This is a genomic window from uncultured Paracoccus sp., from assembly GCF_945915435.1.
Lineage (GTDB): Bacteria > Pseudomonadota > Alphaproteobacteria > Rhodobacterales > Rhodobacteraceae > Paracoccus.
In genome coordinates this window covers 1-54,556 of record NZ_CAMEFG010000019.1, presented here as the reverse complement: position 1 = coordinate 54,556, position 54,556 = coordinate 1, and the positions used below count along the sequence as shown (strand labels likewise).

60 protein-coding genes and 1 tRNA gene (1 of these 61 cut by a window edge) are annotated in these 54,556 nt (G+C 67.1%); 39 read left to right on the top strand and 22 right to left on the bottom strand.

Features of this window, described 5'->3' with window-relative positions:
* The 6 genes from pgsA to Q0O97_RS08395 form a co-directional block, all read left to right on the top strand.
* Positions 1-473, top strand: the 3' portion of a protein-coding gene (gene pgsA, locus Q0O97_RS08420) for a CDP-diacylglycerol--glycerol-3-phosphate 3-phosphatidyltransferase (RefSeq protein ID WP_294927311.1). It extends 157 nt beyond the left edge of the window; 473 of the gene's 630 nt are visible here — the last part of the coding sequence; the start codon falls outside the window, past its left edge; the stop codon is at positions 471-473.
* Positions 463-714: a molybdopterin converting factor subunit 1 gene (gene moaD, locus Q0O97_RS08415; RefSeq protein ID WP_294927309.1), complete on the top strand. Its 252-nt coding sequence runs from the start codon at positions 463-465 to the stop codon at positions 712-714. Before pgsA ends, moaD begins: the two co-directional genes overlap by 11 nt.
* A 1-nt stretch (position 715) precedes the next feature.
* On the top strand, positions 716-1,159 hold the full coding sequence (locus Q0O97_RS08410; RefSeq protein ID WP_294927306.1) for a molybdenum cofactor biosynthesis protein MoaE: 444 nt from the start codon (positions 716-718) through the stop codon (positions 1,157-1,159).
* A 65-nt stretch (positions 1,160-1,224) separates the two neighbouring features.
* Positions 1,225-2,184 carry an acetyl-CoA carboxylase carboxyltransferase subunit alpha gene (locus tag Q0O97_RS08405; RefSeq protein WP_294927303.1) on the top strand — a complete coding sequence of 320 codons (960 nt, stop codon included), beginning with the start codon at positions 1,225-1,227 and terminating at the stop codon, positions 2,182-2,184.
* Positions 2,181-2,624 carry a hypothetical protein gene (locus Q0O97_RS08400; protein ID WP_294927300.1) on the top strand — a complete coding sequence of 148 codons (444 nt, stop codon included), beginning with the start codon at positions 2,181-2,183 and terminating at the stop codon, positions 2,622-2,624. The genes Q0O97_RS08405 and Q0O97_RS08400 overlap by 4 nt, the downstream gene beginning before the upstream one ends.
* 57 nt (positions 2,625-2,681) lie before the next feature.
* On the top strand, positions 2,682-3,404 hold the full coding sequence (locus Q0O97_RS08395) for a rhomboid family intramembrane serine protease (protein WP_294927297.1): 723 nt from the start codon (positions 2,682-2,684) through the stop codon (positions 3,402-3,404).
* On the opposite strand, the gene mnmD is transcribed toward Q0O97_RS08395, so the two are convergent.
* A complete protein-coding gene (gene mnmD, locus Q0O97_RS08390) occupies positions 3,401-4,066 on the bottom strand; it encodes a tRNA (5-methylaminomethyl-2-thiouridine)(34)-methyltransferase MnmD (protein ID WP_294927294.1) in 666 nt (221 codons plus the stop codon). The genes Q0O97_RS08395 and mnmD overlap by 4 nt on opposite strands.
* Positions 4,067-4,112: 46 nt before the next feature.
* Here mnmD and Q0O97_RS08385 point away from each other — a divergent pair, with 46 nt between their 5' ends.
* Positions 4,113-5,126, top strand: coding sequence for an FAD-dependent oxidoreductase (locus tag Q0O97_RS08385; protein ID WP_294927291.1), 1,014 nt, complete (start codon positions 4,113-4,115; stop codon positions 5,124-5,126).
* A gap of 132 nt (positions 5,127-5,258) precedes the next feature.
* Here Q0O97_RS08385 and Q0O97_RS08380 read toward each other — a convergent pair whose 3' ends face one another.
* The gene (locus Q0O97_RS08380) at positions 5,259-5,765 is read right to left on the bottom strand and encodes an NnrU family protein (protein WP_294927288.1); all 507 of its coding nucleotides are present in this window, start codon (positions 5,763-5,765) and stop codon (positions 5,259-5,261) included.
* Positions 5,766-5,856: 91 nt separating this feature from the next.
* Here Q0O97_RS08380 and Q0O97_RS08375 point away from each other — a divergent pair, with 91 nt between their 5' ends.
* Together Q0O97_RS08375 and Q0O97_RS08370 are read left to right on the top strand one after the other, a co-directional pair.
* Positions 5,857-6,417, top strand: coding sequence for a DUF4202 domain-containing protein (locus tag Q0O97_RS08375; RefSeq protein ID WP_294927285.1), 561 nt, complete (start codon positions 5,857-5,859; stop codon positions 6,415-6,417).
* Positions 6,410-7,093, top strand: a complete 684-nt coding sequence (locus Q0O97_RS08370; RefSeq protein WP_294927282.1) for a CbiX/SirB N-terminal domain-containing protein — start codon at positions 6,410-6,412, stop codon at positions 7,091-7,093. Before Q0O97_RS08375 ends, Q0O97_RS08370 begins: the two co-directional genes overlap by 8 nt.
* Here Q0O97_RS08370 and argF read toward each other — a convergent pair whose 3' ends face one another.
* The 4 genes from argF to Q0O97_RS08350 form a co-directional block, all read right to left on the bottom strand.
* Positions 7,094-8,020, bottom strand: a complete 927-nt coding sequence (gene argF / locus Q0O97_RS08365) for an ornithine carbamoyltransferase (RefSeq protein ID WP_294927279.1) — start codon at positions 8,018-8,020, stop codon at positions 7,094-7,096.
* Between the two features lie 99 nt (positions 8,021-8,119).
* The gene (locus tag Q0O97_RS08360) at positions 8,120-8,635 is read right to left on the bottom strand and encodes a GNAT family N-acetyltransferase (protein WP_294927276.1); all 516 of its coding nucleotides are present in this window, start codon (positions 8,633-8,635) and stop codon (positions 8,120-8,122) included.
* Positions 8,628-9,800 (bottom strand): aspartate aminotransferase family protein, encoded by a 1,173-nt coding sequence (locus tag Q0O97_RS08355; RefSeq protein WP_294927273.1) that lies wholly within the window; start codon positions 9,798-9,800, stop codon positions 8,628-8,630. The genes Q0O97_RS08360 and Q0O97_RS08355 overlap by 8 nt, the downstream gene beginning before the upstream one ends.
* 210 nt (positions 9,801-10,010) lie before the next feature.
* The gene (locus tag Q0O97_RS08350) at positions 10,011-10,832 is read right to left on the bottom strand and encodes an ABC transporter permease (RefSeq protein WP_294927270.1); all 822 of its coding nucleotides are present in this window, start codon (positions 10,830-10,832) and stop codon (positions 10,011-10,013) included.
* A gap of 133 nt (positions 10,833-10,965) precedes the next feature.
* Here Q0O97_RS08350 and Q0O97_RS08345 point away from each other — a divergent pair, with 133 nt between their 5' ends.
* From Q0O97_RS08345 to lpxK, 7 genes are all read left to right on the top strand, one after another.
* A complete protein-coding gene (locus tag Q0O97_RS08345; protein WP_294927267.1) occupies positions 10,966-11,565 on the top strand; it encodes a GcrA family cell cycle regulator in 600 nt (199 codons plus the stop codon).
* An 87-nt stretch (positions 11,566-11,652) separates the two neighbouring features.
* A complete protein-coding gene (metG, locus tag Q0O97_RS08340) occupies positions 11,653-13,371 on the top strand; it encodes a methionine--tRNA ligase (RefSeq protein ID WP_294927264.1) in 1,719 nt (572 codons plus the stop codon).
* A gap of 51 nt (positions 13,372-13,422) precedes the next feature.
* A complete protein-coding gene (gene rocF, locus Q0O97_RS08335) occupies positions 13,423-14,343 on the top strand; it encodes an arginase (protein ID WP_294927261.1) in 921 nt (306 codons plus the stop codon).
* Between the two features lie 50 nt (positions 14,344-14,393).
* Positions 14,394-14,479 (top strand) — tRNA-Leu (locus Q0O97_RS08330).
* Positions 14,480-14,768: 289 nt separating this feature from the next.
* Entirely contained in the window at positions 14,769-15,014 is a 246-nt protein-coding gene (locus Q0O97_RS08325) for a DUF4170 domain-containing protein (RefSeq protein ID WP_294927258.1), read from the top strand.
* Positions 15,015-15,018: 4 nt separating this feature from the next.
* Positions 15,019-16,236, top strand: coding sequence for a glycosyltransferase N-terminal domain-containing protein (locus Q0O97_RS08320; protein ID WP_294927255.1), 1,218 nt, complete (start codon positions 15,019-15,021; stop codon positions 16,234-16,236).
* Positions 16,233-17,225, top strand: coding sequence for a tetraacyldisaccharide 4'-kinase (lpxK, locus tag Q0O97_RS08315; protein ID WP_294927252.1), 993 nt, complete (start codon positions 16,233-16,235; stop codon positions 17,223-17,225). The genes Q0O97_RS08320 and lpxK overlap by 4 nt, the downstream gene beginning before the upstream one ends.
* Here the strand turns inward: lpxK and Q0O97_RS08310 are convergent.
* From Q0O97_RS08310 to Q0O97_RS08300, 3 genes are read right to left on the bottom strand one after another with little or no spacing between them, the layout of a single operon-like run.
* On the bottom strand, positions 17,222-18,355 hold the full coding sequence (locus Q0O97_RS08310) for a CaiB/BaiF CoA-transferase family protein (protein ID WP_294927249.1): 1,134 nt from the start codon (positions 18,353-18,355) through the stop codon (positions 17,222-17,224). The genes lpxK and Q0O97_RS08310 overlap by 4 nt on opposite strands.
* Complete coding sequence (locus Q0O97_RS08305; protein WP_294927246.1) at positions 18,352-19,029, bottom strand: DsbA family protein; 678 nt, start codon at positions 19,027-19,029, stop codon at positions 18,352-18,354. The genes Q0O97_RS08310 and Q0O97_RS08305 overlap by 4 nt, the downstream gene beginning before the upstream one ends.
* Positions 19,026-19,532, bottom strand: a complete 507-nt coding sequence (locus Q0O97_RS08300; RefSeq protein WP_294927341.1) for a DUF721 domain-containing protein — start codon at positions 19,530-19,532, stop codon at positions 19,026-19,028. The genes Q0O97_RS08305 and Q0O97_RS08300 overlap by 4 nt, the downstream gene beginning before the upstream one ends.
* 123 nt (positions 19,533-19,655) lie before the next feature.
* On the opposite strand from Q0O97_RS08300, the gene Q0O97_RS08295 reads away from it, so the two are divergent.
* Positions 19,656-20,699, top strand: a complete 1,044-nt coding sequence (locus Q0O97_RS08295) for an A/G-specific adenine glycosylase (RefSeq protein WP_366125247.1) — start codon at positions 19,656-19,658, stop codon at positions 20,697-20,699.
* A 30-nt stretch (positions 20,700-20,729) separates the two neighbouring features.
* Positions 20,730-21,869, top strand: coding sequence for an alkane 1-monooxygenase (locus tag Q0O97_RS08290; RefSeq protein WP_294927240.1), 1,140 nt, complete (start codon positions 20,730-20,732; stop codon positions 21,867-21,869).
* Between the two features lie 96 nt (positions 21,870-21,965).
* On the opposite strand, the gene Q0O97_RS08285 is transcribed toward Q0O97_RS08290, so the two are convergent.
* The 4 genes from Q0O97_RS08285 to Q0O97_RS08270 form a co-directional block, all read right to left on the bottom strand.
* Entirely contained in the window at positions 21,966-23,093 is a 1,128-nt protein-coding gene (locus Q0O97_RS08285) for a site-specific DNA-methyltransferase (RefSeq protein ID WP_294927237.1), read from the bottom strand.
* A gap of 90 nt (positions 23,094-23,183) precedes the next feature.
* Entirely contained in the window at positions 23,184-23,816 is a 633-nt protein-coding gene (locus Q0O97_RS08280; protein WP_294927234.1) for a ribonuclease HII, read from the bottom strand.
* Positions 23,813-24,292, bottom strand: a complete 480-nt coding sequence (locus Q0O97_RS08275) for an ureidoglycolate lyase (protein ID WP_294927231.1) — start codon at positions 24,290-24,292, stop codon at positions 23,813-23,815. The genes Q0O97_RS08280 and Q0O97_RS08275 overlap by 4 nt, the downstream gene beginning before the upstream one ends.
* A gap of 28 nt (positions 24,293-24,320) precedes the next feature.
* Positions 24,321-26,039, bottom strand: a complete 1,719-nt coding sequence (locus Q0O97_RS08270; RefSeq protein ID WP_294927338.1) for a glycosyl transferase family 90 — start codon at positions 26,037-26,039, stop codon at positions 24,321-24,323.
* 378 nt (positions 26,040-26,417) lie between these two features.
* Here Q0O97_RS08270 and Q0O97_RS08265 point away from each other — a divergent pair, with 378 nt between their 5' ends.
* From Q0O97_RS08265 to Q0O97_RS08255, 3 genes are all read left to right on the top strand, one after another.
* Positions 26,418-27,110: a GntR family transcriptional regulator gene (locus Q0O97_RS08265; protein WP_294927228.1), complete on the top strand. Its 693-nt coding sequence runs from the start codon at positions 26,418-26,420 to the stop codon at positions 27,108-27,110.
* Between the two features lie 116 nt (positions 27,111-27,226).
* Positions 27,227-28,897, top strand: coding sequence for a L,D-transpeptidase family protein (locus tag Q0O97_RS08260; RefSeq protein ID WP_294927225.1), 1,671 nt, complete (start codon positions 27,227-27,229; stop codon positions 28,895-28,897).
* 1 nt (position 28,898) lies between these two features.
* The gene (locus tag Q0O97_RS08255; RefSeq protein WP_294927222.1) at positions 28,899-29,855 is read left to right on the top strand and encodes an extensin family protein; all 957 of its coding nucleotides are present in this window, start codon (positions 28,899-28,901) and stop codon (positions 29,853-29,855) included.
* Here the strand turns inward: Q0O97_RS08255 and Q0O97_RS08250 are convergent, their stop codons facing one another.
* Positions 29,856-30,527 (bottom strand): Crp/Fnr family transcriptional regulator, encoded by a 672-nt coding sequence (locus tag Q0O97_RS08250; protein WP_294927219.1) that lies wholly within the window; start codon positions 30,525-30,527, stop codon positions 29,856-29,858.
* Positions 30,528-30,669: 142 nt separating this feature from the next.
* The gene (locus Q0O97_RS08245) at positions 30,670-32,001 is read right to left on the bottom strand and encodes a FliI/YscN family ATPase (protein WP_294927335.1); all 1,332 of its coding nucleotides are present in this window, start codon (positions 31,999-32,001) and stop codon (positions 30,670-30,672) included.
* A 103-nt stretch (positions 32,002-32,104) separates the two neighbouring features.
* Here Q0O97_RS08245 and Q0O97_RS08240 point away from each other — a divergent pair, with 103 nt between their 5' ends.
* The 10 genes from Q0O97_RS08240 to Q0O97_RS08195 are packed head-to-tail and all read left to right on the top strand — an operon-like array spanning position 32,105 to position 37,601.
* On the top strand, positions 32,105-32,491 hold the full coding sequence (locus Q0O97_RS08240; protein WP_294927216.1) for a FlgB family protein: 387 nt from the start codon (positions 32,105-32,107) through the stop codon (positions 32,489-32,491).
* A gap of 9 nt (positions 32,492-32,500) precedes the next feature.
* The gene (flgC, locus tag Q0O97_RS08235; RefSeq protein ID WP_294927213.1) at positions 32,501-32,893 is read left to right on the top strand and encodes a flagellar basal body rod protein FlgC; all 393 of its coding nucleotides are present in this window, start codon (positions 32,501-32,503) and stop codon (positions 32,891-32,893) included.
* An 11-nt stretch (positions 32,894-32,904) separates the two neighbouring features.
* Positions 32,905-33,186 (top strand): flagellar hook-basal body complex protein FliE, encoded by a 282-nt coding sequence (locus Q0O97_RS08230; protein WP_294927210.1) that lies wholly within the window; start codon positions 32,905-32,907, stop codon positions 33,184-33,186.
* Between the two features lie 9 nt (positions 33,187-33,195).
* The gene (locus tag Q0O97_RS08225; protein ID WP_294927208.1) at positions 33,196-33,462 is read left to right on the top strand and encodes a flagellar biosynthetic protein FliQ; all 267 of its coding nucleotides are present in this window, start codon (positions 33,196-33,198) and stop codon (positions 33,460-33,462) included.
* 3 nt (positions 33,463-33,465) lie between these two features.
* Entirely contained in the window at positions 33,466-34,182 is a 717-nt protein-coding gene (locus tag Q0O97_RS08220) for a flagellar hook-basal body complex protein (protein WP_294927206.1), read from the top strand.
* A gap of 11 nt (positions 34,183-34,193) precedes the next feature.
* Complete coding sequence (gene flgG, locus Q0O97_RS08215) at positions 34,194-34,979, top strand: flagellar basal-body rod protein FlgG (protein ID WP_294927203.1); 786 nt, start codon at positions 34,194-34,196, stop codon at positions 34,977-34,979.
* Positions 34,979-35,380 (top strand): flagellar basal body P-ring formation chaperone FlgA, encoded by a 402-nt coding sequence (flgA, locus tag Q0O97_RS08210; protein ID WP_294927200.1) that lies wholly within the window; start codon positions 34,979-34,981, stop codon positions 35,378-35,380. The genes flgG and flgA overlap by 1 nt, the downstream gene beginning before the upstream one ends.
* Before the next feature lie 44 nt (positions 35,381-35,424).
* Complete coding sequence (flgH, locus tag Q0O97_RS08205; protein ID WP_294927332.1) at positions 35,425-36,126, top strand: flagellar basal body L-ring protein FlgH; 702 nt, start codon at positions 35,425-35,427, stop codon at positions 36,124-36,126.
* 12 nt (positions 36,127-36,138) lie between these two features.
* Complete coding sequence (locus Q0O97_RS08200) at positions 36,139-36,603, top strand: hypothetical protein (protein ID WP_294927198.1); 465 nt, start codon at positions 36,139-36,141, stop codon at positions 36,601-36,603.
* 59 nt (positions 36,604-36,662) lie between these two features.
* Positions 36,663-37,601: a glycosyltransferase gene (locus tag Q0O97_RS08195; RefSeq protein WP_294927195.1), complete on the top strand. Its 939-nt coding sequence runs from the start codon at positions 36,663-36,665 to the stop codon at positions 37,599-37,601.
* 120 nt (positions 37,602-37,721) lie between these two features.
* On the opposite strand, the gene rfbA is transcribed toward Q0O97_RS08195, so the two are convergent.
* From rfbA to rfbC, 4 genes are read right to left on the bottom strand one after another with little or no spacing between them, the layout of a single operon-like run.
* Positions 37,722-38,609, bottom strand: coding sequence for a glucose-1-phosphate thymidylyltransferase RfbA (gene rfbA, locus Q0O97_RS08190; RefSeq protein WP_294927192.1), 888 nt, complete (start codon positions 38,607-38,609; stop codon positions 37,722-37,724).
* Positions 38,606-39,457: a dTDP-4-dehydrorhamnose reductase gene (rfbD, locus tag Q0O97_RS08185; protein ID WP_294927189.1), complete on the bottom strand. Its 852-nt coding sequence runs from the start codon at positions 39,455-39,457 to the stop codon at positions 38,606-38,608. Before rfbD ends, rfbA begins: the two co-directional genes overlap by 4 nt.
* Positions 39,454-40,491, bottom strand: a complete 1,038-nt coding sequence (gene rfbB, locus Q0O97_RS08180; RefSeq protein ID WP_294927186.1) for a dTDP-glucose 4,6-dehydratase — start codon at positions 40,489-40,491, stop codon at positions 39,454-39,456. Before rfbB ends, rfbD begins: the two co-directional genes overlap by 4 nt.
* Positions 40,488-41,051 (bottom strand): dTDP-4-dehydrorhamnose 3,5-epimerase, encoded by a 564-nt coding sequence (rfbC, locus tag Q0O97_RS08175; RefSeq protein ID WP_294927183.1) that lies wholly within the window; start codon positions 41,049-41,051, stop codon positions 40,488-40,490. The genes rfbB and rfbC overlap by 4 nt, the downstream gene beginning before the upstream one ends.
* 185 nt (positions 41,052-41,236) lie before the next feature.
* Between rfbC and Q0O97_RS08170 the strand changes: the two genes are divergently transcribed.
* Entirely contained in the window at positions 41,237-43,966 is a 2,730-nt protein-coding gene (locus Q0O97_RS08170) for a calcium-binding protein (protein WP_294927180.1), read from the top strand.
* On the opposite strand, the gene Q0O97_RS08165 is transcribed toward Q0O97_RS08170, so the two are convergent.
* Positions 43,963-44,715, bottom strand: coding sequence for an ABC transporter permease (locus Q0O97_RS08165; protein ID WP_294927330.1), 753 nt, complete (start codon positions 44,713-44,715; stop codon positions 43,963-43,965). The genes Q0O97_RS08170 and Q0O97_RS08165 overlap by 4 nt on opposite strands.
* Before the next feature lie 622 nt (positions 44,716-45,337).
* Here Q0O97_RS08165 and Q0O97_RS08160 point away from each other — a divergent pair.
* Together Q0O97_RS08160 and Q0O97_RS08155 are read left to right on the top strand one after the other, a co-directional pair.
* Positions 45,338-46,774 (top strand): capsule biosynthesis protein, encoded by a 1,437-nt coding sequence (locus Q0O97_RS08160; protein WP_294927177.1) that lies wholly within the window; start codon positions 45,338-45,340, stop codon positions 46,772-46,774.
* Positions 46,775-46,780: 6 nt separating this feature from the next.
* The gene (locus Q0O97_RS08155; RefSeq protein WP_294927174.1) at positions 46,781-47,494 is read left to right on the top strand and encodes an ABC transporter ATP-binding protein; all 714 of its coding nucleotides are present in this window, start codon (positions 46,781-46,783) and stop codon (positions 47,492-47,494) included.
* Here the strand turns inward: Q0O97_RS08155 and Q0O97_RS08150 are convergent.
* Positions 47,469-48,863 (bottom strand): phosphomannomutase, encoded by a 1,395-nt coding sequence (locus Q0O97_RS08150; RefSeq protein WP_294927171.1) that lies wholly within the window; start codon positions 48,861-48,863, stop codon positions 47,469-47,471. The genes Q0O97_RS08155 and Q0O97_RS08150 overlap by 26 nt on opposite strands.
* Before the next feature lie 150 nt (positions 48,864-49,013).
* Here Q0O97_RS08150 and Q0O97_RS08145 point away from each other — a divergent pair, with 150 nt between their 5' ends.
* From Q0O97_RS08145 to Q0O97_RS08135, 3 genes are read left to right on the top strand one after another with little or no spacing between them, the layout of a single operon-like run.
* On the top strand, positions 49,014-49,415 hold the full coding sequence (locus Q0O97_RS08145) for a ketosteroid isomerase-related protein (protein ID WP_294927167.1): 402 nt from the start codon (positions 49,014-49,016) through the stop codon (positions 49,413-49,415).
* The gene (locus tag Q0O97_RS08140) at positions 49,412-49,993 is read left to right on the top strand and encodes a GNAT family N-acetyltransferase (protein WP_294927164.1); all 582 of its coding nucleotides are present in this window, start codon (positions 49,412-49,414) and stop codon (positions 49,991-49,993) included. Before Q0O97_RS08145 ends, Q0O97_RS08140 begins: the two co-directional genes overlap by 4 nt.
* A 5-nt stretch (positions 49,994-49,998) precedes the next feature.
* Entirely contained in the window at positions 49,999-50,856 is an 858-nt protein-coding gene (locus Q0O97_RS08135) for a carbon-nitrogen hydrolase family protein (protein WP_294927327.1), read from the top strand.
* Positions 50,857-50,949: 93 nt separating this feature from the next.
* Here Q0O97_RS08135 and Q0O97_RS08130 read toward each other — a convergent pair whose 3' ends face one another.
* Positions 50,950-52,410, bottom strand: coding sequence for a 2-isopropylmalate synthase (locus Q0O97_RS08130; RefSeq protein WP_294927161.1), 1,461 nt, complete (start codon positions 52,408-52,410; stop codon positions 50,950-50,952).
* Positions 52,411-52,537: 127 nt separating this feature from the next.
* On the opposite strand from Q0O97_RS08130, the gene Q0O97_RS08125 reads away from it, so the two are divergent.
* Positions 52,538-54,208 (top strand): NAD+ synthase, encoded by a 1,671-nt coding sequence (locus Q0O97_RS08125; protein WP_294927158.1) that lies wholly within the window; start codon positions 52,538-52,540, stop codon positions 54,206-54,208.
* A 168-nt stretch (positions 54,209-54,376) separates the two neighbouring features.
* A partial coding sequence (locus tag Q0O97_RS08120; protein WP_294927155.1) for a hypothetical protein occupies positions 54,377-54,556 on the top strand: 180 nt, incomplete at its 3' end.

The window sequence follows — 54,556 nt, the reverse complement described above, 5'->3', positions numbered from 1 at the left end:
TGGCGCGCGCATGGAAGCAGGAAAGCCGCTTCGGCGCGGCGATGGACCCGATTGCCGACAAGGCGATGGTGGTGATCGCGCTGGTCGTCATCACCGGCTATTCCGGCATGAACCCCTGGCTGATCCTGCCCGCGACCGTGATCCTCTTCCGCGAGGTCTTCGTTTCCGGCCTGCGCGAGTTTCTGGGGGCGAACGCAAGGCTGCTGAAGGTCACGAAGATCGCCAAGTGGAAGACCACCTTCCAGATGGTCGCCATCGCGATCCTGTTCCTGGGCACCGGGTTGAAATATTACGAAACCGGCCATCCCCCGCTGGTGGGTGAGCCGGGCCTGCCGTGGTCCAGCAACTGGTCGGACCTGGCGACGCAGGCCGGGCTGGTGACGATCTGGATCGCCGCCGCGCTGACCGCCATCACCGGCTGGGACTATTTCGCCAAGGCCCGCCCCTATCTGAGCGACCGCGATGCAGCTTGACGTCCTTTATTTCGCATGGCTGCGCGAACGCATCGGCGCCCCGCGCGAAAGGATCGAGACCGGGGCCGCCACGGTCGCCGATCTGGTCGCGCAGCTTGCCGCGATGGACGAATGGCACGCGGCGGCCTTTGCCGATCTGGACGCGGTGCGGGTCGCGGTGGATCAGGAACTGGCCGCGATGGACACGCCCCTGGACGGCGCGCGCGAGGTCGCGTTCTTCCCGCCGATGACGGGGGGTTAGCATGACCGCCCGCCTTCAGGCCGCGCCTTTCGATCTTGCCGCCGAACTGGACGGTTTCGGTGCGGGCGCGGGGGCCGTGGTCACGTTCCAGGGCCTCGTGCGCGACGAAGGGGGCCGCCTGACCGCGCTGGAGATCGAGCATTACCCCGGCATGACCGAACGCAAGCTGGCCGAATACGGGGCCGAGGCCGCGAACCGCTTCGGCCTGTCCGACTGGCTGGTGATCCACCGCCACGGCACCCTGCGCGTGGGAGAGCCGATCATGATGGTCGCCACCGCCTCGCGCCATCGGCTTGCGGCGTTTCAGGGTGCGGAATACCTGATGGACTGGCTGAAATCGCGCGCACCCTTCTGGAAACGCGAGATTACCACCGACGGCCCCGGCGAATGGGTCGAGGCCGCCACCTGCGACGAAGACGCCCTTTCCCGCTGGAACCGCGGCTAGAAAGTTGCAATTCCGCGCCCCGCGCCGCATATAGGCTGCGCAAGATCACATCCCCGGAGCGTCGCATGACCTATCTCGACTTCGAAAAGCCCCTCGCGGATCTGGAAGGCAAGGCCGAAGAGCTGCGCGTTCTGGCCCGCAAAGGCGAAGGCGTCGATCTTGAGAAAGAGGCCAGCGCGCTGGACAGGAAGGCCGCCGACCTTCTGAAGGACATGTATAAAAGCCTGGACCCCTGGCGCAAGACGCAGGTGGCTCGCCATCCTGACCGGCCCCATTGCAACGACTATATCGCCGCGCTGTTCACCGAATACACGCCGCTGGCCGGGGACCGCGTCTTTGGCGACGACCATGCGGTGATGGGGGGCCTCGCGCGGTTCAACGATGCGCCTTGCGTGGTGATCGGCCATGAAAAGGGCAACGACACCAAGTCGCGCATCCAGCACAATTTCGGCATGGCCCGGCCCGAAGGCTACCGCAAGGCGATCCGGCTGATGGACATGGCGCATCGTTTCGGCCTGCCCGTCATCTCGCTGGTCGATACGCCCGGCGCCTATCCCGGCAAGGGCGCCGAGGAACGCGGGCAGTCCGAGGCCATTGCCCGTTCGACCGAGAAATGCCTGCAAATCGGCGTGCCGCTGGTGTCGGTCATCATCGGCGAAGGCGGCTCGGGCGGCGCGGTCGCCTTTGCCACCGCCAACCGCATCGCGATGCTGGAACATTCGATCTATTCGGTGATCTCGCCCGAAGGCTGCGCCTCGATCCTGTGGAAGGACGCCGACAAGATGCGCGAGGCCGCCGAGGCATTGCGGCTGACCGCGCAGGACCTGCAAAAGCTGGGCGTCATCGACCAGATCATCCCCGAGCCGATGGGCGGCGCACAGCGCGCACCCGTGGACGCCATCGCTTCGGTGGGCCAAGCGATCACCGCGATGCTGGCCGATCTGGACGGCAAGGCCCCGCAGGAGTTGATTCGCGAACGGCGCGAGAAATTCCTGAACATGGGCGCGAAAACCCTGGCGGGATGAGCCTGCACGACGTTTTCCTGCTCCCTGCCGACCCGCAACTGTCCCCTGATGCCGCGACCAACGCACGGCTGCGCGACCGCCTGGCGCACGAGCCGCTGGCGGCAAGGCTGCTGCATCACGATCATGTGCAGTTCTTCGACTGCGGCGAGGGGTTCGAATCCGTCGCCTGCCCCCGCTGCCACGCCGAAATCGCGCTGGAATGGTGGGGCGAGACGATGGATCGCGACCATGACGGCGCGGGCTTTGCGCTGGCGCCCCATGCGATGCCCTGCTGCGGGCATGGCGCCGCGCTGAACCATCTGGTCTACCGCATAAAACAGGGCTTCGGGCGCTTTGCGATCACCTATCCCGACCCCGGCGGCCAGCCCGACCCGCATCTGCTTGCCGATCTGGCCGGGATTCTGGGTTGCCGCCTGATCGTCGTTCATCGCCATCTTTAAGCGGTCTTGCACCCGCCCGCCGCAACCGGCAGGCTAAGGCCAAAGCGTGAAAGCCCCATGTTCCCGATCCGTGATCACAACCCGCCCTCGCGCATCCCCTATGTCACGCGGCTGCTGATCGTGGTGAATATCGTCATCTATATCGTCACCGCCGATTGGGGCGGCGGGCAGGTGCGGCTGTGGCTGGAAATGTCGCTCTACCCGCTGGCGATCAGCGAGGGCATCTATCTGTGGGGGTTGCTGACCCATATGTTCCTGCATGGCGGGCTGCTGCATCTGGCAGGCAACATGCTGTTTTTATGGGTTTTCGGCGACAATATGGAGGATCAGATGGGCCGCGTCGGCTTCCTTCTGTTCTATCTGGCCTGCGGGCTGGCCGCGGCGGCGGCGCAAATCGCCTCGGACCCCTATTCGATGGTGCCGATGGTCGGGGCATCGGGCGCGATCGCGGGGGTGATGGGGGGCTATCTGCTGATGTTTCCCAAGGCGCGGGTCGATGTGATCGCCATCGTGTTCTTCTTCATCCGCCGCTTCACCATTCCCGCCTGGGTGATGCTGCTGGCGTGGTTCGGGCTGCAACTGGTGATGGGCGCGGCCGCGGGGCCTGATTCGGGCGTGGCCTATTGGGCGCATAACGGCGGCTTCATCGCGGGCATCGTCCTGACCATCCCGCTGTTCCTGCTGCGCGGCGGCCCACGATTCTGGAGCGTGACCCACGGCCATCCGCCCCACGCGCCCGTCCGCTATTCCACCAGCCGCATTCCCCGCGTGCGCCGTTAACGCAAGGTGCCCCGGCTCATGTGGCGCTTGCCCGCGAAACCGGGGGTGCGGGCGACATCGAAACCGGCGGCCTCCAGCGCGCGGCGGACATGGCCCGCCGCCGTATAGGTCGCGAAGGTGCCCCCCGGCGCGGTATGGCGGGCGACCTGCGCCATCAGCGGTTCGGCCCAGATCTCGGGGTTCTTTGCGGGCGAAAAACCGTCGAGGAACCACGCATCCACGCGCCCGTCCCATGCGGGCAGCGTGTGCCGGGCATCGCCGGTGACGATCTCGACCGCGACCGTGCCGACGGTGAAACGGCTTTGCGGCCAGCCTGCGCGCAACTCTTCGGCCAGCGGGGCAAGTTCAGGGAAAGCGGCATGGGCGCGGGCCAGTTCGGCGGTGCCCATCGGAAACATCTCGAACGAGGTGAAGCGAATCGGGTCCCGCGCCACCGCCGCCAGCGCCAGCAGGTTCAGCCCGGTGCCGAAGCCCAATTCGGCGACGTGAAAGCCCGGACGCAGCCGCGCGGGCAGGTCGTTGCCGTCCAGAAAGACGTGGCGCGTTTCCGCAAGCCCACCGGCAAGGCTGAAATAGGGATCGTCGAAACGGGTCGAGACCGGCACGCCGCCCTCGCGCCATGTCAGGCCGCTTTTCTGGCCGCTCTGGTCGATCTGGCTCATCCGCGTTAACTCCATCTTAAGGCGCAGATGGGATAAGGGCGGGGCGATGGCAAGCGAAAAGACGGTGACCGTGGCGGGCGCGGGAATCATCGGGCTGGCCTGCGCATGGGAACTGGTGCGGCGCGGGGCATCGGTCCGGGTGTATGAGGCGGCGCGGATCGGGGCGGGTTCCAGCGGCGGGACAGTGGGCGCGCTGGCCCCGCACGCGCCGGAGAACTGGAACGACAAGAAGCAGGTGCAGCTTGACGCGCTGATCGCCGCGGAAGGCTGGTGGGCGGATGTGGCGCAGGCAGGCGGCACGGATCCGGGCTATGCGCGCACCGGACGGCTGCAACCCGTGACGGCGGACACCCTGCCCCGCTTGCAGGGCCGCATCGCGCAGGCGGAACGCAACTGGCCGCAATGGGCGCAAATGCGGCTGGTTCGCGATCCGCAGGCGGCGCTGGTGCCGGAAAGCCCGGACGGATGGTGGCTGCTGGACAACCTGACCGCGCGGCTGAACCCCCGCCGCGCGCTGCAATCGCTGGCGGCGGCGATTCGCGCGGGTGGCGGGGTGATCGTGGAAGGCCAGCCCGCGCCCGAATCGGCGGACGGTCCCGTGATCCGGGCCACCGGCGTCGCGGGGCTTGCGCCCTTCGGGGGCACGGGCGTCAAGGGCCAGTCGGCGCTGCTGCGCCTTGATGCCCGCGATGCGCCGCAGATCTTTGCCGACGGGCTGCATATCGTGCCGCATGGCGACGGGACGGTGGGCATCGGCTCGACCTCGGAACGCGATGCGACGGATCTGGCCACCGACGCGCAGCTTGAGGCGCTGATCGACAAGGCCCGCCGCCTCTGCCCCCCGCTGGCCGGGGCCGAGGTGATCGACCGTTGGGCAGGCATCCGGCCAAGGGCGAAGTCACGCGCGCCGCTGGTCGGGCCGTGGCCGGGCAAGCCGGGCGAGTTCGTCGCAAATGGCGGCTTCAAGATCGGCTTCGGCATGGCCCCCGCCATCGCGGGCATGATCGCGGATCTGGTGCTGGAGGGGCGCGACCACATTCCGCCGGGCTTTCGTCCCTAAGGCCGCGGAAACCCGCCGGGAATGACGGCCCGCCCCATGAACCGCAACATCCAGCCGAAACCTGCCGGGCGAAGGAAATATTTATTTTTCAATCGCTTGAGCGGAAATTCGGGCCGGGGATTCCCACCAACCTCACGGCATGGGCGAGGCGCCGATCACCGCCGGATGCAGATGCCACGCCCCCGCCCACAGCACGGCCCCGACGGCCAGCCGCACCGGCGTCAGCCGCACGCGCAACCTGCCGACCCGCGCCAGCCCGGCCAGCGCATAGGCCAACATCAGCCCAAACAGGATCACATGCGCCAGATCCCCGTTCGCGACCAGATGCGCGCCAGCCCACAGGGCGAATCCAGCCATCAGCCCGGCCATGCCCCCGGTCGCGCCCAAGCCAAAGGCCAGCGGCATCGCGATATTGACCAGCCAGCGCATCCAGCCCTGCTGCGGCCATATCTCGACGATGGGCGCGCGTCCGGCGGCAAGGATCAGCCAGTAAAGCAGGCCCAGCGACAGCAGGCTGAAGGCCGCGACATAGCCCCGCCGCCCAAGCGCCGCCACCAGCCCGCCCTTCAGCCGCATCGGCACGATATGCGAGGCGAGGAATGCGGCCAGCGCCGCCGTGAATTCGATCCATCCGCTCATGCCCGGCAACCTAATCCGGGCGCGAAACCGCAGCAATGTCATTGACGCCCCCGCCCCCTGCGGCAAAATGGCCCCAAATCAAGGAGTCCCGATGTCCCGCCTTCAGACCGCTTTCGAAGCCATCGACAAGGCCAATGCCGCCGATCCCAACCTGACCGGGGGTCAGCCCGACGAATTGCTCTATGGCCAGCGCATGACGGCCGAGCAGGAACTGCTTTATCCCGATGCGTCCGAGCCGTTGCGCATCGCCTGCCGGGGCCAGCATATCGAACGCTGGACCCTGCCGCGCCGCGATTTCCCGATGGACCGCCCCGGCTATCTGGCCTGGCGGGTCGAGCAGGGCCGCCGCCATGCCGCCCGCGTGGCCGGGATCATGCGGGACGCGGGTTATAGCGACGAAGATATCGCGCAGGCCGAAAAGATGCTGATGAAACAGGGCATCAAGCGCGACGCGCAGGTGCAGGCGCTGGAGGATGTCGCCTGCTTCACCTTCATCCGCTGGTATATGGGGCCTTTCGCGGGCACGCAGGAACCCGAGGCCATGCTGCGCATCGTCGAAAAGACCGCCCGCAAGATGTCGGCCACGGCCCGCGCCCGCGCCCTGCGCGAGTTCGACATCCCCGAGCCTTTCGCTGCCTCGTTCCGTGACTGATCCGCTGATCGTCGCCCACGGCCAGCCCGGCGATCCCGAAGGCCAGCAACGCGCGGTCGAGGAACTGGCGGCGCAGGTCTCGGCCCTGCTGGGGCGCGAGGTGCGGGGCGCGACGCTGGCCGCGCCGGGCGCGCTGGAACGCGCCCTGACCCCCGGCGCGCAGGTCTATCCGCTGTTCATGGCGGGCGGCTGGTTCACGCGGGTCGAACTGCCCCGGCGGCTGGCGCTGGCGGGGGCCGAGGATCCGCGCATCCTGCCGCCGCTTGGCGCCGATCCGGGGCTGCCCGCGCTGTGCCTCTCGCTGCTGACCCGCGCGGCGCGGGACAATGGCTGGCAACTGGCCGAGACGGCGCTGCTGATCGCCGGGCACGGCTCGGGCCGGTCGCGCGCGCCTGCGCAGGCGGTCTACGATCTGGGGGGCGTGCTGCGGCCCCATGTCGCCCGCCTGACCTGCGGTTTCGTCGAGGAACCGCCGCATATCGAGGAATCGGCGCGCGATCTTGGCCCCCGCGCGATCTGCCTGCCCTTCTTCGCCACCCGCGCCGAACATGTCACCGAAGACCTGCCCCGCGCGCTGACGCAGGCCGGGTTCGAGGGCGCGGTGCTGCCCCCCGTCGGTCTGGCCGATGAAATCCCCGCCATGATCGCCCGCGCGATCAGCCGCGCGGATTTGTGATCACACGTTCAGACACCAGCGCATGATCGCCTTTTGCGCGTGAAGGCGGTTCTCGGCCTCGTCGAAGACGACCGAGTTCGGGCCGTCCATCACCTCGCTTGTCACCTCGTCGTCGCGATGGGCGGGCAGGCAGTGCATGAACAGCGCGTCGGGCCTGGCATGGGCCATCAGCGCCTTGTTCACCTGATAGCCGCGAAGCTGGTTGTGGCGGCGTTCTCGCGCCGATTGCGGGTCGTGCATGGACACCCAGGTATCGGTCACCACCAGATCGGCGCCGGTGACGGCCTTGACCGGATCGCGCTCGACCACCGCCTGCACGCCTGCCGCGCGGGCGAAGTCCAGCCATTCGGCTTCGGGATCAAGCTGGCGCGGGCCGGTGAAGGTGATGTCGAAGCCAAACTGCCCCGCCGCCTGGATCAGGCTGGCGCAGACGTTGTTGCCATCGCCCGACCAGACCACCTTGCGCCCGGCGATGGGGCCGCGATGTTCCTCATATGTCAGGATGTCGGCCATGATCTGGCAGGGGTGGGTGCGGTTGGTCAGCCCGTTGATCACCGGAACGCTGGCGTATTCGGCCATTTCCAGCAACGTCGCTTCCTCGAAGGTGCGGATCATGATCAGGTCGACATAGCGCGACAGCACGCGGGCGGTGTCGGCGATGGTCTCGCCGTGGCCAAGCTGCATTTCCTGCCCCGACAGCACCATCGTCTGCCCGCCCATCTGCCGCACGCCAAGATCGAAACTGACGCGCGTGCGGGTCGAGGGTTTTTCAAAGATCAGCGCGACCATCCGGTTCTTCAGCGGCAATTCGGCGTCCGGGGTGCCCTTGGGGCAGCCGTTGCGCGCATCCTTCATCCGGCGCGCGGCGTCGATCATGGCGCGCAGGTCTGCCTTGTCGGTGGTGTGGATATCAAGGAAGTTTTTCATCTATGGGGAACTTTCGGATATACCGCGCAAACCAAGCAGGGTTGCGGGGGGCAGGTCAAGACCGCAGCGCACGGGTGCGCGTGTTTTTCGCGCCGCCGTTCATCGGTGGCGGGTCATGATCCGCGCCGGGCGGCCTTCCTCGTCCAGCCGCGTGCCCCTGTCGGCAAAGCCCGCGCCCAGCCAGGCGGCGATGGCGCGCATGTTGCCCGGCTCGGGGTCGGTCACGATCACCATCGCGCTCTGCAAAAGCCGGTCGCCCATTTCGCGCAGCCATGCCTTGCCCTGGCCCATGCCCTCGGGCGCGGCGAAGCAGTCGATGCCAAGCGCGCCCTGCGGCTGGTCGGCCAGGTGGGGGGCGCCATAGGCGTGGACCTCGTAGATCTGGGCGTAGGCGATGGGGGCGCCGTCTGCGGTGACGATGACCTGTTCCATCCGCGGGTCGGCAAGGTCGCCCTGAATCAGCGCAAGCTGCGCGACCGGATCGCGCCACCATGCGGCGACGGCGGGTTCGCGCAGCCAGCGGGCCAGCATCACCATGTCGCCATGCACGACCGGGCGGAAGTCATAGGCGACGGTTTCCGGCGCGACGGGTTCGGGCGTGTCCTCGTCAGCCATCCAGCGACCCCGCTGCACGGTCCAGCCGCGCCACCGCCTCGGCGATTTCGTCGTCCGAGATGTTCAGCGGCGGCAGCAGGCGCAGGGTGTTGTCGGCAGCGGGAACGGTCAGGATATGCTGGCCATAGCCTGCCGCAACCAGATCGCCGGGCGCAACCTTGCACTTCAGGCCCAGCATCAGCCCTTGCCCGCGCACGCCCTCGAAAACATCGGGATGGGCGGCGACCAGCGATTCCAGCTTCTGGCGGAAAAGGCCCGCCTTGCGGCTGACATCGGCCAGAAAGGCGGGGTCGGCGACGATCTCCATCACGCGGATGCCGACCGCGCAGGCCAGCGGGTTGCCGCCATAGGTCGAGCCGTGGCTGCCGACCACCATCGCCCGCGCCGCCTGTTCGGTCGCCAGAACCGCGCCAAGCGGGAAGCCGCCGCCGATGCCCTTGGCCACCATCATCACGTCGGGCGCGATCCCGGCCCATTCATGGGCGAACAGCCTGCCGGTGCGGCCCATGCCGCATTGGACCTCATCCAGCACCAGAAGCGCGCCGGTCTTGTCGCAAAGCGCGCGGATTTCGCGCAGATCGGCATCGGGCAGCAGGCGGATGCCGCCTTCGCCCTGCAAGGGTTCCAGCATGACGGCGGCGGTATCCTCGCCGATCGCGGCGCGCAGCGCGTCCATGTCGCCCCAGGGCAGGGATTGGAAGCCCGGCATCAGCGGCCCGAAACCGGCGGTCATCTTTTCCGACCCAGCCGCCGCGATGGCCCCGGTGGAACGACCGTGGAAGGCGCCTTCGAAGGTCAGGATCCGGGTGCGCTCGGGCTGGCCTGCATCGGACCAGTATTTGCGCACCATCTTGATGGCCAGCTCTGCCGCCTCGGTCCCCGAATTGGTGAAGAACACGGTCTCGGCGAAGGTCGCTTCGACCAGCAGGTCGGCCAGCTTTTCCTGCTGCGGGATGTGATAGAGGTTCGAGACATGCCAGATCTTGCCCGCCTGCTCGGTCAGCGCGGCGACCAGGTCGGGGTTGGCGTGACCCAGCACGTTCACCGCGATACCCGCCCCAAGGTCCAGGTATCGGGTCCCGTCCCGCGTGACGGCCCAGGAGCCTTCGCCCTTTTCAAAAGACAGGTCGGCGCGGTTATAGGTCGGCAGGACATGCGCGATCATGATGTGGTTCCCTTGCGAAGGAATGGCCCAGAGGGCAGCGATGGGTTGGGGGTATGTGAAGGCAGGCGCCGCCGGGGCGGCGAAACGGGCGTCATCGACGTCGGGGGCGATATGCGGTCCATGCGTTCATGGCGCGGAGATTGCGCAAGAATTCCGTCCCGTGCAAGTCCCGATTTGCGCATTGCCCGATTTCCGCCCCCGCGCGTGGCCCTAGGGCTTCATCCGGTAGCCGGTGGCGATCCAGCGCCAGGCCAGGAACAGCACCCCGGCGGTAAAGCCCGTGCAGACCGCAAGCCCCAGCATCACCGGCGCGTCGCTGACGCCCACGAATCCATAGCGCGCGCCGTCGATCAGGAAGAAGATCGGGTTCCAGTGGGCCAGGGTGCGGAACGGCTCGGGCAGGGCCTGGACGGAGTAAAAGGTGCCCGACAGGAAGGACAGCGGTGTGATCACAAAATTCGTGATCACGGCCATCTGGTCGAATTTCTGCGCAAGGATCCCCGCCAGGATGCCAAGGCCGCCCATCAGCAAAGCCGCCAGCACGATGAAGCACAGCGCCCACAGGGGATGCGCCACGCCCTGCCCCACGACCAGCGCCAGGGCCAGCGCGATCACCCCCGACACGATCAGCGCCCGGATGAGCGAGCCGGTGAGATAGCCGATCAGGATCTCGGTCGCGGAAAGGGGCGGCATCAGCGTGTCGACGATATTGCCCTGCATCTTGGCCGAGATGATGCTGGACGAGGTATTGGCAAAGGCGTTCTGCGTCACCGTCATCATCAGGATGCCCGGCGCCAGGAATTGCAGATAGGGCAGCTCCATCACCTGCCCGCGGTTTTCCCCAAGCGCGATGGCAAAGACCACGATAAACAGCCCCGCCGTCATCAGGGGCGCGAAAACGGTCTGCTGCCAGACGGACAGGAAGCGCATCGTCTCGCGCCGGCAAAGGGTGTAAAGGCCGATCCAGTTCACGCGGCCAAAGCGACGCACGCCGTAATCGGTAAAATCACGACGATCAAAACTGCCAGGCATCTAGTCTCCTTGAATTCCGGGGGTGGGGCGGGTATTTCATTACATCCCCGTTTAGATGCGGGTCTTGCAGAATTGAAGTCACATCGACATTACGCCGGGGCAGCAGGCCGCGCCCGGAATGGAAAGGCACAGCATGTCCTGGACAGATGAACGCGTCGAAACGCTGAAACGGATGTGGTCCGAGGGCCAGTCCGCCAGCCAGATCGCGAAAGAGCTGGGCGGCGTGACCCGCAACGCCGTGATCGGCAAGGTCCACCGGCTTGGTCTGTCGAACCGCAACGACGACAGCGCCGCAGCCGCCAAGCCCGCGCCCGAGGCCGCCGCACCCGCGCAGCCCGAACCCGCCCCTGCGCCCGAGCCGCGCCCCGCGCCCGCCGCCGCCAAGCCCGCGAAACCCGCAGCGGACGAACAGCCCAAACCCGAGCCGGTGGCCGAGGCCGCGCCCGCCCCCCTGCGCCGTCCGGTCGTTCCGGCGGGCCAGCCGCTGCCGCCCGTGCCCTCGAACGAGATCAGCCCCGAGACCCTGGCCACCGTGCGCGAGGTCGAAAAGAAATCGCGCAAGCTGAACCTGATGGAACTGACCGAACGGACCTGCAAATGGCCCATCGGCGACCCGGCCACGGACAAGTTCTGGTTCTGCGGCCTGCCCTCGGCCCCCGGCAAGCCCTATTGCGAAACCCATGTCGGCGTCGCCTTCCAGCCGATGAGCGCGCGCCGCGACCGCCGCCGCTAGGGCGGTGCGCCCGCGACGGGGCGCTGCCGGGCCTTCCCCTTGATCCCGCGTCGGGTTAAAAGCCGCGCGACAGACAAGGACGCACTCATGGCCCGGCACCTCATCACCTCGGCGATCCCTTACATCAACGGGATCAAGCACCTCGGCAATCTTGTCGGCTCGCAGCTTCCGGCGGATCTTTTCGCGCGTTACCTGCGCGGGCGCGGGCATGAGGTGATGTTCATCTGCGCCACCGATGAACACGGCACGCCCGCCGAACTGGCCGCCGCCAAGGCGGGCCAGCCGGTCGCGGTCTTTTGCGCCCAAATGCATGAAACGCAGGCCGACATCGCCCGCCGCTTCGGGCTGAGCTTCGACCATTTCGGGCGCTCGTCATCGCAGCGCAACCACGTCCTGACCCAGCATTTCGCCGGCAAGCTGGACGAAAACGGCTATATCGCCGAGGTCGAGGAAAGCCAGGTCTATTCCATCGACGACGGCCGCTTTCTGCCCGACCGTTATATCGAGGGCACATGCCCCAACTGCGGCTATGACAAGGCGCGCGGCGATCAATGCGAGAACTGCACCAAGCAACTTGACCCCACCGACCTGATCGAGCCGCGTTCGGCCATCAGCGGCAGCACCAACCTTGAGGTGCGCGCGACCAAGCATCTCTACCTGCGCCAGCGCGCGCTGAAGGACCGGATCGCGGAATGGATCGACAGCAAGACCGACTGGCCGATCCTGACGACATCCATCGCCAGGAAATGGCTGAACGACGGCGACGGCTTGCAGGATCGCGGCATCACCCGCGATCTGGACTGGGGCATCCCGGTGAAGAAAGGCGACCAGCCCTGGCCGGGGATGGAGGGCAAGGTCTTCTACGTCTGGTTCGACGCCCCCATCGAATATATCGCCGCGACCGCCGAGGGCACCGATGCCCACGGCCTGCCCGACAGCGCATGGCGCCGCTGGTGGCGTCTGGACGAGGGCGCGGGCGACGTGACCTATACGCAGTTCATGGGCAAGGACAACGTGCCCTTCCACACGCTGTCCTTCCCCGCCACCATCATCGGCTCGGGCGAGCCGTGGAAGCTGGTCGATTACATCAAAAGCTTCAACTACCTGACCTATGACGGCGGGCAGTTCAGCACCTCGCAGGGGCGCGGGGTCTTCATGGATCAGGCGCTGTCGATCCTGCCCGCCGATTACTGGCGCTGGTGGCTTCTGTCCCACGCCCCCGAATCGGGCGACAGCGAATTCACATGGGACAATTTCCAGCAATCGGTGAACAAGGATCTGGCGGACGTTCTGGGCAATTTCGTCAGCCGCATCACCAAGTTCTGCCGCTCGAAATTCGGCGAGGTCATCCCCGAGGGCGGCAGCTACGGCCCCGAGGAAGAGGCGCTGACCCAGGCCCTGACCACCCGTATCCGCGCCTATGAGGGCTTCATGGACGGGATGGAGGTGCGCAAATCGGCGGCGGAACTGCGCGCGATCTGGGTTCTGGGCAACGAATACCTGCAAGCGGCGGCGCCCTGGTCCACCTTCAAGACCGACCCGGAAAAGGCCGCGATGCAGGTGCGCCTTGGGCTGAACCTGATCCGGCTTTACGCGGTGCTGTCGGCGCCCTTCATCCCCTTTGCCTCGGATGCGATGCTTGACGCGATGCGGACCGGCAACCGCGACTGGCCCAAGGACGCCCGCACCGCGCTGGACGCCCTGCCCGCAGGCCATGCCTTCACCGTGCCGGACGTGCTTTTCGCCAAGATCACCGACGAAAGCCGCGACGAATGGCAGGACCGTTTCAAGGGCATCCGCGACTAGATCATTCGCCCCGCTTGCGGCAAGCTTGCCCTGCAACAACGGGGATGAGTCATGACGCATTGCATTCTGATCGGCGCGCCGGTCGATGAGGGCCAGCGCCGCCCCGGCTGCGTGATGGGACCGATGGCCTATCGCGTGGCGGGGCTGGCACAGGTGCTGGCGGATCTGGGCCACAGTGTGCAGGATCTGGGCGACGTCGCCCCCGGTCCGGCGGGCGATCAGACCCATCCAAACCCCGCCGTCCACCACCTGCCCCAGATCGTCGCCTGGACCGAGGCGCTGTCCGCCGCCGCCTTTGCCGCCATGCCGCAGGGGATGCCGATATTCCTGGGGGGCGATCATGCGCTGTCGCTTGGCACGGTTCGCGGCGTGGCCGAACATGCCCGCCGCGTGGACCGCCCCCAATTCGTGATCTGGCTGGACGCGCATAGCGATTTCCACAGCTTCGCGACAACCAGTTCGGGCAACCTGCACGGCACGCCGATGGCCTATGCCGCGGGCCTTCCCGGTTTCGAGCCGCTGCCGCCCCTGCCCCGGCCCGTGCCCGGCGCGAATATCTGCATGTTCGGCATCCGCAGCGTCGATCCCGCCGAAAACGCCGCGCTGCGCCGGACCGACATCACCGTCAACGACATGCGCGTGCTGGACGAACACGGCATTGCCGCCCCGCTCTGCGCCTTTCTGGACCGGGTGCGCGCGGAAAACGGGTTGCTGCATGTCAGCCTGGACGTGGATTTCCTGGACCCCGCCATCGCGCCCGCCGTCGGCACGACCGTCCCCGGCGGCGCCACCTTCCGCGAGGCGCATCTGATGATGGAACTGCTGCACGAAAGCGGCCTTGTCACGTCGCTGGATCTGGTCGAACTGAACCCGTTCCTGGATGAACGCGGCCGCACCGCCCGGCTGATGGTCGTTCTGGTCGGCAGCCTGATGGGCCGCAAGGTCTTTGATCGGCCCACCCGCAGCTTCTGACGGGCGATCTTGCGCGGGCGGCGAAGGCGCGCTACCCATCCCGGACCGTCGCGGGCGTGGCGGAATGGTAGACGCATGGGACTTAAACTCCCTGGGGCGCAAGCCCGTGCGGGTTCAAGTCCCGCCGCCCGCACCAGACTATCGCATTGCCGAAAAGGGTCAGGCCTGAAAAAGGGCGGGGCCTGAAAAAGGGCGGGGTTCCGGCTGGCTGTCGAGATGCCGGAACCCACCTGATCGCGCGCGCCACCACAACCCCGCGCGACAATCCCTTGCACAAGATCAACCACAGGTAGAGTTCGATTGCCAGCCCTTTTTGCAGGCACCGCCCGGTTTCGCCGCTTTTCAGCATTTGGGCTTGCGGCCCTGCAGCCCTTCGATAACTTGCGCCCATCCCGATCATTGACCCTGCTGGTAGGAGAGCGGACATGACACAACGACTGCACCTGGTTTTCGGCGGCGAGCTGGTCGACCCTTCCCGAACCGAGTTCAAGGACACCGACCAGATCCATGTCGTGGGAATCTTTCCCGACTATGCCTCGGCCCATGCCGCATGGAAGGCCGAGGCGCAGCGCACCGTGGACAACGCCCATACGCGCTATTTCATCGCCCACCTGCACCGCCTGCGCGACGAGGAACGCGAATCCAGCCAGACCGTAGCCCTGACGGCCTGACAGCATGGCAGGGCTTGCGGGCGGAGTCGGCAATCTGGCGCTGTGGCTGCATCTGCGCCGCAAGGCCGCGGATGCCGCGCCCGTGCCCGTCGCCGCGCCCGAAGGCGGCGGCCCGCTGGTCATCGTCCACCTGCCCCCCGGCCAGGACGATCCGCCCGCCTTCGCGCAGGTCGCCGCCGCCATGCGCAGCCTGCGCCCCGGCCTGCGGCTGCTGGTGACGGGCGGACGGGCGGGTGCGGACGACCCGCCGGGCACGATCCGCGTGGCGCCCTTCGACGACCGGGCGCAGGCCGCGCAGGCGATGGCGGGGCTGTCGCCCTCGGCCCTGCTGATCCTGGGCGAGGACCTGCCCGCCGCAATGATCGCTGCGGCGTCAGTGGCGCAAGTGCCCGTGATCCTTGCCGAATCGCGCTTGCAGGGCCGGGCGCGGGGGCTGTGGCAGGGCACGCTCAGCCGGGGCCTGCTGGTGCGGATCGACCATATCCTGATACCCGACAAGGATGCCGCCGCCCGCGCCCGTTCCCTTGGCGGGCGCGGCACGGCGATCGAGGTGACCGGCCCCGTGACCGAGACCCGCCCCCCCCTGGGCGGGAACGAGGCCGAGCGGCAGGCGATGGCCCAGCTTTTGCGCGACCGCCACATCTGGCTGGCCGCCACGCCCACCCGGCCCGAAGCCCTGGCCGTGCTAAAGGCCCACCAGGCCGCGCTGCATTACAACCACCGCGCCCTGCTGATCGTGGCGGGCCTGCCGCCCGCCGCGGTGCCCGATCTGCTGCAAGGGGCCGAAGAGATGGGGATGGCAACCGTCCTGCGCTCGGACGACGAGGATCCCGGTCCCGACGTGCAGGTGCTGATCGCGCCCGAGGATGACGAGATGGGCCTGTGGTATCGCCTCGCGCCCGTCTGCTTCATGGGCGGCACCCTGATCGAGGGCGAGGGCCTGCCCCCCCGCCACCCGTTCGAGCCTGCGGCCCTTGGATCGGCCATCATCCACGGCCCGCTGCCCGGCCCCCATGCCGGCGAATGGACGCAACTGGACGGCGCGCAGGCCGCCCGGCGAATCGCCGATGCCGAGGAACTGCAACAGGCCGCCTGCGACCTGTCCCTGCCCGTTCCCGCCGCGACGCTGGCGCAAAACGCCTGGAACGTCAGCACCGGCGGGGCGGCTGTGGTGCGCCGCATCGCCGCCACCGTCACCGGCGCGATCGGAGCAAGACAATGATGCGACAGGCCCCCGCCTTCTGGTTCCGCCCGCCCGGCATGGCCGCGCGGCTGCTGTCGCCGCTGGCCGCCCTCTACGCGGGTGCGACGGCGCGGCGGCTGGCGCGCGGGCCGCGCACCCGCGTCGGTGTGCCCGTGATCTGCGCGGGCAACATCAACGCGGGCGGCACGGGCAAGACGCCGACGGTCATCATGCTGATGCAGGCGCTGGCGGCGCGGGGGGTTGCGGCGCATGTCGTCTCGCGCGGGTATGGCGGCAGCGAAAAGGGGCCTCTGCGGGTGGATGAACGCAAGCACGCCGCCCGGCAGGTGGGGGACGAGCCGCTGCTGCTGTCGGCCTTCGGTCCCGTCTGGGTCTGCGACGACCGGGCGCGGGGCGCACGCGCGGCGGTTCAGGACGGGGCGCAGGCGATCCTGCTGGACGACGGTTTCCAGGACCCCGCGCTGGCCCATGACCTGTCGCTGGTGGTGGTCGATGCCGCGCGCGGATTCGGCAACGGGCATTGCCTGCCCGCCGGTCCCCTGCGCGAACCCGTCGCCACCGGGCTGGCCCGCGCCGACCTGCTGCTGTCGATCGGCGACGGCCTCGCGCAGGACCGTTTCCGCGCAGGTTGGGGCGACCGGATCGGCGGCCTGCCGCATCTGCGCGGCGCGCTGCGGCCCTTGCAGATGGGGATGGACTGGCAGGGCGCGCGGGTGCTGGCCTTTGCGGGGATCGGCCATCCCCGCAAGTTCTTCGACACCCTTGCCGGGCTTGGCGCGCATATCCTGCGCGCCGAACCGTTGGAGGATCACCAGCCCTTCACCCCCGCCCTGCTGACCCGGCTGGAGACCGAGGCGCGGCTGCTTGGCGCGCAGCTTGTCACCACCGAAAAGGACGCGGTGCGCCTGCCCCGCAGCTTTCGCCCCAAGGTGATGACCCTGCCCGTCCGGCTGGAACTGGACGGTGACGCGCCGCTGGTGGCGCGGCTGGATGCGCTTGGGCTTTAGGCCGGCCTATCCCGCCCTGCATCGTCCTGCCCCAATTTGGGCGAGGCGCGGTCCAGCGACAGTTCCGCATCCGAAAAGCGGATCGGGGTGCGGGTGCCGGGAATGCCCTCGGGCGTGATCTTCATGCCGCGCGCGACGATCTGGGGATCGGCGAAGACATCGGCCATGTCGTTGATCGGACCGGCGGGCACGCCCTGTTCCTCCAGCCGGGCCAGCAACTCGTCGCGCTTCCACGTGCGGGTGACGGCGGACAGCGCGGTGGTCAGGGCCTGCCGGTTGGCGATGCGGTCGGCATTGGTCGCGTAATCGGGCGCATCGGCCAGCGCAGGCAGGCCAAGCGTCACGCACAGCCTGCGATATTGCGCGTCGTTGCCCGTCGCGATGATGACCCAACCGTCGGCGCAATCGAAGACCGCATAGGGCACCAGGTTGGGATGGGCATTGCCAAGCCGCGAGGGCGCATTGCCCGTCGCCAGGTAGTTCATCGCCTGATTGGCCATGATCGCCGTGGCCACGTCGAACAGCGCCATGTCGACATGCTGCCCGCGCCCGGTCGTGGCGCGCTGGTGCAGCGCGGCAAGGATGCCCACGACCGCATAGATGCCGGTAAGGACATCGACCACCGCCACGCCGACCTTTTGCGGCTGGCCGTCGGGCTCGCCGGTCACGCTCATCAGCCCGGACATGCCCTGGATGATATAGTCGTAGCCCGCGCGATGCGCATAAGGCCCGTCCTGCCCGAAGCCGGTGATCGAGCAATAGACCAGCCGCGGGTTCACCTTGGCCAGCGAGGCATGGTCCAGCCCGTATTTCGCCAGCCCGCCGACCTTGAAGTTTTCCAGCACGATATCGGCGTCCCGGACCAGTTCGCGGACCTTTTCCTGCCCCTCGGGCGTGCGGAAATCGGCAGTCACCGATTTCTTGCCGCGATTGGTCGCGTGGAAATAGGCCGCGCTCTCATCGCCCTCGCGCCGGATGAAGGGCGGACCCCAGCGGCGGGTGTCGTCGCCCTCGGGCGATTCGACCTTGACCACCTCGGCCCCCAGGTCGGCCAGGATCTGGCCGGCCCAGGGACCGGCCAGGATCCGCGCCAGTTCCACCACCTTCAACCCGGCCAGAGGCTGCATCATTCGGCCTCGGCCTCGGTCAGCTTGGCGTCGATGATTTCCTTGAGGCTGTTCCAGGGCTGGTTGCTGACCTTTTCGCCGTTGATGATGAAGGTCGGCGTGCCCTCGATCTGATCCGCACCGGCGTGGTGCTGGAAGGTGGTGACCAGGTCGGACACCAGTTGCTGGTCGTTCCAGCAGGCGTCCATCTGTTCGCCGGTCAGCCCGGTGCGCGCGCCCATGCGGCGCAGGTTGCCCGCGATCTCATCGCCCGAATTGCCCGAAAGCCAGGCCGATTGTTCGGTGAACAGCAGGTCCGACACGGCGTAATAGCGGTCATCGTCGCCGCCGCAGCGCGCCAGCACGCCCGCCCACAGCCCGACGGCATCGAAATAGACATCGCGCTGGATGAAGCGGACCTTGCCGGTGTCGATATATTCCGACTTGAGCTCGCCGAAGGTGCTGGTGTGGAAATTGGCACAGTGGTTGCAGGTAAAGCTGGCATATTCGATGAAGGTCACCGGCGCGCTTTCCTCGCCCAATGCGATGTCGTCCAGCACGCGGCCCTCGGGGGCCTCGGCCTGATCCTGCGCCGCTTCGGCTTCCGGGGCGGCGTCCTGCGCGATGGCCGGGGAAAGCGTCAGCGCCGCAAGGGCCGCCGCCGCAGCGGTCGCGAGGAAGGAACGGTGAAGCGTCATGAAATTGCCTTTCGGTCGTTGTCGTCCCGGCGGGACAGGGTATTGAGTGCGAATTGCCGCATCGCCTGCGCCAGCGCGGGATCGTCGAAGCCCTGCGCGATGCGTTCGGCATCGGCAAGCTGGCCGGGCGAGGGTGCGGGGGCGCGCGGTTTGGGCGGCGCGCCATCAAAACGGGCCTGCCCCTCGGCAAAGCCGGTGGGCGCGGTCTGGGTCAGCGTGATGCGCGCGATGGCGTTGAAGCCGTAGCAGGCATTCACCTTGTCGCGGATGCGGGGCAGCTCCATCTCGATCAGGGGGGCGTGGGCGCCCTCGACCAGCAGGGTCAGTGTCGCGCCGAAGCCGCGCCCATGCGCGATGCGGACCGGACGGGTGCGGCGCGCCAGATCGGGACCGACCACCTCGGCCCAATGGGTCAGCAACCGCGCCACGGCAAAGCCGCGCGATTCGCTGGCCGCGCGGATCGGCTTGGCGGCAAGCACCGCCGCAGGCTCGAACCCGCGCATGCGGCGGCGGGTGGGACCGAGGTTTCGGGCCGTTTTGCTATGGGCCATCTTGCGTCACGTCGTTATGTTCCCGCGCAGTCTGGACCGGCCCGCGTCCGTTTGCCAGAGAGACAGGCTGAAAATTTGCGTGAAAGAACAGTGATAGCCCCCCGCCTGCTGGACTGGTACGACCGCCACGCCCGCGTGCTGCCCTGGCGGGTGCCGCCGGGACAGGGGCGCGCCGATCCCTATCGCGTCTGGCTGTCCGAGGTGATGCTGCAACAAACCACCGTGGCCGCCGTCAAGGATTACTTCCGGCGTTTCACCACGCTTTGGCCCCGCGTCCAGGATCTGGCGGCGGCGGATGACGCGCAGGTCATGGCCGAATGGGCGGGGCTTGGCTATTACGCACGGGCGCGCAACCTGCTGGCCTGCGCGCGCGAGGTTGCCGCGCGCGGCGGCTTTCCCACGACGCGCGAGGGGCTGGCGGCGCTGCCGGGGATCGGTCCCTATACCTCGGCCGCGATCGCGGCGATCGCCCATGACGCGCCCGAAACCGTGGTGGACGGCAATGTGGAACGGGTCGTGTCCCGCCTTTTCGCGGTCGAAACGCCCATGCCCGCCGCCCGGCCCCGCCTGCGCGAACTGGCCGCAACCCTGACGCCGGCCCTCAGGCCCGGCGATTTCGCGCAGGCGATGATGGACCTTGGCGCGACGATCTGCACGCCCCGCAATCCGGCCTGCGCGATCTGCCCGCTGACCGGCGATTGCGACGCCCGCGCGCAGGGAATCGCCGCCGAACTGCCGCGCAAGCTGGCGAAGAAGCCCAAGCCGCAGCGCCACGGCATCGCATGGATCGGCATCACCAACAGCGCCGTTCTGGTCGAGACGCGCCCGCCCAAGGGCCTGCTTGGCGGGACGCTGGCCTTTCCGTCGTCGGGCTGGGACGGCAGCGACCTGCCGCCGCCCGCCCCGGCGGATTGGCGCGACATCGGGACCGTACGTCACGTCTTTACCCACTTCCAGCTTGATCTTAGGATAGCCACGGCATCGCTGGACCGCGCGCCTGCCCGCGGTCGGCTGTTACCCCTTGCCGAATTCGATCCGAAGGCGCTGCCCGGCCTGATGCGCAAGGCCTGGGCGCTGGCCTTTCCGGCAGGCCCCTTGCCACCGGGCCACGACGGCTGAGCGCACGGCCAAACCCTAAAAGGTGTTGCCATGACGACCCCGCTTCGCCACCGCCTGATCGACGCCCTGCCCTTCTGGCTATCACTTGGCATGGTGCCCCTGGCCCTGCTGGCGATCACGCAAGGGGGCTGGTGGTTCCTGCTGCTGCCCGGATACGCTTGGTATCTGGTCAGCTTCATGGACCTTGCCCTTGGCCTGAACCATGAGAACCCCGACCCCGACACGCCCGAGGAAAACCTGCATTGGTATCGCGCCATCACGCTGGTCTGGTTTCCCGTCCAAGCCGCGCTGATCTTTGGCGCGATCTGGCACGTCACCCGCGCGCCCGACCTGGGGGGTTGGGAAAAGCTGGGGATCTTCTTCGGGATCGGCGTCGCCTCAGGCACCATCGGCATGGTCTATGCGCACGAGCTGATCCACCAGCGCAACCGGGTCGAACGCTGGCTGGGCGACCTGCTGCTGGCCTCGACGCTTTATTCCCATTTCAGGACCGAGCATATGCTGGTCCACCACGCATGGGTCGCGACGCCCCGCGACGCGGTTTCGGCCCGCTATAACGAGGGGTTCTTTCGCTATTTCGCGCGTGTGCTGGCCGATTGCCCCCGCAGCGCATGGGCGGCCGAGGCGCGGCGGCTGCGCCGTTCGGGCCGCCGGGCGACGGACCGGCGCAATCCCTTCTGGCGCTACGCGGCGCTGCAACTGGGGATGCTGGCGCTGGCGGCTCTGCTTGGCGGCTGGCAGGGGCTGGCGCTGTTTCTGTGGCAAGCCTTCGTCGCGATCTGGCAGCTTGAACTGACGAATTACGTCGAGCATTACGGCCTGACCCGCAAGCACCTGGGCGAGGGGCGCTATGAGCACGTCCTGCCGCGCCATAGCTGGAACGCCTCGCATACCGCGTCGAACTGGCTGCTGATCAACCTGCAACGCCACTCGGACCACCATTACAAGCCCGACCGCCGCTTTCCCCTGCTGCAAACCTATACCGAGGACGAGGCCCCGCAACTGCCCCACGGCTATCCCGCGATGACCTTCGTCGCGATGATCCCGCCCCTGTGGCGGCGGCGGATGAACCCGCGCGTGCGGGCATGGCGGCGGCAGTTCTACCCCGAGATCGCCGACTGGAAACCCTATAACCGGGGCGATCTGCCGATGCCGCGCGGGGCGCTGTAAAAGGCAAAAGACCCCGCCATGCGAAGATGGCGGGGCAAGGCGGTCCCGGCCGTGCGGAACTCACGGCGCGATGGGACTGCGGCGAAAGGGTTGGGGTCAGTTGGGGCGCGCGTCGTCCTGCATCTCGGCCCGGATCTGCTGGCGCAGGGTGTCGATGGGAACCATCTGCCCCTCGCGCCGGAAATGCCAATAGGTCCAGCCGTTGCACGACGGCGCCTGTTGCAGCGCCGCGCCGACCTGGTGGATCGAGCCCTTGACGTCCTTGCACACAAGGCTGCCGTCGGCGCGCACCGTCACCTTGTGGCGGTTGTCCAGCGAATAAAGCTCTTCGCCCGGACGCAGCATTCCGCGCTCGACCACCTGGCCGAAGGGGACGCGCGGCTCGGCGCGCTTGCCGGTGGTGGTGGCCAGCGCGCTGCTGTCCAGACGGCGCACGCGCGACAGGCGCTTTTCGGCGATGGCGCGATAGCTTTCCTCGCGCTCGATCCCGATCCAGTCGCGGCCCAGCATCTTGGCGACCGCGCCGGTCGTGCCGGTGCCGAAGAACGGGTCCAGCACCACGTCGCCGGGATTGGTCGAGCCGATCAGCACCCGGTGCAGCAGCGATTCGGGCTTTTGCGTCGGATGGGCCTTGGCGCCCTCGGCATCCTTCAGGCGCTCGTTGCCGGTGCAGATCGGCAGCACCCAGTCGGAACGCATCTGGACGCCTTCGTTCAGCGACTTCAGCGCTTCGTAATTGAAGGTGTATTTCGACGATTCGGACTTGCTGGCCCAGATCATCGTCTCATGCGCATTGGTCAGGCGCTTGCCGCGAAAGTTCGGCATCGGGTTCGACTTGCGCCAGACGACATCGTTCAGGATCCAGAAACCGGCGTCCTGCAACGCCGCGCCCACGCGGAAGATGTTGTGATAGCTGCCGATCACCCAGATCGCGCCGTTGGGTTTCAGGATGCGCCGCGCCGCCGCCAGCCACTCGCGGGTAAAGCGGTCATAGGCGGCAAAGCCCGAGAACTGGTCCCAATGATCGTCCACGGCATCGACCTTGGAATTGTCGGGCCGGTGCAGGTCGCCGCGCAGTTGCAGGTTGTAGGGCGGGTCCGCAAAGATCAGGTCCACGCTGTTTTCGGGCAGGCCGTTCATCGCCTGAATGCAGTCGCCCGCAAGGATGGAGTTCACAGGAAGGTCCTGCGGCCCGGAATGCCGGGTCGATCGGTTTTTCGTCATCACTGCCTCATATCGCCGGCTGTTGGTCGCCGGTCTGGTATGGCTGCAATGATGAGTCAGCGGCGATTCGCCGTCAATTTCTTTTTTGAATCAAGAACTTGCAGAAATGTCTTTACACAAGATATTGTGGACGGGGCGGAAGCTGCGCCGATGATGTGGGGTTATCCCCAATTCCAGCAGCGCCTGGCGGTGCGATTTCGTCGGATATCCGGCGTTCCTGTCCCAGCCATATCCCGGATGCTGTTGCCCCAAATCCACCATGATGCGATCGCGCATCACTTTCGCCAGAATCGAGGCCGCCGCGATCGACAGCGACCGCGCATCGCCCTTGACCACCGCCAGGGCAGGCAGGCCCAGGTCGCGCGGCACCGCATTGCCGTCGATCAGCGCCATGTCGGGGCGCTGGCCAAGCCCGGCCACCGCGCGGCACATCGCCAGGTGCGAGGCGTGGTAGATGTTCAGCCGGTCGATCTCATCGACCTCGGCCCGCCCGACGGCCCAGATGCAGCCCGCCATGATCTGCCCGGCCAGCGATTCGCGGCGGGCTGCGGTCAACTGCTTGGAATCGTTCAGCCCCTGCGGCAGGCAATCGCCCAGGATCACGGCGGCGGCGATCACGGGACCGGCAAGGGGGCCGCGCCCGACCTCATCGACGCCGGCGATCAGCCGCGCGCCGGTGGCGCGGGCCTCATCCTCGAAACTCAGGTCGGGCAGGGTCTTCATGCGGTGATGGCGACCGGGTCGATGGCGACCTCTTCAAGGTTCACGCCATCGCCCTCGCGGTCCACGACAAGGAAATCGGCGGCGTGGTCCAAGGGGGTCAGCACGCCGTGCCAGACGCCCGCATGCAGGTTCACGCCCACGCCGGCGGGGACGATAAAGGCCAGCGGCGCGCCGGGACGGCCGCCCTCGTCCGGGGCCACGACCGACAGCCAGGGCCGGTCCGACAGCGGGATGAAGGCTTGCGAGCCAAGCGGGTGGCGTTCCAGCAGCGCGCAGTCATAGGGCAGGGTGACCGGCTGGGACCGGAAGATCGAGATGATCGCCTCGCCCCCGCCCCGTTGGACCGTGGCCAGCGCGTGATGGCGTTCGCAGCGGCCCGCGTTGATCATCTTGGTGGCCGTGTCGCGGGGCGCCAGCACCTCGCCATAGGGGGCGAAGGCGGCGGCGGTGATGGGCTGTGCCTTGATGGTGGTCATGTGGTCTCCTCTCCTGACGCCGCCGATCCTAGCCCCTGCGCGCCAGTTGGTCGAGGATCAGCCCAAGCGTGCGGCGGCGCAGCGCGGGGTCGGACAGCAGCGCGACCTCGGACCGGGCGGCGGCGGACATCTGATTGCATTTGCTGGGATTTTTACGCGCCCAGGCCAGCTTTTCCAGGATGTCGGCGCAATACCGTTCCAACGGTATATAGTGTTTCCACGGTTTGAAGCGGTCGGAATAGAACACCTCCCACCCGTCTTCTTCCTTGAGCAGGACCGAACCCGAATTGATCGCCGGGATGAAGTTCGAGCCGTGGTCGTAGCCCGCCATGTAAAGTTGGTAACGATAGCGCAGCATCTGCCCCCGCCCGGCCCGAGGCTTGCAGTAAGGCGCCAGCAGCGGGTCGCGCGCATGGTGGCGAAAGGCCCATGCCATGACCACGCCAAGGTCGAAATCGGGGTGGTCGAAATATTCCCGCACGAAGGCCAGCCGCGAGGTGCGCGACAGCCCCTCCCATGCCTTTTCGCGCAGGGCGGGGTCCGTTCCGGCCCGGTCCAGATCGGCAAGGAAGCGGAACGAGGGTGGGCCGGGCCGTTCCGCCCCCGTCACCAGGTGACCCGAGATCATCCCGCGCCACCACACCCGGTCCAGCTTGTCCTGAAACGGGATCGGGTCGGTCAGCGTCGCGTCAAACCCCGACTCGCCCGGATCATGCAGCCCCGGCAGCGGCCACAGCACGACATTCGCCGCGCCCTTGCGCCGGTTGTGGCAGATCACGGGCCGCGGGGGCGTGGGCGCATGGGGGGAACCGATCCAGCGCGAATCCTCCATATCCACGCGCAGGGGGGTGGCGTGGCCATGCGCCAAGGCGGCGTTCAGCACGCCCTCGCACCGGGTGCGCTTGAAGGGCGCGCGGGGCGTGGTGGCGACAACGGGCCGCGCATTGCCCGGCAGGACTGCCCGCGCATGGGGGGCGGGGCCGCCGTGGCGGTCGGCGAACCCATCCCGCCCGTCCCATTCGACGTAATATTGCGACACGCCCGCCACCGACCCGCTGCCGGGGCGGATGCCGCGCAGGCAGAAATCGGCGATCTCGCGCGCGGCCCGGTCGGTGTCGGGCGGCGGGTCGGGCGCATCGCCGTCCAGGATCGCGTCCAGCCGCGCGGCGGCGTTCGGACCCGGATCGCCGTGCCAGCCACCGCCGTCGGGCGCGCGGCTCAGGGGAATGTGCTGGCGCAGGCGGTGAAAGACGTCCAGCGGCGTCTCGGCCCCCAGATCCAGGCGCAGCAACCGGTCGCTGCCGCCGAAGTGGTTCAGGACATCGGCCTGATGGCGGTCCCAGTCCGCCAGCCAGCGTTCGGGCACATCGGCGACCGGGATGGCATGGTGATGCGCATAGCTCCGCGCCGCGCGGCCATCGTCATGCAGCAGGCGGTCCAGCAGCCAGGCGTCCGGGTCGCGTTGCGCCAGCACGAAGCGCGCGTCGGGCAGGTGACGGTCCAGAAAGGCGAAGCAGCGCCATGCCTCCAGCGGCACACGCCAGGGCGGCGCATCGCGGTAAAGCCCGGCAATCAGCCGGGCGTCCCGCCAGCCCGTCAGCGGCGCCGTGCCGGTGGCCTGGGCAAAGACGATATCCTCGGCCAGCGCACCGCCTTCATGGCAGGCGACGGGCAGGCCGTTGTCCCTCAGCATCCCGGCCAGCCGCGCCTCGCCGCAATGCGGCGGGCTGATCAGGACAAGCGGCATCACGCCGGAACGCGGCGGATCGAGCGAGGCCGCAAGACGGTCCGGGTCCCGGACTGCCTGCGCGATGCTGAGACGCCGGACATTTGCGATCGGCTCCTGCCCAAGGGTTGGAAACGCGCCAAGGGATGGGTCGCCCGGCGGCGAAAGTCAATCCCTGCCGGACCCCTGCCAATAAGGACATGTTTCACCGTAATTAAAAAAAATCAGTTGAACGTGATGGTTTATTATAGCATGCCCTTGTATATGTTCGTGTTACAGGTGCATGATCTGGCAGACAACTCCACCCCCGGATGAAAAACGAATACAAACAATATGCTACCAAGTGACATCGCCCCAACCCTGGCAGCGGGTAATATCGTGAACAGTTCAAGGCGCATGATGACCTGGCAGTCGGTGCAGGCCGAGGTGCTTGCCAGAATCCGCAATGGCCAATGGAAGCCGGGCGAGTTGATCCCCACCGAGGTCGAACTGGCCGCCGAATTCGGCTGCGCCCGCGCCACGATAAACCGCGCGCTGACCTCGCTTGCCTCGACCGGGCTTCTGGAACGGCGCCGCAAGGTCGGCACGCGGGTCGCCGCGCATCCGCCGCGGCAATCGACCCTGCCCAAGACCTGGCTGCGCGACGAGATCGAGGCCCGCGGCCACCAGTATCGCTATCGGCTGATCTCGCTGCGCAACGGCATCGCGCCGGTGGACGTGGCCCGCCAGATGATGCTGCCAGCCGGCTCGACGCTGATCGAGGTCCGCTCGGACTTCACCGCAAGCGGCACGCCCTATTGCGTCGAAGAGTTCTGGCTGAACCCCGAGGCCGTCCCCGCGCCCGGCCAAAGCGACCTTGCCGAGACCTGCGCCTTTGAATGGCTTGCCGACAATGTCGCGATGAATCGCGGCGCCATCGACGTGTCGGCGACCAATACGGGCACCGTCGATCCCTTCGTCGGCCAGACCCTGTCGCTGGCGCCGGGCGCCGCGATCCTGCTGGTCCAGCGCACCATCTGGTCGGGCGCGCTGACCGTCGGCCTGTCGCGGCAGTATTTCCGCGAGGGACACAAGCTTAGCGCGCTGTTCTGACGGCACGCGCCGCCGGGCTGTCATAAACTTGACCGGATGGTGTCCAGCCAAGGCTTGAAACCACGGTCCGCAGCCTGCATTGAAAGCCGGGACACCGCCCTTTGACGGAGCCTTTCATGCGCAATTCCATGTCGCGTTCCACGCGCAAAATGTCGCGTTCCACGCGCAGATGCCCATCGCATTTCCTGCGCAAGCCTGCCGCCTGCGTGATCCGTCTGACCTCGGTCCTGCTGATCGGCGGCGCGCTGGCGATGACCGGCGGGGCAGGTCCGCGCCCGGCCCTTGCCCAAAGCGAGGCGCAACGGCAGGCCCAGCCCCAATTCACCGCCGACGATATCGAGGCGGCGGAATACGCCGGTGGCGACCTGCCTTCGGGGCAATCGGCGCTGACGGCCAAGGTGCAGGTGCTGCTGGATCGCGCGGGTATCTCGCCCGGTGTCGTGGACGGCTGGCGCGGCGGGATGAGCGAAAGCGCCATCAAGGCGTTCCAGCGCCGGGCGGGCCTGCCGATGGACGGGCGGCTGAACCCGGTCGTCTGGCAGCTTTTGCAGGCCTTTGCCGACGGCCCGCTGACGATGGAATACACCATCACCGACGACGACGCCCACGGCCTGGTCGATCGCATCCCCGAGGATTACGCCGAAAAGGCGCGCATGACCTCGCAGGGCTATACCTCGGTGCAGGAAAAGCTGGCCGAGCGGTTCCACATGGACGAACGCTTCCTTGCCCGGCTGAACCCCGGCGCGCAATTCATCCCCGGCGAGACCATCCGCGCCATCGTGCCCGCCAGGCCGATCCGGGCCAAGGTCACGCGGATCGTCGTCGACAAAGAGGCCCGCCGCGTCGCCGCCTATGACGCCAAGGGGCGGATGGTGGCCGATTATCCGGCAACCGTCGGCTCGGACCAGACACCGTCGCCGCGCGGGACGCATGTGGTGCGGACGGTGGCGCTGAACCCGACCTATACCTACAACCCGCAACGCAATTTCCAGCAGGGCGACAACGACCGCGTCCTGATCATCCCGCCCGGTCCCAACGGCCCGGTGGGCGATGTCTGGATCGACCTGTCCGAGCCGACCTATGGCATCCACGGCACCGCCACGCCCTCGCGCCTGTTCGTCAACCAGTCGAACGGCTGCGTGCGCCTGACGAACTGGGACGCGCGCGAACTGGCCGGGATGGTCCAGGCCGGGGTGACCCAGGTCGAATTCCTGGACCCCGGCGTCAGCATCCCCGACGTGACGGGTCCCGCCGCCTCTGCCGCGCCCGCGGCGACGCTGGCCGTCGCCATCAGCGCGACGCGCCCGACCGCCCGGCCCCGGCTGATCGCGCAGGCGGATCAACCCGAGACGATCACAGCGGACGCCCTTCTGGTCACGCCCGCCGCGCTGGAAGGCGCGCAGCAGGGTCAGCCCGGCGCGCCCACGGTCGCCGGAAGCGACCCGCTGGCCAGCGCCATCGCGGATGCCATCGGGACCGAACCGCAAGGCCAGCCCCTGCCCGCAAACGGCCTGCCCGCCGCTGGCCAGGCCCCGTCCGGCCAGCCTGCCGCCGTCAACCCGCCCGCGATCTCGGCCACGGCGCCGCCGCGCCGGCGTCCCGCCGACCCCGCGCCCGCCGGTGCCCCGGCGGCGGCCCCCGCAGTTCAGCCACCTGCCCCTGCGCAAACCGCCGATGCCGTCACCGCCACGACCCTGCCCCCCGCGCCCGAGGCAGCCCCGCAGAACCCGGCGACCACACCGGCAACGGCGCCGCTTCTGACCACCGCCCCCCTTGCCGGTCACTGAGATGCGCGCGCTGCCTGCCGCCCTGGCCGCCTTGCTTCTGGCCCTGCCCCCGGCCTTGGGGCAGGAATCCCGACCCAACCCCAAGCCCGCGACGGCCGACACCCCGGCAGAGCGCCCCGCCGAACGGCCCGCCCAAACCACCCCGGACGGCACGCCGCCCCCGGTTGCCAGTGGCGGGGACGCCGACCCGGACGATCCGGCGACAGACGATGCGCCGCCCCCCGATCCGACCGGCACCGAAGCGGCAACCACGGATAGCGCCCCCCTTGGGGCCGAGGACGAAGCCGACGCGCCCACCGGGGACGCGGCCCCGGATGATGGCGCCGAAGTCACGCCGCCGGACACCGAAACGCCCCCCGAACCCGCCGGCCCGCCGGCCTGGCAGGCGCTGCGCGAAAGCGATTTCGATCATGCCGCCTGCCTGCTTACGCTCTACGGTCTTGGCGTCGAATATCACCAGATCGACCCGATCACGGATGACGGCCAGCGCGATTGCGGCATCGCCCGCCCCATCGCCGTCACGCAGATCCTGCCCGGCGTCGCCATTCCGGGCGAGGCGCCGATGCGCTGCCAGACCGCCCGCCAGCTTGCGCTGTGGCTGCGCGATTCGGTTCGGCCCGCCTCGCGCCACCTGCCCGGCGCGCCCCGCCTGACGGGGATCGAGCCGGGTTCGACCTATCAATGCCGCCAGACCGTCGGCAATGGCGGCGGCAACATGTCCGAACATGCGCTTGGCAATGCCTTCGACGTCATGGCGCTGCAATTCGGCGACGAGCGCCTGCCGATCCAGCCGCGCGAGGGCGACGGCGACATGGTCGAGGCGTTTCAGGCCGCGATCCGCGCCTCGGCCTGCCTCTATTTCACGACCGTCCTGGGGCCGGGTTCGGACGATGCGCATGACGACCACCTGCACCTGGACATCAAGGCGCGCAGCAGCGGCTATCGGCTGTGCCAATAGCTAGCCGCCCTCAAGATAACCGGGGTCGAAATGCGCCAGCCTGCGCAGACCGTCCCAATCCAGGATGGCGATTTCCGAGCCGGACCAGCGCACCAGTTCGCGGTCGCGCAGGTCACGCACCGCGCGATTTATGTGGATCGAGGAATAGCCTAGGATTTCCGCCAGTTCCCTTTGCAGCAAAGGCAGGTAGAGCCGCCGGTTCCGCGCCGCGCCGACCTGCGCCAGCCGGGTGTAGAGTTCGCAGATCAGATGCGCCAGATGGGCGCTTGAACGCAACGAAGCCGCCGCGACCAGCCATTGGCGATAGATCGCCGCGTCGGCCAGGCTGAAGCCCCAAAGCACCCGCGACAGCGCCGGATTGCCATCGGTCAGCTCGCGCAGCGCATGGTGATCGACCGCCTCGACCTCGCAATCGCCAAGGGCAACGATGTCGTGGTCCAGCCGGCGCTGGACCAGCCCCTCCAGATCGACCAGATCGCCGGGAACATGCAAGGCGGTGATGACGCGCACTTCGTCCCTGCCATGCGGATAGTGACACCGCGCCGCCATCCCCCTGGCAAGGATGCGAAGGCGATCCAGCGGCTGATCGCGTGAAACGATGACCTCGCCCGGCCTGAACGACTGCCGCTGGCAACGCAATGCGCCCATATCGGCCAGTTCTTCTTCGGACATACCACCGGACCGCCGGAAACGGCGGATAAACAAATCATTAATTACCATAATCAAATTCCAGAAATATATAGGCGGAAATTCGCAAATCGCCGCCGCAGGCGCAATGGTCCGAGCGTGCTGGCTAACATTCATTAATCAACCCTCAGCCCCGTCCGGCAGGGTTGGCGGGTTGTCGCGCCAGCGACAGGCTTTCGGCCAGCAACGCAAAGCTTTCCTGCGCATTTTCCGCCCTTTTCGCCACGAATCCGTCCAGGCCGGGATAAAGGCGCACCGCCTCATCCAGCACGGGGTCGGACCCGGCGGCATAAAGGCCCGCGCGAATCATCAGCTCTGATTCGGCATAGGCGCCAAGCACGGCGCGGGCGCGGGCGATCAGCGCGTTTTCCTGCGTGCTGGCGGCCTGCGGCAGCGAACGCGAAACCGATTTCAACACGTCGATCGCCGGAAAACGCCCCCTTTCGGCAATCGTGCGGTCAAGGACGACATGGCCGTCCAGAACACCGCGCAGGATGTCCGCGATCGGTTCCTCCATATCCGAACCGGCGACCAGGACCGAGAAGATGCCCGTGATATCGCCCGCCCCTTCCGGTCCCGGACCCGAGCGTTCTGCCAGCGCCATGATCAGGTTCGCGGTCGAGGGCGGAAAGCCCCGGTAACTGGGGCTTTCCCCGCCTGCCAGCGCGATCTCGCGATGCGCCTCGGCGAATCGGGTGATCGAATCGGCCAGGAAAAGCACGTGCCTGCCCGCATCGCGGAAATGTTCCGCGACGGTCATCGCGGCCCAGGCACAGCGGCGGCGCATCAGCGGCGACTGGTCCGAGGTCGCGGCGACCACCACCGCCCGCGCCATCCCCTGCGGGCCAAGGGTCGATTCGACGAATTCGCGCAATTCCCGCCCGCGTTCGCCGATCATGGCGATGACGACGACATCGGCCGAAACGCCCTTGGCAAGCTGCGAAAGCAGCGTCGACTTGCCCACCCCCGACCCCGCGAACAGCCCGATTCGCTGCCCCTGCACGATGGGCAGCAACGTGTCGAAAACCGCCAGCCCCGTGTCCAGCCTTGCCCCCAGCCGCCTGCGCATCGCGGCGGGCGGCGGGGGTGTGCGATAGGCGCGCGCATCGGTGCCGTCGACCAGCGCCCGACCGTCCAGGGGCTGTCCCAACGGGTCGATGATTCGCCCGATCCAGTGATCCGAGGGCGCGAGGCGGGGGGCGGGCAGCAACTCGGCCTCGGCCCCGATTCGCAGGCCCTCGACCGGGCCTTCGGTCAGGACAGTGGCAAGGTCGGATTGCAGCGCGATCACCTCGGCCATCAGCGGCGGGGCGCCGGCGATCGCCAGCGAAACCCGGTCGCCAAGCGCCGCGAAATCGTTCAGCCCGGCCACGAAAACGACCCCCGCCTGTATCGCGCGGACCGTGCCGAAACGGCGCACCAGCCGCAATTGCCTGACCTGCGAGGCGATCGCCAGCATCTCTTCCAAGGTCGCATTCCTTTTTCTTCGCCGAAATCGCCGGCTCGAAACTGTTTCTAAACCTATTGGGGTTAAGACCGGGTTATCGACAGAGGAGAAAATCGTGTTTGATCGAATCGGAACGCTGAAGATGGCGGACCAGTTGATCGCCCATGGCGCGCAACGGCAACGCCTGATCGCGACCAACGTCGCCAATGCGGACACGCCCGGATATCGGGCGGTGGACCTGGACAGCTTTGCGCGCAGCTATGACGGCGCGTCCCCAGCGGGCATGCGCCGCACCCATGACCGCCACCTTGCCGCGTTGGATTGGGGACTGGGCGGCCAGCGCATCCGCCATGCGGGGGGCGAGCCCAACCCCAACGGCAACACCGTTTCGCTGGAGGACGAGGTGTTTCGCATCGCCGAGGCACGCCGCGAATTCGATCTGGCGGTGACGGTCACGCGGTCGTCGCTGGGGCTCATGCGCACCAGCCTTGGACGCAGGTAGGGGGCCGACATGACGGACAGACTCTCGGCCTCGCAGATCGCGGTTACGGGCATGAAGGCGCAATCCGTGCGGCTTCGCCATGTCGCGGAAAACATCGCCAACGCGGATACGCCGGGCTATCGCCGCAAGCTGGTCAGCTTTCACGAGGCCGTGGATTTCGGCGGCAAGGTAGGCGGCGTGCGCACCAGCGGCACCCGCCATGACGCGCGCGCGCTGCCGCTGAATTTCGACCCCGCCCATCCGATGGCGGACGAGAGCGGATATTACCGCGGCTCGAACGTCGACCTAGTGGTCGAGATCGCCGATTCGCGCGAGGCCAGCCGCAGCTACGAAGCCAATCTGCGCGTGTTCGAACAGGCGCGACAAATGAATTCCTCGTTGTTGGACCTGATCCGCCGGTAAAGGAGAAACCGATGATCAACGCAACTTCCGCCGCCGCGGCCTATACCCGCGCGCTTCCCGATATCGCCGCCGACCCGCAGGCCCTGCCCGAAGGCGCCTCACGCGCGGCAGCCGAATTCAGCCGGGTGATGGAAGGCGTCGACCGCGCCGCGACCGGCGCGATGACCGGCACCGCCGACACCCACGATCTGGTCCAGGCCATCGCGCAAGCGGAAATCGCGCTGGAAACCGTGGTGGCCATCCGCGACAGGGTGGTCGAGGCCTATCAGGAAATCCTGCGGATGCCGGTCTGAGGCGCGGCAATGTCGGAAGAACATATCTTCGACATCACCCGGCAGGCGCTGTGGATCGCGGTCAGGATGTCGGCGCCGCTGCTGATCGCCGCCCTTGTGACGGGCGTGGTGATCGGGCTTTTCCAGGCGCTGACCTCGGTCCAGGAAATGACGCTGACCTTCGTGCCCAAGGTGGGCCTGATGCTTGCCATCTTCTGGGTCACCATGAGCTTCATGACCGCGCTTCTTTCCAGCTTCTTCACCGACCAGATCCTGCCCATCATCGCCGGAGGCTAAACCGTGGACAATGCCATTTACGCAACGCTCAGCCGCCAGTCGGGATTGATGCGCGAAATGCAGACCATCGCGAACAATGTCGCGAATGCCAACACCATCGGCTTTCGCCGCGAAGGTGTGGTCTTTTCCGAATACATGGTCTCGCTCGACGACCGGCGCGAGACGCTGGCGATGGCCGATGCGCGCGGCAGGGTGGTCGATCTGCGACCCGGCGTGCTGACCCAGACGAACGGCCGGTTCGACCTGGCCATCGAGGGCGAGGGCTTCTTTCTTGTCGACACCGCGCAAGGCCCCCGCCTGACCCGCGCAGGCGCCTTTACCCCCAACCCCGATGGCGAACTGGTGGACATGAACGGCAACCTGTTGCTGGACGACGGCCAGGCCGCCATCGCCATTCCTGACGGCGTGCGCCATGTCGCCATCGGTCCCGACGGAACGATCACCGCCGACGATCAGCCGGTGGGCCAGGTCGGCGTCTTTATCCCCGGCGATCCCGCCGACCTTCTGCATCAGGAAGGGACGCTGTTCCGCCCCGGTCCCGACCTGGAACCGGCCGAGGATCCGCGTATCCGTCAAGGTTTCCTTGAAGAATCGAACGTGGAACCCGTGGGTGAGATCACCCGCATGATCGAGGTGCAACGGGCCTATGAACTGGGCCAGACCTTCCTGGACCGCGAGGACCAGCGCATCCGATCCGTCATCACCTCGCTATCTCGTTGAAAGGCCAAGCCATGAGAGCACTACAGATTGCCGCCACCGGAATGAGCGCCCAGCAAACCAGGGTCGAGGTGATTTCCAACAACCTCGCCAATATGTCCACCACCGGCTACAACGCCCGCCGGGCCGAGTTTTCCGACCTGTATTATCAGCAGGCGGTCCGCCCCGGCACGCTGACCGCCACCGACGGGACGATGGTTCCGGCGGGCGTGCAGCTTGGTCTGGGCGTCCGCCCCACGGCGGTCAGCGTCATGCTGGCGCAGGGCGCGCCGGTGCAGACATCCAACGACCTCGACATCGCCATCGACGGCAACGGCTATTTCGAGGTGACGCTGCCCTCGGGCATTTCCGCCTATACGCGCGACGGCGGGCTGAAAAGATCGCCCGACGGGCTGATCGTCACCTCGGACGGGCATCCGGTCGCGCCGGGCATCACCATTCCCGCCGACGCCCGCAGCATCGCGATCAATGCCGATGGCGAGGTCTTCGCCTATTTCAACGATCAGGTCGAACCGGAAAACCTGGGCCAGTTCACGCTTGCCGATTTCGTCAATGAAAAGGGGCTGGAGGCGATGGGTTCGAACCTGTTCCTGGAAACTCCCGCCTCGGGCGCCGCGCAGGTCGCGCTGCCGGGCGAACAGGGTCTGGGCCTGCTGCGCGCCGGCTACCTGGAAGAAAGCTCGGTCGATCCGGTGCGCGAGATCACCGAACTGATCAAGGCGCAGCGGGGATACGAGCTGAACTCGAAAGTGATCACCGCCGCCGACCAGATGCTTGGCGCAACCGTGCAGATCCGCTGATGAAACGGCTTGCCCTGTTGCTGGCACAGGCGCCCTTCGCCGCGTTTGCCGAACCCCATGTCGCGGCCCGGACCCTGCCTGCGGGCACCGTCATCGCGCCCGAGGATATCATGGGCGGGGCGGATCGCGACGCGGACGACATCCTTGGCCTGCAAACCCGCACCGTCATCTACGAAGGCAGGCCCATCCACCCCACGCGGCTGAGCCAGCCCTATCTGGTCAACCGCAACCAACTGGTCACCATCGCCTATGAAACGCCCCTGATGCGGATCGAGGCCGAGGGCCGCGCGCTGGACCCCGGCCAGCAGGATCAGGTGATCCGCGTTCTCAACCTGTCGTCGCGCTCTACCGTATCGGGCCGGGTCGCCGCCGACGGATCCGTCATCGTGCAAAGGAACTGAATGCAGTGAAAAAACGAATCCTCAAACTGTCCGGCGCGTTCTGCATGGCGCTGATCGCCGCCGGTTGCGGCCGCGTCGGCGATGTCGGCCGGGTGCCGGACATGACCCCGCCCAAGGACAGCGCCGAGTTCGAGGCGATGCGCGCCTCGTCCTTCGACAACATGCGGCTGCCCGAACGCGAATCCAGCGCGGCCTCGCTGTGGACACCTGCGCCGATGTCGCTGGTCAGCGACCGCCGCGCCGCCCATCGCGGCGACATCCTGACGGTCGTGATCCAGATCGACGACCGGGCCGAGATCCAGAACAGTTCGGGCAGGTCGCGCAGTTCGTCCGACAATGTCAGCATTCCCGCCATGATCGGCCTGCCGCAGCGCATCGACAGCGCGCTGCCCGATGGCGCCGGGATGGATGAGCTTGCGCGGGCCAGTTCTTCCTCGGCCTTCAAGGGCAGCGGCAATATCTCGCGACGCGACAAGCTGACGTTGCGCGTCGCCGCCACGGTCGTCGAAACGCTGCCGAACGGGGTCCTGCATATCCAGGGCTCGCAAGAGGTGCGCGTGAACTATGAGGTGCGCGAACTGACCGTCAGCGGCTTCGTCCGCCCCTCGGACATCGGGCGGCGCAACGAGGTCGCCTATGACCGCATCGCGGGGGCGCGGATTTCCTACGGCGGACGCGGCCAGATCTCGGACGTGCAGCAGCCGCGATACGGCCAGCAGCTTGCCGATATCATCCTGCCCTATTGATCGGCGGTCGTGATGAAGAAAATCCTGTTTCTTATCCTGCCGCTGATCGCCTTCGCCGCAGGCATCTTCGGCGGCGGCATGCTGCATGAATCCCCGGCGGACGAACCCGCCCCCGCCGGGATCGCGCCCGATCCCGAACCATCCCCGCAAGACAGCGCGGACCTGGCGTGGTTCAGGTTTCCCAACCAGTTCTTTGTCCCCGTGATGCGCAACGGGCAGGTTTTCTCGACCATGATCATCTCGCTGACCATCGAGATGCCGGCCAAGGCCGAAGCGGCCATCCACGCGCAGGAACACCGTCTGCGCGACGCCCTTTTGCGGGCCCTGCTGATCCATGCCAATACCGGCGGATTCGACGGCAACTTCACGACCGACCTGCAAATGACCCGACTGCACGACGCCCTGCTGAAGGCGGCGCAAAAGGTCGCGGGCGGCGATGTCGGCGACGTGCTGATCGAGGATATCGTCAGGCAATAGGGCCGGGCTGACAAGGATGCGGCAGCGCTGTAGGGTGGCACGTCAATGCGGGGACAAAGTTGCGACCGACAATCACGATAGCCATGGCGACCTGCCAGGGCGGGCGCTATCTAGCCGCCCAACTGGACAGCCTGGCGCGGCAAAGCATCACGGACTGGCGGCTGATCGTGTCCGACGATGGCTCGACCGACGAGACGCGGGAAATCGTGCGGGAATTCGCGGCGGACCGCCCCGATGGGCAGGTTACACTGATCGAGGGGCCGCAGGCCGGGGCAACCGCGAATTTCCTGCATCTGACCTCGCGGATCGAGCCTGAGGGGTGGTTTGCGTTTTGCGATCAGGACGACGTCTGGCAGCCCGACAAACTGGCGCGCGCCGCCGATTTCCTTGAAGGCCAGGCGGGTCCGGCAGTCTATGCCGCGCGGACGACGATCTGCGATCAGGACCTGAATGTGCTGACCCCAGCGCCCGCCCTTTCCCGCCCCCTGGATTTCCGCAATGCGCTGGTTCAGGCCTGCATGCCGGGCAATACGATCACCGGCAATGCGCAGGCGCTGCGCATGTTGCAACGGGCAGCGCCGCATGCGCGGGCGGCGGGGGTGATCTCGCATGACTGGTGGGTTTATCAACTGATGTCGGGCGCGGGGGCGGCGCTGATGCGCGACCGGGCGCAGGTGTTGCTCTATCGCCAACACCGGGGCAACGTCATGGGCCGCAACGACACGATGCGCGCAAGAGCGGCTCGGTTTTCGATGCTGGTGGACGGAAATTTCGCGAGCTGGCTGGCCGCCAACGTGGGTGCGTTGCACCCGGTCGAAGGAATGCTGACCCCACCCAACCGCGCCTTGCTGACCCGCTTCGACAAGGCGCTGCGCGCGCCCGGTCCCGTCGCGATGGCGCAGTTCCTGCGCATGGGCCTGTATCGCCAGACGCGCGGCGGAACTGCCGCCCTGATGGGCGCGGCACTGGCCGGCCGCTTGCGAAACCGGCCGACATGATCGCCGTGGCCATGAACACGCCTATACCCCCCAATTACCGACAGGGGGGTCGCGCCGGGAACCCGCAAGAACAATACCTTGCGGCCTCGCAGCAACTTCCGCGAGGCCGTGGATGCGCTCCTAGGAAATCAGGCGCGCCAGGTATTTGCCGTAATCGTTCTTGGCAAACCGGCGGGCGCGTTCGCGCAGCGCTTCGGCGTCGATCCAGCCAAGATCGAAGGCGATCTCATCGGGGCAGCCGGTCTGCAACCCCTGCCGACGTTCCAGCGTGCGCACGAAATTTCCCGCATCCAGCAGGCTGCCATGCGTGCCCGTGTCCAGCCAGGCATAGCCGCGGCCCATGCGCTCGACCGTCAGGCTGCCCTCGTGCAGGTAGGTTTCCAGCAGGGTCGTGATCTCCAGCTCTCCGCGGTCCGAAGGCTTGACGGAACGCGCCCGCTTTGGTGCGGTTTCGTCCAGGAAATACAGGCCTGTCACCGCATAGTCCGACGGCGGCTGACTGGGTTTTTCGATGATCGAACTGGCCCGTCCCTGGTCGTCGAAGGCCACGACCCCATACCGTTCCGGGTCCGCCACCCGATAGCCGAAAACCGTCCCGCCCGCAGCGCGCCGGTCGGCGGATTGCAGCAGTTGCGGCAGCCCGTGCCCGAAAAAGATGTTGTCGCCCAACACCATCGCCGAAGGCGCCCCGGCCAGGAAATCCTCGGCCAGGATATAGGCCTGCGCCAGCCCCTCGGGGCGCGGCTGGACGATCCATTCGAACCGGACCCCCCATTGCGAGCCGTCGCCAAGCAGGCGCTGGAACTGAAGCTGATCCTCGGGGGTGGTGATCACGGCAATCTCGCGGATGCCCGACAGCATCAGGACCGAGATCGGGTAGTAGATCATCGGCTTGTCGTAGACGGGCAGAAGCTGCTTGGACACGCCCATCGTGATCGGGTAAAGCCGCGTGCCCGAGCCGCCAGCCAGAATGATGCCCTTGCGAGCGGGTTTGCCGATGTCGCTCATTTATTCAATTCCTTCAAAACCTTGTCCAATCCCGCCTGCCAATCGGGTCGCGGGATGCCGAAATCCCGCGCGATCCGGGCGCAATCCAGCCGCGAATTCGCGGGGCGCCGCGCCGGGGTCGGGTATTCGGCGGTCGGGATGCCGGTCACGCGGCAGGACAGGCCCGCCTGTGCCATGATCCCGGTGGCGAAATCGGCCCAGGTGACGTCCGGCTGGCCCGAGAAATGGTAGATGCCGCCCTTCGTCCCATCCGCCTGCATCGCGCCGATCATGGTCAGGCAGGCGCGCGCGATATCCGCCGCCGGGGTCGGCCCGCCGTGCTGGTCGGCGACCACGCGCAATTCGTTCCGCTCGGCGCCAAGGCGCAGCATGGTCTTGACGAAATTCGCCCCATGCGCCGAAAAGACCCATGCCGTGCGCAGGATCGCGAACTGGCCGCCTGCCGCGGCGATGGCCCGTTCGCCCTCCAGCTTGGTGCGGCCATAGGCGCCCAGGGGGCCGGTCGGATCATCCTCGGCCCAGGGGCGGGTGCCCGAGCCTTCAAAGACGTAATCGGTCGAGATATGCAGGAAGGGAATCCCCTTTTCCGCGGCGGCCCGCGCAATCGCGCCGGGGGCCAGCGCATTGACCGCGCGGGCCGTTTCCTCGTCGCCTTCCGCCTTGTCCACGGCGGTATAGGCGGCGGCGTTGATGACGCCCGACCAGTCGCCACTGCGGACGGCGGCGGCGCAGGCAGCAGGGTCGGTCAGGTCGGCATCATTGCGCGACAGGAAGCGCGCGTCAGGAACGATACGAAACAGTTCAGTAGCAACCTGCCCAGTTTTACCGAAGATCAGCAGCCCGGTCATGCCTTGCCCAACCTTTCGCCCACGCCCTGCCGGCTCAGCAGCGGGCGCCACCAGTCTTCATTGTCCAGATACCATTCCACGGTGCGCTTCAGCCCCTCCTCGACCGTGACCGAGGGGCGCCAGCCCAGTTCGGTGCGGATGCGCGTCGGGTCGATGGCATAGCGGCGGTCGTGGCCGGGGCGGTCGGTGACGAAGCGGATCAGCCGGTCATGGGGCGCGGCATCGGGGCGCAGCCGGTCCATCTCGGCGCAGATCGTGCGGACGAGGTCGATGTTCTTCGCCTCGTTCTCGCCGCCGATGTTGTAGCTGCGGCCCACCTGCCCTTTTTCCAGCACCAGCAGCAGGGCATCGGCGTGATCCTCGACATAAAGCCAGTCGCGGACGTTGCCGCCATCGCCATAGACGGGGATGTCCCGGCCATGCAGCGCGTTCAGGATCACAACCGGCACCAGCTTTTCGGGGAAGTGATACGGCCCGTAATTGTTCGAGCAATTCGTCAGCACGACCGGCAACCCATAGGTTTCGTGCCAGGCGCGCACCAGGTGGTCGCTGGCCGCCTTGCTGGCCGAATAGGGGCTGCGCGGGTCGTAGGGCGTGGTTTCGGTGAACTGCCCGGTTTCGCCCAGGCTGCCATAGACTTCGTCGGTCGAGATGTGATGAAAACGGAACCCCTCGGGCCTGCCCTGCCGCGCCCAATGGCTGCGTGCGGCCTCGAGCATGTTGTAGGTGCCGTTGATGTTCGTCTCGATGAATTCGCCCGGCCCGTCGATCGAGCGATCGACATGGCTTTCCGCCGCCAGATGCATCACGGCGTCGGGCTGATGGGTGTCGAACACCCGCTCCAGCGCGGCGCGGTCGCGGATATCGACCTGCTCGAAGGCATAGCGGTCGCTTTTCGCAGCCTCGGCCACGTTTTCGAGGTTGGCGGCATAGGTCAGCGCGTCGAGGTTGACGACCTCATGCCCGCGCGCGACCGCCAGCCGCACCACGGCCGAGCCGATGAAACCCGCGCCCCCGGTGATGAGGATTTTCATGCGTTCTCTCCGTAGATGAACGGGCTGTCGAAATCGGCCAGCGCGACCGCCCCGGCGTCCTTGGCGGACAGGACCGGCGCGCCCGTCAGGCCCCACTCGATGCCTACGCTGTCCCAGGCGACGCCGCCGTCGCAGTCGGGTGCATAATGATCGCTACATTTGTAATTGATTTCCGTCTCGGCCTCGCGCGTGACGAAGCCGTGCAGGAAACCCGCCGGAATCCATAGCTGGCGGCCGTTGTCGAAGGACAGTTCCTCGCCCACCCAGTGGCCATAGGTCGGGCTGCCCTTGCGGATATCGACGGCGACGTCGAACAGCCGCCCGCGCGAACACCTGACCAGCTTGCCCTGCGCATGGGGCGGGGACTGGAAATGAAGCCCGCGCAAGGTATTGATTGCAACAGAAAAAGAATGATTATCTTGAACAAACTCTGGCAGCGTCAGCCCTGCGTCCTGCAAGGTCTTGCGGTTCCAGCTTTCGGAAAAGAACCCGCGCTCGTCTCCGTGACGCTTTGGCGTGATGACGAAGACGCCTTCGAGGGCCGTTTTTTCGATCTGCATTTTCTACCCGTTTTTGTCCGGTTGAGGCCCTTCGCTATAGGCCGAGCGGGGCCGGAAAAACAAGGTCGCACCAAAATGCGTATAAAATGCTACGGAAAGGGCCGCTCGCCGTATAGGCAAAATTAAGAACTCTGCCGTTTAGCTGGACAGGACCGGCGTGAACAGCAAGCGGACAGGGGAAAGTCGTGCAATTTCGGCATGTTGCAACCTATATGGCGGAAGGGCCGTATACGGTCGGGATCGCCGGCCTGGCCATCGCGCACGGCGATGCGGGCTGGCGGCTTTATAGCGTGACACATCACGGCGGGGGGATCGGTTCCTATGCGGTGACAGGCGCGGATCAGCCGATCCGCTTCCTCGCCGGCCGTCCCCACGGGCCGCAGGCGGGCTATCTGGACACGCCGAAGGTCGAGGTTCTGGAAATCGGCGGCCAGCAGATCGTGATGGAAACCGGCCTTCGACCGGGGGTCTCGCAAGGGGCAATGCTGCACCCCGACGGCAGTTTCGGTGCAGGTTTCACCTTTCAGAACGGGGCCTTGCCCGGTGACGTGATCGAGATCGGCCAGTTCTCGACCGTCGGCGGCAGCTTCGTCTACACGGCGCGCGACGGTGTGGCGGGATATGACATCTGGTCGGTGACACCCGATCGCGGGCTGACCCATGTCACCGATTTTCACATCCCCTTGGGCGGATTGCCGCGGGGGTCCGAAATCGATGCCATGATGGTGGTCCCGGTCGGCCCGGCGCAGTTCATGGTTTCGGTATCCGCGCTTGGAAATGCGGTGATCGTGCAGCGAATCAACCCCGACGGCTCGCTGGGAATCGCGCGCACGATCAGTTCGGACCTTGGCGTCGGGCTGAACGCGCCCACGATGGTGACGGCGGTGACGGTCGCGGGCGTGACCTACCTGGTCGTCGCCTCGGGGGAAAGCTCGTCGCTGACGACGATGCGCCTTGCGCAGAACGGCAGCATCATGCCGCTGGACCATGTCATCGACGAACGCACCACCCGGTTTGCGGGCGCGACGGCGATGGACAGCGTGATGGTGGACGGGCGCGCCTTCGTCTTCGTGGGCGGCAGCGACGACGGGATATCGGTCTTTACCCTCATGCCGGGGGGCGTGCTTTTGCACCTGGCCACGCTGGCGGACCGCGACGGCTGGTCGCTGGCCGACGTCGGCGCGATCCGGGCCGAGCTGATCGGCGGCAAGATCGCCCTCTTCGTCACCTCGAAGACCGAGCCGGGCATCACCCAGTTCAGCCTGGACCCCGGCACCATCGGGCGCACGGCAACGGTCGGGGCGGGCCATGTCAGTGGCACGGCGGGCAACGACATGCTGAAGGCGGGCAAGGGCACACTGGCCATTCACGGCGGCGCGGGTGACGATATCCTGATCGCGGGCAATGAATCCGTCGCGCTGACCGGCGGGGCGGGGGCCGATACCTTCGTCGTCAGCGCGGTTTCGGGCCGCATCGCGATCCGCGACTACGAACATGGCGTGGACCGGCTGGATTTCACCAACCTGGGCATGATCCGCAGCACCGCGCAACTGATATTTCGGACCCAAGACTATGGAATCAAGATATTCTACGGCAATACCGTGGTCGATATCTTTTCGCATGACGGGCGTCCGCTGTCGGCCTCGCAATTCACCGACGCGCTGTTTCCGCATGCGCATTACCCGGCCTCGTTCCAGGACAACGCCATCTATGGCACGCAACGCGCCGACACCCTTCTGGGAAGCGAGGATCTGCGGCTGATCTTCGGCATGGGCGGCGACGACGTGATCTTCGGCTCGGCGCTTGGCGATATCCTGCATGGCGGCTACGGCCATGACACGCTGCACGGCGGGCGCGGGGACGACCTGCTGCGCGGCGAGGCGGGCAGCGACCTGCTGTTCGGGGGCGAGGGCAACGACCGCCTGCAAGGCGGCGCGGGCCACGACACCCTGCACGGCGGGCCGGGCGACGATGGGCTGGTCGGCGGCGCGGGCAACGACCTGCTGTTCGGCGGCACCGGCGACGACCGGCTGGTGGGCGGAAAGGGCGACGATACCCTGCATGGCGAGGATGGAAACGACTGGCTGAACGGCAATGGCGGCAACGACGTGCTGCATGGCGGCGACGGCAACGATACGCTGATCGCCCTGGTCGGCCATAACGAGTTGTGGGGCGGGCGCGGCGACGACAGCCTGCAAGGCGGGCGCGGGCGCGACACGATGGACGGCGGACAGGGCAACGACACGATCCTGGGCGAGGGCGGCGACGACCTGATCCGGGGCCGCGCGGGCAACGACCTTATCGACGGCGGCGAAGGCAACGACACGATCGACGGCGGGCAGGGCCATGACACGATCCTGGGGGGCGCGGGCGACGACAGCATCTTCGGCGCGCGCCACGACGACATGATCCGGGCCGGACCGGGCAACGATCACGCCCACGGCGGCCCCGGAAACGACACCCTCCACGGCGAGGCGGGCGACGACACCCTGCTGGGCGGGTTGGGCGACGACCATCTTTTCGGGGGCGCGGATCACGATCTTCTGATGGGCGGGCTTGACCATGACATGCTGGACGGCGGCGCGGGAAACGACACGCTGATCGGCGGGCCGGGCGCGGATACGCTGACGGGGGGTGCGGGCGCCGATGTCTTCGATTTCCGCGGGCGGGGCGATTACGATGGCTCGACCGATGTGATCACGGATTTCACCCGCGGGGTGGACCGGATCGACATGCGCGGGTTTGACCTTGCCTTCATCGGCACCGACCGCTTCAGCGCCGCCGGGCAGGTCCGGTACGAGCTTGCCGGCAACGATGCCATCCTGCACGTCGATATGGACGGGGACGGGCTGGCCGATCTGTCGGTGCGCCTTGTAGGGCTGGGGCAGGTTTCGGGGGCGGACCTGTGGCTTTAGCGTTCCATCAGCCGGCGATAGTTACGCAGCAGCAGCAAAAGCCCCAGGAACAGGACCACCACGGCTATGCCCAGAACATAGCTGACGCTGACGTAATCGGCGCCATAGGTCGGATACAGCCCCCGCCTGACCAGCCCGATGCAATGGATCAGGGGGTTATACCACAGGACGTTCTGGGCCATCACCGGCAGTTGCTCGAAGGTGAAGAACAGGCCCGAGATCAGGAAAAGCGGTCGTGTCAGGATGGCCCAGATCCGTTCCCAGACAGGAAAGGCGGTCATCAGGTAGCAGTTGAGCGATCCGACCGCGATCCCCAGCAACCCCACCAGCAGCAGCCCGTCGATGACATAGCCCACCCGGACCTGGACCGGCAGTTGAAAGACGGTATAGATGCCCGTCAGCACGATCCCGATCACGCACAGATGCGTCAGCAGGTTCAGCAGCGCCCTTGCGATGATCGCATCCATGAAGGTGACGCTTGGATAGGCAAGAAACGGCCGCGAATAGCGGATCGCCTGCGAGATCTTGCCCGACAGGTCGTTATACATCAGGAAGGGCAGCAGGCCCGAGGCATAGAACTGCGGAAAGTTCGACCCAAGCGCCGGGCTGCGCAGCGCAAGGGAAAACAGCACCGCCAGCAGGGCGATTCCCAGCACCGGCTCGATGATGGCCCAAAGGTAGCCGCCCACGGACTTGCCATAGGTCGTCGCCATTTCCCGCAGCATCAGCGCAACCACGATCCGCCCCATCTGGAAACGGGGCCGGGGCGTCTGGTGGGCGCGCAAATGCGCCCGAGGATGGTGCGTGCTGTCTTGCGGAGTATCGGACATGTGAACGCAAAGGCTGGTGTCGGTAGGCCGCAATATGTAACAACTGGCCGGTAAAGAAACCAGCGAAAGCTTCCCCGACGTGTCCGAGCAATCCGATCCGGCCAAGCCGCAAGTCAAGGCGCAGCCCGGCGCTGCCGATGCCAAGGCCGAAAGGCCAGCCCCCTCGGGCAGTGCAACGCCGGAAACAGCTGCGCCCGCAACGCCCGCGACCAGGCCGGGCGGACAGACGCCGGATCAGGGCGGGGATGCAAAAGCCGCGGATGCAAAGGCTGGGAATGCGGCGGCCACGGGTGAAAAGGCCGCAGGTGAAAAAGGCGGCGACGAAAATCGCCCCTTCGCCGCCCGGCCCATGAAGTCCGCCTCGGGATCAGGGGCACCGACACCACAGGCCCCGCAGCCGCAGACCCCGACACCACAGATATCGACATCCCCGACATCGGCGACACAGACGCCGACACCACAAGCATCGCAGTCGCAAGCTGCGCAGGCCAAATCGGCGAAACCCCAGCCAGCGCAGCCACAGGCGGCACAGCCCGAAACGGTGAAAGCACAAGCACCGCAGTCTCAAGCGGCACAGCCCGAAACGGCGGAACCCCAGGCAGCGCAGGCCGAAACCACCAAGCCCGACGCCCCCGGACGCCGCGCCAGGGCGGCGGGAAGGGCGGCCCCGGCGGAACGGGAACGTCCCGCGCGCATCGTCAAGGAACAGCCCGCCAAGCCGCTGCAAGCCCGCGCCGTTGCCGCCCGGCAGCAAACCACCCTGCCCGACGCGGCCCCGCAGCCCAAGCCCGTGGCCAAGCCCCAACCCGCAGGGGACAAGGCGCCGCCCGCATCGCCTTCGGTCCGGGCGCCGGTTCAGGCGGCGCAACCGCAGCGCCGTCACTGGATCCTGCTGGCCAGCTTCGTCGCGATGGTCGTGCTGCCGACGCTGATCGCGGCCTGGTATCTCTGGGCGCGGGCGACCGATCAATATGTCTCGACCGTCGGATTCTCGGTCCGGCACGAGGATGCGCAGCCCGCCATCGACCTTCTGGGCGGGCTGGCCGCCTTCGGGGGCAGCGCGGCGGGGGCCTCGGACACGGATATCCTTTATCAGTATATCCTCAGCACCGACATGGTCGAGACGGTCGACCGGCAGCTTGACCTGCGCACCCGGTTTGCGCGCCAATGGCCCAATGATTTCGTCTTTGCCTACAACCCCGAAGGCACGATCGAGGACCTGACCGATTACTGGCAGCGCCAGGTCAACGTGATCTACGATTCCAGCGTCGGGCTGATCACGCTGAACGTCTCGGCCTTCGATCCGCAGGACGCCCAGCAGATCGCGCAGGCGATCCTTGACGAAAGCACGGCCCGGATCAACGAGTTGTCCTCGATCGCGCACGACGACGCCACCCGTCTTGCGCGCGAGGAACTGGAAAAGGCCCGCGTCGAACTGACCGCCGCCCGGCAGGAGATGACGGCCTTCCGCATCCATACGCAGATCGTCGATCCGCAGGCCGACCTGGCCGGGCAGATGGGCGTCCTGGCCGGGCTGCAAACGCAACTGGCCGAGCAGATGGTCAGCCACGACCTGCTGATGGAAAACGCGCCGCCCACCGACAACCGCGTGATCCAGTCGCAGCAGCGCATCGACGCGCTGGAACGGCTGATCGAGCGGGAACGCGCCAAGTTCAGCCAGGACGGCCACGGTCCGGGCGGCGAAAGCTATGCCCAACTGGTGGCCGAGTTCGAAAAGCTGACGGTCGACCGCGAATTCGCCGAGGGCGCCTATCGCAGCGCCCGCGTCGCCTATGAAAGCGCGCTGGCCGAGGCGCAGCGCCAATCGCGCTATCTGGCCGCCCACATCAACCCGCGCGTGCCGCAGGCCTCGACCCAGCCCCACCGGCTGCGCCTTCTGGGCCTGACGGCGGGGCTTTTGCTGATCGCCTGGTCGATCATGACGCTGGTCTATTACAGCGTAAGGGACCGCGGATAGGCTGCGATGATCCGGCTGGAGAACCTGACCAAGATCTTTCGCCGCAACGGCAAGGAAACGCTGGTCGCGGACAACATGAACGCGGTCTTTCCGACCGGCAGCGCGGTCGCGCTGCTTGGCCGCAACGGGGCGGGCAAGTCCACGCTGCTGCGGATGATCGCCGGGACGATCACGCCTTCGCACGGGCGGATCGTCTCGACCGGGACGATATCCTGGCCGGTGGGCTTTGCGGGCAGCTTTCACGCGGACCTGACCGGGGCGCAGAACGTCCGCTTCATCGCCCGCATCTATGGCGTGGACACCGGGGAACTGGTCGATTACGTCGCCGAATTCGCCGAGCTTGGCGTCCATTACCACCAGCCCTTCGGCACCTATTCGTCGGGGATGCGGTCGCGGCTGGCGATGGGCACCAGCATGGGCATCAAGTTCGACACCTACCTGGTCGATGAGGTCACCAGCGTCGGCGACGCGCAGTTCCGCGAGAAATCGCAGCAGGTCTTTGCCGACCGGATGAGCCAGTCGGGCGCCATCGTCGTCACCCACTCGATGGGGATGGTTCGCAACATGTGCAGCATGGGCGTCGTGCTGGACCGCGGCAAGCTGACCTTCTTCGACGATCTGGAACAGGCCATCGCCTATCACGAATTGCTGATGAACGTCCCCCACTCACGCCCGATGCGGGCGCATGGCGCGCTCAGGCGGATGGAGCGGCAAGGATAGCGCCGATTTCGGCGGCGCGGTCGCGCACCAGCGCCGCATCGCCCCGCGATTCGACGTTCAGCCGCACCACGGGTTCGGTGTTCGAGCTGCGCAGGTTGAAACGCCAGTCCGCGAATTCAAGGCTGATCCCGTCGGTGTCGTCGCGCCGCAGCGCCGCCTGGGCAAAGCGGGCGATCACGCGGTCGATCGCACCGGCGGGGTCGTCCAGCCGGAAGTTGATCTCGCCGGACGACGGGAAGGCCGCCATCCGTTGCGACAGCAGGGCCGACAGCGCCACCCCCTTGCGCGAGATCAGTTCCACCACCAGCAGCCACGGGATCATGCCGCTGTCGGCAAAATGGAAGTCGCGGAAATAGTGGTGCGCCGACATCTCGCCGCCATAGATCGCGCCTTCTTCGCGCATGGCCTTCTTGAGGAAGGCATGGCCGGTGCGCGCCTGCACCGCCTGCCCGCCCGCGCGCGCGATCACGTCGCGCGTGTTCAACACGACGCGCGGGTCGTGGACGATCTTTTCGCCCGGCGATCTTTCAAGGAAGGCGGCGGCCAGCAGGCCCACGATATATTCGCCGGGGATGAAGCGCCCGGTCTCGTCGAAGAAGAAGCAACGGTCGAAGTCGCCGTCCCAGGCCACGCCCAGGTCGGCGCCATGTTCGCGCACGGCATCCGCCGTCATCGGCTGGTTTTCGGGCAGAAGCGGGTTGGGGATGCCGTTGGGAAAGCGGGAATCGGGGTCGTGGTTGATGCGGACGAACTCCAGCGGCGCGCCGCGCTGCGCAAGCTGGTCCGCGATGGCATCGAAAGCCGGGCCTGCGGTCCCGTTCCCGGCGTTCACCAGCACCTTGAGCGGGCGCAGCACGCCCACATCGACGAAATCGACCAGGGCCGCCGCATAGGTGTCGCGGGCCTGTGCGAAATCGCGGGCCGTGCCCTGCCGCGCCGCCGGGACAAAGCGGCCCGAACGCGCCAGTTCGGCCAGTTCGGCAAATTCCGTCGCCGGGTCCAGCGGGCGCGCGCCCGACCCGACCAGCTTCATCCCGTTATAGTCGATGGGGTTGTGCGAGGCGGTGACCTCGATCCCCCCATCCGCGCCGAAATGGGCGGTGGCGAAATACATCTCTTCGGTTCCGGCAAGACCGAGGTCGCGCACATCCGCGCCGCCTTCGGTCAACCCCCGGATCAGCGCCGCCGCCAGCGCGGGCGAGGTTTCGCGGCTGTCGCGCCCCACGATCACCTGCCGCGCCTGCCGGGCCTGCGCAAAGGCGCGGCCGATACGCCAGGCGATATCCTCGTCCAGCTCGGTCCCAAGACGTCCGCGCACGTCATAGGCCTTGAAGCAATCGATCCGGCGCGCCTTGCAATCGTCAACCATCCAACCATATCCCCTGAAACCGTGAATGCCCGTTTTTCGCCCGAAACGCGGGGACATGCCAAGCCTCAACCGTCTTCAGCCAAAAGGCGCAGATGACCGCCTGCGCGGCTTGGGTTAAACCATGTCCAGACCTGACAGGGAGAAAGCCGGATGCACGCCCAGGACCTCATCACCGCCTATTACCAGGCTTTCAACGAAGGCCGCACCGACGACATGCTGGCGATGCTGGCCGATGACGTCGAACATCATGTCAACGAAGGGCCGGTGCGCAAGGGCAAGGAACTGTTCGCCCGGTTCAACGCCCATATGACCGACACCTATCGCGAGAACCTGACCGACATGGTGATCTTCGCCAACCAGGCCGGCGACCGTGCCGCGGCCGAGTTCGTCGTGAACGGCACCTATCTGAAGACGGACGAGGGGCTGCCCCACGCACAGGGCCAGACCTATCGCCTGCCCGCCGGGGCGTTTTTCGACATTCGGGACGGCAAGATCGCGCGGGTCACGACCTATTACAACCTTGCCGAATGGACGCGGCAGGTCGTCGGATGACCGAAACGCGGGTTCTGACGGGGGATGCGGTGGGCGCGGTGCTGGACGACCTGGCCCGCCTGCGGATCGCGGTGTTTCGCGAATGGCCCTATCTCTACGAAGGCGACCCGGAATATGAGCGCGGCTATCTGCGCGCCTACCAGTCGCCCGGCGCCGTGGTCGTCGCGGCCTATGACGGGGCGCGCATGATCGGTGCCGCGACCGGCGCCCCGATGGAGGATCATGCGGGTGATTTCGCCGCCGCCTTCGCCGGGCGGCCCGAGCCGCTGGACCAGATCTTCTATTGTGCCGAATCGGTGCTGCTGCCCGAATATCGCGGCAAGGGCCTGGGCCACGACTTCTTCGACGGGCGCGAGAATCACGCCCGCGCGCTTGGCCGGTGCTACAGCGCATTCGCCAGCGTGATCCGGCCCGATGGCCACCCGGCCCGGCCCGAAACCTATCGCCCGCTGGACGGATTCTGGCGCAAGCGCGGCTATGCGCCCCTGCCCGGCGTGATCGCGGAATTCGCATGGCCCGACATCGGCCAGGCCGAATCCACCCGCAAGCCGCTGCAATTCTGGATGAAAGAGCTATGAGCAAGATCCGCATCGCCGCCGCCGCCTATCCCATCGGCTGGCTGGGCAGCTTCGCCGATTACGCCGCGAAAGTGACGCAATGGGTCGAAGAGGCATCCGATTGCGACCTGCTGGTCTTTCCCGAATACGGCGGGATGGAGCTTGCCTCGCTTGGCGGGCCGGAGGTTGCGGGCGATCTGGAACGCTCGCTGCACGAGGTCGCGCGCCACGAACAGGCCCGCGATGCGCTGCATATTGAACTGGCGCGCAGGCACGGTGTGCATATCCTTGCCGCCTCGGGTCCGGTGTTTCAGGGCGCGCGCCCCTTCAACTGCGCGGTGCTGTTCGGTCCCAAGGGGCGGATCGGCCACCAGGACAAGCAGGTCATGACCCGGTTCGAGCGCGAGGATTGGCACGTCGCCGCCGCGCCGGGCCTGCGCGTCTTCGACACCCCGGTGGGGCGGCTGGCGGTGCTGATCTGCTATGACAGCGAGTTTCCCCTGCTGGCGCGCGAGGTCGCGCAGGCGGGGGCCGAAATCCTGCTGGTGCCGTCCTGCACCGATACCGTGGCGGGTTACATGCGCGTACGCATCGGCGCGATGGCGCGGGCGCTGGAAAGCCAATGCGTCGTGGTCCATTCGCCGACCGTGGGCGATGTCGCCTGGAACCCGGCGATCGACGAGAACCGCGGCGCGGCGGCGATCTACGGCCCGCCCGACGGGCTATGGCCCGAAACCGGCATCATCGCGATGGGCGAAATGGACCAGCCCGGCTGGGTCAAGGCCGAGATCAACCTGCGCCGCATCGCCCGCAGCCGCAGCAAGGGCGCCGTCCTGCCCTTTGCCCATTGGCCCGAAAGCGCCGCCTGCAAGCTGCTGGATTGAGGGGCTGCTGAACGAGCCTCGCCTGCACGCCCGGAATGCGCCAGTTTTCCGCCACCGCGCAGGCCTGAGACATTTCCTTTGCCAGTCAATGGGTTACTGCGCGGGCTCGTCAGGAACGGCAGCCTCGGGCGGGGCGGCCCGCTCGTCCCCCTGCGCATCGGGCCGGGCCAGGCGGTTGTCGTCCCATTCGCCCGCCGCCACTTGCCCGGTGGCATAGCGCATGGTCCCGTTGCCCTGCCGCTTGCCGGCGACGAAACTGCCGGTGTAGCTGTCGCCGTTGGCATAGGTCGCGGTGCCCTCTCCGTCGATCTCGCCCGCCTTCCAATCGCCTTCATAGCGAAAACCGCGCGGCGTGATCAGCCGCCCGCGCCCCTCGCGCAAGCCGTTGACGAAGCTGCCGTCATAGGTCGTGCCATCGGCATAGGTCGCCTGCCCCTGCCCGTGGCGCTGCCCCTCGCGCCATGCGCCGTTGTAGACATAGCCGTCGGGATAGACCATGCGGCCCTGCCCGTGGTTGCGCGCGTTCTGGAAACCGCCCTCATAGACCAGCCCGTTGGCATAGCGCGCGACGCCCTGCCCGGTGATCTCGCCCTCGGCCCATTCGCCTTCGTAGGTCGAGCCGTCGGCATAGGTGATCCGGCCCTGCCCGTGCGGCTTGTCGGCGGCCAGCGCGCCTTCGTAGACCGCGCCGTCGGGATAGGTGATGCGGCCAGCGCCCTCCATCCGGCCCTGGACCCATGCGCCGTCATGGACCGAGCCATCCGCGCCGGTCAGCACCCCCTGCCCGTCGCGGCGGTCGTTGCGAAAGCCGCCCTCGTATCGGTCGCCGTTGCGATAGGTGGCGATGCCCTGCCCCTCGCGCTTGCCGTTGGCCATGCGCCCCTCGTAGACGTCGCCCGAGGGCTGGACCAGCCGCCCCTCGCCCTGCGGCTGCCCGGCGGACCAGCCGCCTTCATAGGCCAGCCCGTCGGGCATCGTCAGCTTGCCCTGCCCGGCGCGCTGGTTGGCCAGCATGTCGCCCTCGTAGACCGCGCCGTCGGGATAGGCGATACGGCCCTTGCCCTCTTTCACGCCATCGACCCAGTCGCCGTCATAGCGATAGCCGTCGGCTTGCGTCAGCACGCCCTTGCCGTGGTGCAGCGCGTTGCGGAACCCGCCTTCGTAGACCGAACCGTTGGCGTAACGCGCCACGCCCTGCCCGGTGATCTCGCCCGCCTGCCATTCACCTTCGTAGCTGCCGCCGTCGGCATAGGCGATCTTGCCCTGCCCGTGCGGCTTGCCCTCGGCAAAGGCGCCCTCGTAGACCGCGCCATTGGGGAAACTGGCCGTGCCTTGGCCAAGGATCTGCCCCTCGACCCAGTCGCCGCTATAGGAATAGCCGTTGGGCAGCGTATAGGTGCCGCGCCCGTGTTGCTTGCCGTTGCGGAAAGTTCCCTCATAGACCGCGCCGTCATCGTATTGCTTGGTGATGACCGCCTGGGCCGCCGCGCCGGTCGCACCGCCCATGCACAGCATGGCCGCAAGGATTGCCGCTTTTCTGGCGCCGAGTGACATGGACCCGCCTTTGCTCTGCCCTTGTTTCAAGCCGGTCTATCGCAAAGCGGGTCATCGCGCAAAGGCCGACTTTTCCTTTTCCGGCGGCTCGCCTATCAAGAACGGCGAAATGACCGGGGGACCCCAGATGAGCGACAGATTCCGCATGACATTGGGCCAGCTCAACCCGACCGTGGGCGATCTGGACGCAAACGCGGCCAAGGCCCGCGCGGCATGGGATCACGCCAAGGCCGCCGGGTCCGACCTGCTGGTGCTGCCGGAAATGTTCATCACCGGATACCAGCCGCAGGACCTGGTGCTGAAACGCGCCTTCACCGACGACGCCATCGCCCGGATCGAGGCGCTGGCCCGTGACTGCGCCGACGGTCCCGCCATCGGCATCGGCGGTCCCTGGCGCGAGGGCGGGCGGCTTTACAACGCCTGGTTCGTCTTGCAGGGCGGGCAGGTCGTGGCGCGCATCCTCAAGCACAACCTGCCGTATAAAGAGGTCTTCGACGAAATGCGCCTGTTCGACGCAGGCCCGATCAGCGGTCCCTGGCGCATCGGCCCCCTGCGCATCGGCAGCCCCATCTGCGAAGACGCCTGGTCCCCCGAGGTGTCCGAGACGCTGGCCGAGACCGGCGCCCAGATCCTGCTGGTGCCCAACGGCAGCCCCTATCACCGCGGCAAGCTGGACCAGCGCATGGGCCATATGGTCGCCCGCGTGGTCGAAACCGGCCTGCCGCTGGTCTACCTGAACGCGGTCGGCGGGCAGGACGACCAGCTTTTCGACGGGGCCAGCTTCGTGCTGAACCCCGGCGCGAAAGGCGGCGCGGAGAAGGTGGCGCAGCTTGCCCCCTTCGACGAGACGCTGGTCGAGGTCGATTTCCACGCCGGTCCCGACGGCTGGCGCGCCCTGCCCGGCCCGATGGACCCGCAGCCCGACGAATGGGAACAGGATTATCGCGCCATGACCCTTGGGCTGGCCGACTACATGCGCAAGTCCGGCTTTGGCAAGGTGGTCCTGGGCATGTCCGGCGGGATAGATTCGGCACTGGTCGCCACCATCGCCTGCGACGCCATCGGGCCGGAAAACGTGCGTTGCGTGATGCTGCCCAGCGAATACACGTCCGAACACAGCCTTGAGGATGCCGCCGATTGCGCGGCCCGCCTTGGCGCCCGGCTGGACAGCGTCGGCATCGAAGGCCCGCGCCGCACCGTGACCGATGCGCTGGCCCATCTGATGGAGGGCACGACCCCCGACATCACCGAGGAAAACATCCAGTCCCGCATGCGCGGCGTGATGCTGATGGCGATTTCCAACAAGTTCGGGGAATTGCTGCTGACCACCGGCAACAAGTCCGAGGTCGCCGTGGGCTATGCCACGATCTACGGCGACATGGCGGGCGGCTACAATCCGATCAAGGACCTCTACAAGACCCGCGTGTTCCAGACCTGCCGCTGGCGCAACGCCAATCACCGCGACTGGATGCGCGGCCCCGAGGGCGAAGTCATCCCGCCCAGGGTCATCACCAAGCCCCCCTCGGCCGAGCTGCGCCCCGACCAGACCGACCAGGACAGCCTGCCCCCTTATGATGTGCTGGACACCATCCTCGACGGTTTCATCGAGCGCGACCTGTCCGTCCGCGACCTGATCGCCGAGGGCCACGACCCCGACACCCTGCGCCGCGTGCAGGCGCTGCTGATGGGCAGCGAATGGAAGCGCCACCAGGCCGCGCCGGGACCGCGCATCTCGTCCCGCGCCTTCTGGCTGGACCGGCGCTATCCGATGGTCAACCGCTGGCGCGACGGGGGCTAATTCGGGGGTCAGGTTCGGGGGTCAGGTTCGCGGGGCCGACCCGCGGATATTTCCCCGGCCCCCTGATCAAAAGAGGTAAACCGTTTGTTTTCTCTGCCTAAGATTGTATCAGGGGATATCGGAATCGTAAAAGGTGGCCTTGGTATGCCCATCTCGTTGGCTAGTTTCATGTTTGGTCTGATTGCCGGGGTCGCTGCCCTGCTGGCAGGTGCGACGCTGCTTCAATCCTTCGTCGTCTATGTCCTGACGGTGATCGCAGCCATCATCCTGTTCTCCATCCTGATCGCCCAGCGCGAGACGAGACGAGACGAGACGAGACGAGACGAGACGAGACGAGACGAGACGAGA

What these genes read in the sequence shown, in the direction of transcription:
- moaD (WP_294927309.1), top strand. Translation starts at nt 463, where the DNA reads ATGCAGCTTGACGTCCTTTATTTCGCATGGCTGCGCGAACGCATCGGC.
- Q0O97_RS08410 (WP_294927306.1), top strand. Translation starts at nt 716, where the DNA reads ATGACCGCCCGCCTTCAGGCCGCGCCTTTCGATCTTGCCGCCGAACTG.
- Q0O97_RS08405 (WP_294927303.1), top strand. Translation starts at nt 1,225, where the DNA reads ATGACCTATCTCGACTTCGAAAAGCCCCTCGCGGATCTGGAAGGCAAG.
- Q0O97_RS08400 (WP_294927300.1), top strand. Translation starts at nt 2,181, where the DNA reads ATGAGCCTGCACGACGTTTTCCTGCTCCCTGCCGACCCGCAACTGTCC.
- Q0O97_RS08395 (WP_294927297.1), top strand. Translation starts at nt 2,682, where the DNA reads ATGTTCCCGATCCGTGATCACAACCCGCCCTCGCGCATCCCCTATGTC.
- mnmD (WP_294927294.1), bottom strand. Translation starts at nt 4,066, where the DNA reads ATGAGCCAGATCGACCAGAGCGGCCAGAAAAGCGGCCTGACATGGCGC.
- Q0O97_RS08385 (WP_294927291.1), top strand. Translation starts at nt 4,113, where the DNA reads ATGGCAAGCGAAAAGACGGTGACCGTGGCGGGCGCGGGAATCATCGGG.
- Q0O97_RS08380 (WP_294927288.1), bottom strand. Translation starts at nt 5,765, where the DNA reads ATGAGCGGATGGATCGAATTCACGGCGGCGCTGGCCGCATTCCTCGCC.
- Q0O97_RS08375 (WP_294927285.1), top strand. Translation starts at nt 5,857, where the DNA reads ATGTCCCGCCTTCAGACCGCTTTCGAAGCCATCGACAAGGCCAATGCC.
- argF (WP_294927279.1), bottom strand. Translation starts at nt 8,020, where the DNA reads ATGAAAAACTTCCTTGATATCCACACCACCGACAAGGCAGACCTGCGC.
- Q0O97_RS08360 (WP_294927276.1), bottom strand. Translation starts at nt 8,635, where the DNA reads ATGGCTGACGAGGACACGCCCGAACCCGTCGCGCCGGAAACCGTCGCC.
- Q0O97_RS08355 (WP_294927273.1), bottom strand. Translation starts at nt 9,800, where the DNA reads ATGATCGCGCATGTCCTGCCGACCTATAACCGCGCCGACCTGTCTTTT.
- Q0O97_RS08350 (WP_294927270.1), bottom strand. Translation starts at nt 10,832, where the DNA reads ATGCCTGGCAGTTTTGATCGTCGTGATTTTACCGATTACGGCGTGCGT.
- Q0O97_RS08345 (WP_294927267.1), top strand. Translation starts at nt 10,966, where the DNA reads ATGTCCTGGACAGATGAACGCGTCGAAACGCTGAAACGGATGTGGTCC.
- metG (WP_294927264.1), top strand. Translation starts at nt 11,653, where the DNA reads ATGGCCCGGCACCTCATCACCTCGGCGATCCCTTACATCAACGGGATC.
- rocF (WP_294927261.1), top strand. Translation starts at nt 13,423, where the DNA reads ATGACGCATTGCATTCTGATCGGCGCGCCGGTCGATGAGGGCCAGCGC.
- Q0O97_RS08325 (WP_294927258.1), top strand. Translation starts at nt 14,769, where the DNA reads ATGACACAACGACTGCACCTGGTTTTCGGCGGCGAGCTGGTCGACCCT.
- Q0O97_RS08320 (WP_294927255.1), top strand. Translation starts at nt 15,019, where the DNA reads ATGGCAGGGCTTGCGGGCGGAGTCGGCAATCTGGCGCTGTGGCTGCAT.
- lpxK (WP_294927252.1), top strand. Translation starts at nt 16,233, where the DNA reads ATGATGCGACAGGCCCCCGCCTTCTGGTTCCGCCCGCCCGGCATGGCC.
- Q0O97_RS08310 (WP_294927249.1), bottom strand. Translation starts at nt 18,355, where the DNA reads ATGATGCAGCCTCTGGCCGGGTTGAAGGTGGTGGAACTGGCGCGGATC.
- Q0O97_RS08305 (WP_294927246.1), bottom strand. Translation starts at nt 19,029, where the DNA reads ATGACGCTTCACCGTTCCTTCCTCGCGACCGCTGCGGCGGCGGCCCTT.
- Q0O97_RS08300 (WP_294927341.1), bottom strand. Translation starts at nt 19,532, where the DNA reads ATGCGCGGGTTCGAGCCTGCGGCGGTGCTTGCCGCCAAGCCGATCCGC.
- Q0O97_RS08290 (WP_294927240.1), top strand. Translation starts at nt 20,730, where the DNA reads ATGACGACCCCGCTTCGCCACCGCCTGATCGACGCCCTGCCCTTCTGG.
- Q0O97_RS08285 (WP_294927237.1), bottom strand. Translation starts at nt 23,093, where the DNA reads ATGACGAAAAACCGATCGACCCGGCATTCCGGGCCGCAGGACCTTCCT.
- Q0O97_RS08280 (WP_294927234.1), bottom strand. Translation starts at nt 23,816, where the DNA reads ATGAAGACCCTGCCCGACCTGAGTTTCGAGGATGAGGCCCGCGCCACC.
- Q0O97_RS08275 (WP_294927231.1), bottom strand. Translation starts at nt 24,292, where the DNA reads ATGACCACCATCAAGGCACAGCCCATCACCGCCGCCGCCTTCGCCCCC.
- Q0O97_RS08270 (WP_294927338.1), bottom strand. Translation starts at nt 26,039, where the DNA reads ATGCCGCTTGTCCTGATCAGCCCGCCGCATTGCGGCGAGGCGCGGCTG.
- Q0O97_RS08265 (WP_294927228.1), top strand. Translation starts at nt 26,418, where the DNA reads ATGACCTGGCAGTCGGTGCAGGCCGAGGTGCTTGCCAGAATCCGCAAT.
- Q0O97_RS08260 (WP_294927225.1), top strand. Translation starts at nt 27,227, where the DNA reads ATGCGCAATTCCATGTCGCGTTCCACGCGCAAAATGTCGCGTTCCACG.
- Q0O97_RS08255 (WP_294927222.1), top strand. Translation starts at nt 28,899, where the DNA reads ATGCGCGCGCTGCCTGCCGCCCTGGCCGCCTTGCTTCTGGCCCTGCCC.
- Q0O97_RS08250 (WP_294927219.1), bottom strand. Translation starts at nt 30,527, where the DNA reads ATGTCCGAAGAAGAACTGGCCGATATGGGCGCATTGCGTTGCCAGCGG.
- Q0O97_RS08245 (WP_294927335.1), bottom strand. Translation starts at nt 32,001, where the DNA reads ATGCTGGCGATCGCCTCGCAGGTCAGGCAATTGCGGCTGGTGCGCCGT.
- flgC (WP_294927213.1), top strand. Translation starts at nt 32,501, where the DNA reads ATGACGGACAGACTCTCGGCCTCGCAGATCGCGGTTACGGGCATGAAG.
- Q0O97_RS08230 (WP_294927210.1), top strand. Translation starts at nt 32,905, where the DNA reads ATGATCAACGCAACTTCCGCCGCCGCGGCCTATACCCGCGCGCTTCCC.
- Q0O97_RS08225 (WP_294927208.1), top strand. Translation starts at nt 33,196, where the DNA reads ATGTCGGAAGAACATATCTTCGACATCACCCGGCAGGCGCTGTGGATC.
- flgG (WP_294927203.1), top strand. Translation starts at nt 34,194, where the DNA reads ATGAGAGCACTACAGATTGCCGCCACCGGAATGAGCGCCCAGCAAACC.
- flgA (WP_294927200.1), top strand. Translation starts at nt 34,979, where the DNA reads ATGAAACGGCTTGCCCTGTTGCTGGCACAGGCGCCCTTCGCCGCGTTT.
- flgH (WP_294927332.1), top strand. Translation starts at nt 35,425, where the DNA reads ATGGCGCTGATCGCCGCCGGTTGCGGCCGCGTCGGCGATGTCGGCCGG.
- Q0O97_RS08200 (WP_294927198.1), top strand. Translation starts at nt 36,139, where the DNA reads ATGAAGAAAATCCTGTTTCTTATCCTGCCGCTGATCGCCTTCGCCGCA.
- rfbA (WP_294927192.1), bottom strand. Translation starts at nt 38,609, where the DNA reads ATGAGCGACATCGGCAAACCCGCTCGCAAGGGCATCATTCTGGCTGGC.
- rfbD (WP_294927189.1), bottom strand. Translation starts at nt 39,457, where the DNA reads ATGACCGGGCTGCTGATCTTCGGTAAAACTGGGCAGGTTGCTACTGAA.
- rfbB (WP_294927186.1), bottom strand. Translation starts at nt 40,491, where the DNA reads ATGAAAATCCTCATCACCGGGGGCGCGGGTTTCATCGGCTCGGCCGTG.
- rfbC (WP_294927183.1), bottom strand. Translation starts at nt 41,051, where the DNA reads ATGCAGATCGAAAAAACGGCCCTCGAAGGCGTCTTCGTCATCACGCCA.
- Q0O97_RS08165 (WP_294927330.1), bottom strand. Translation starts at nt 44,715, where the DNA reads ATGGGGCGGATCGTGGTTGCGCTGATGCTGCGGGAAATGGCGACGACC.
- Q0O97_RS08155 (WP_294927174.1), top strand. Translation starts at nt 46,781, where the DNA reads ATGATCCGGCTGGAGAACCTGACCAAGATCTTTCGCCGCAACGGCAAG.
- Q0O97_RS08150 (WP_294927171.1), bottom strand. Translation starts at nt 48,863, where the DNA reads ATGGTTGACGATTGCAAGGCGCGCCGGATCGATTGCTTCAAGGCCTAT.
- Q0O97_RS08145 (WP_294927167.1), top strand. Translation starts at nt 49,014, where the DNA reads ATGCACGCCCAGGACCTCATCACCGCCTATTACCAGGCTTTCAACGAA.
- Q0O97_RS08140 (WP_294927164.1), top strand. Translation starts at nt 49,412, where the DNA reads ATGACCGAAACGCGGGTTCTGACGGGGGATGCGGTGGGCGCGGTGCTG.
- Q0O97_RS08130 (WP_294927161.1), bottom strand. Translation starts at nt 52,410, where the DNA reads ATGTCACTCGGCGCCAGAAAAGCGGCAATCCTTGCGGCCATGCTGTGC.
- Q0O97_RS08125 (WP_294927158.1), top strand. Translation starts at nt 52,538, where the DNA reads ATGAGCGACAGATTCCGCATGACATTGGGCCAGCTCAACCCGACCGTG.